This is a genomic window from Burkholderia sp. THE68 (assembly GCF_009938265.1).
In the GTDB taxonomy this organism is placed as follows: Bacteria; Pseudomonadota; Gammaproteobacteria; order Burkholderiales; family Burkholderiaceae; genus Caballeronia.
The window spans coordinates 344,973-400,335 of the sequence record NZ_AP022316.1 but is presented as its reverse complement, the minus strand read 5'-3'; the positions used below and the strand labels follow the sequence as shown (position 1 = coordinate 400,335).

The 55,363-nt window shown below is 64.1% G+C and carries 56 protein-coding genes (2 of these 56 only partly in view); 22 read left to right on the top strand and 34 right to left on the bottom strand.

The features are described 5' to 3' along the window. The 11 genes from BTHE68_RS15350 to BTHE68_RS15300 all read right to left on the bottom strand — a co-directional run. A protein-coding gene (locus BTHE68_RS15350) for a GNAT family N-acetyltransferase (protein ID WP_162067193.1) crosses the window boundary here: on the bottom strand, positions 1-122 show its beginning. It extends 352 nt beyond the left edge of the window; 122 of the gene's 474 nt are visible here — the first part of the coding sequence; its start codon is at positions 120-122; the stop codon falls past the left edge of the window. A gap of 167 nt (positions 123-289) precedes the next feature. Next, positions 290-667 carry a fluoride efflux transporter CrcB gene (crcB, locus tag BTHE68_RS15345; RefSeq protein ID WP_035501472.1) on the bottom strand — a complete coding sequence of 126 codons (378 nt, stop codon included), beginning with the start codon at positions 665-667 and terminating at the stop codon, positions 290-292. Positions 668-699: 32 nt separating this feature from the next. After that, positions 700-918: a hypothetical protein gene (locus BTHE68_RS15340; protein ID WP_162067192.1), complete on the bottom strand. Its 219-nt coding sequence runs from the start codon at positions 916-918 to the stop codon at positions 700-702. Between the two features lie 89 nt (positions 919-1,007). After that, complete coding sequence (locus BTHE68_RS15335; protein ID WP_162067191.1) at positions 1,008-1,829, bottom strand: M55 family metallopeptidase; 822 nt, start codon at positions 1,827-1,829, stop codon at positions 1,008-1,010. Next, complete coding sequence (locus tag BTHE68_RS15330; RefSeq protein ID WP_162067190.1) at positions 1,826-2,842, bottom strand: DmpA family aminopeptidase; 1,017 nt, start codon at positions 2,840-2,842, stop codon at positions 1,826-1,828. Before BTHE68_RS15330 ends, BTHE68_RS15335 begins: the two co-directional genes overlap by 4 nt. After that, positions 2,839-3,729 carry a glutathione ABC transporter permease GsiD gene (gene gsiD, locus BTHE68_RS15325; RefSeq protein WP_162067189.1) on the bottom strand — a complete coding sequence of 297 codons (891 nt, stop codon included), beginning with the start codon at positions 3,727-3,729 and terminating at the stop codon, positions 2,839-2,841. Before gsiD ends, BTHE68_RS15330 begins: the two co-directional genes overlap by 4 nt. A 7-nt stretch (positions 3,730-3,736) precedes the next feature. Continuing rightward, positions 3,737-4,657, bottom strand: coding sequence for a glutathione ABC transporter permease GsiC (gene gsiC, locus BTHE68_RS15320; RefSeq protein ID WP_162067188.1), 921 nt, complete (start codon positions 4,655-4,657; stop codon positions 3,737-3,739). A 47-nt stretch (positions 4,658-4,704) separates the two neighbouring features. Beyond that, positions 4,705-6,252, bottom strand: coding sequence for a glutathione ABC transporter substrate-binding protein GsiB (gene gsiB / locus BTHE68_RS15315; RefSeq protein ID WP_162067187.1), 1,548 nt, complete (start codon positions 6,250-6,252; stop codon positions 4,705-4,707). Positions 6,253-6,283: 31 nt separating this feature from the next. After that, positions 6,284-8,182 (bottom strand): dipeptide ABC transporter ATP-binding protein, encoded by a 1,899-nt coding sequence (locus BTHE68_RS15310; protein WP_162067186.1) that lies wholly within the window; start codon positions 8,180-8,182, stop codon positions 6,284-6,286. After that, on the bottom strand, positions 8,179-9,162 hold the full coding sequence (locus tag BTHE68_RS15305; protein WP_162067185.1) for an isoaspartyl peptidase/L-asparaginase family protein: 984 nt from the start codon (positions 9,160-9,162) through the stop codon (positions 8,179-8,181). Before BTHE68_RS15305 ends, BTHE68_RS15310 begins: the two co-directional genes overlap by 4 nt. Then, the gene (locus BTHE68_RS15300) at positions 9,159-10,133 is read right to left on the bottom strand and encodes a MurR/RpiR family transcriptional regulator (RefSeq protein ID WP_162067184.1); all 975 of its coding nucleotides are present in this window, start codon (positions 10,131-10,133) and stop codon (positions 9,159-9,161) included. Before BTHE68_RS15300 ends, BTHE68_RS15305 begins: the two co-directional genes overlap by 4 nt. Before the next feature lie 206 nt (positions 10,134-10,339). On the opposite strand from BTHE68_RS15300, the gene BTHE68_RS15295 reads away from it, so the two are divergent. Both BTHE68_RS15295 and BTHE68_RS15290 read left to right on the top strand, forming a co-directional pair. Beyond that, positions 10,340-11,605, top strand: coding sequence for a mechanosensitive ion channel family protein (locus BTHE68_RS15295; RefSeq protein ID WP_162067183.1), 1,266 nt, complete (start codon positions 10,340-10,342; stop codon positions 11,603-11,605). Positions 11,606-11,783: 178 nt separating this feature from the next. Next, positions 11,784-12,776: a LysR family transcriptional regulator gene (locus BTHE68_RS15290; RefSeq protein WP_162067182.1), complete on the top strand. Its 993-nt coding sequence runs from the start codon at positions 11,784-11,786 to the stop codon at positions 12,774-12,776. Positions 12,777-12,796: 20 nt separating this feature from the next. On the opposite strand, the gene BTHE68_RS15285 is transcribed toward BTHE68_RS15290, so the two are convergent. After that, positions 12,797-13,093, bottom strand: coding sequence for a YciI-like protein (locus BTHE68_RS15285; protein WP_162067181.1), 297 nt, complete (start codon positions 13,091-13,093; stop codon positions 12,797-12,799). 149 nt (positions 13,094-13,242) lie between these two features. Between BTHE68_RS15285 and BTHE68_RS15280 the strand changes: the two genes are divergently transcribed. Together BTHE68_RS15280 and BTHE68_RS15275 are read left to right on the top strand one after the other, a co-directional pair. After that, positions 13,243-13,479, top strand: a complete 237-nt coding sequence (locus tag BTHE68_RS15280) for a hypothetical protein (RefSeq protein WP_162067180.1) — start codon at positions 13,243-13,245, stop codon at positions 13,477-13,479. A 137-nt stretch (positions 13,480-13,616) separates the two neighbouring features. Beyond that, positions 13,617-15,437: an OmpA family protein gene (locus BTHE68_RS15275; RefSeq protein WP_162067179.1), complete on the top strand. Its 1,821-nt coding sequence runs from the start codon at positions 13,617-13,619 to the stop codon at positions 15,435-15,437. 87 nt (positions 15,438-15,524) lie between these two features. Here BTHE68_RS15275 and BTHE68_RS15270 read toward each other — a convergent pair whose 3' ends face one another. Then, entirely contained in the window at positions 15,525-16,022 is a 498-nt protein-coding gene (locus BTHE68_RS15270) for a hypothetical protein (RefSeq protein ID WP_162067178.1), read from the bottom strand. 204 nt (positions 16,023-16,226) lie between these two features. On the opposite strand from BTHE68_RS15270, the gene BTHE68_RS15265 reads away from it, so the two are divergent. Continuing rightward, positions 16,227-16,478, top strand: a complete 252-nt coding sequence (locus tag BTHE68_RS15265; RefSeq protein WP_061174527.1) for a GlsB/YeaQ/YmgE family stress response membrane protein — start codon at positions 16,227-16,229, stop codon at positions 16,476-16,478. Between the two features lie 72 nt (positions 16,479-16,550). Here the strand turns inward: BTHE68_RS15265 and hutI are convergent, their stop codons facing one another. The 3 genes from hutI to BTHE68_RS15250 all read right to left on the bottom strand — a co-directional run bounded on the left by hutI (position 16,551) and on the right by BTHE68_RS15250 (position 20,074). After that, positions 16,551-17,768: an imidazolonepropionase gene (hutI, locus tag BTHE68_RS15260; RefSeq protein WP_162067177.1), complete on the bottom strand. Its 1,218-nt coding sequence runs from the start codon at positions 17,766-17,768 to the stop codon at positions 16,551-16,553. Next, positions 17,765-19,453 carry a urocanate hydratase gene (gene hutU / locus BTHE68_RS15255; protein WP_162067176.1) on the bottom strand — a complete coding sequence of 563 codons (1,689 nt, stop codon included), beginning with the start codon at positions 19,451-19,453 and terminating at the stop codon, positions 17,765-17,767. The genes hutI and hutU overlap by 4 nt, the downstream gene beginning before the upstream one ends. Positions 19,454-19,609: 156 nt before the next feature. Further along, entirely contained in the window at positions 19,610-20,074 is a 465-nt protein-coding gene (locus tag BTHE68_RS15250) for an Lrp/AsnC family transcriptional regulator (RefSeq protein WP_162067175.1), read from the bottom strand. Between the two features lie 130 nt (positions 20,075-20,204). On the opposite strand from BTHE68_RS15250, the gene BTHE68_RS15245 reads away from it, so the two are divergent. Beyond that, on the top strand, positions 20,205-20,831 hold the full coding sequence (locus BTHE68_RS15245) for a LysE family translocator (RefSeq protein ID WP_162067174.1): 627 nt from the start codon (positions 20,205-20,207) through the stop codon (positions 20,829-20,831). Positions 20,832-20,847: 16 nt separating this feature from the next. Here the strand turns inward: BTHE68_RS15245 and BTHE68_RS15240 are convergent, their stop codons facing one another. Continuing rightward, positions 20,848-22,071, bottom strand: a complete 1,224-nt coding sequence (locus tag BTHE68_RS15240) for an ROK family transcriptional regulator (RefSeq protein ID WP_162067173.1) — start codon at positions 22,069-22,071, stop codon at positions 20,848-20,850. 208 nt (positions 22,072-22,279) lie between these two features. Between BTHE68_RS15240 and BTHE68_RS15235 the strand changes: the two genes are divergently transcribed. Beyond that, positions 22,280-22,489 carry a hypothetical protein gene (locus BTHE68_RS15235; RefSeq protein ID WP_162068212.1) on the top strand — a complete coding sequence of 70 codons (210 nt, stop codon included), beginning with the start codon at positions 22,280-22,282 and terminating at the stop codon, positions 22,487-22,489. A 12-nt stretch (positions 22,490-22,501) separates the two neighbouring features. Here the strand turns inward: BTHE68_RS15235 and BTHE68_RS15230 are convergent, their stop codons facing one another. The 3 genes from BTHE68_RS15230 to BTHE68_RS15220 form a co-directional block, all read right to left on the bottom strand. Beyond that, a complete protein-coding gene (locus BTHE68_RS15230; RefSeq protein ID WP_162067172.1) occupies positions 22,502-25,471 on the bottom strand; it encodes a putative bifunctional diguanylate cyclase/phosphodiesterase in 2,970 nt (989 codons plus the stop codon). A 154-nt stretch (positions 25,472-25,625) separates the two neighbouring features. Next, the gene (locus tag BTHE68_RS15225; protein ID WP_225936314.1) at positions 25,626-26,249 is read right to left on the bottom strand and encodes a hypothetical protein; all 624 of its coding nucleotides are present in this window, start codon (positions 26,247-26,249) and stop codon (positions 25,626-25,628) included. 707 nt (positions 26,250-26,956) lie between these two features. Beyond that, positions 26,957-27,379, bottom strand: coding sequence for a hypothetical protein (locus BTHE68_RS15220; RefSeq protein ID WP_035501438.1), 423 nt, complete (start codon positions 27,377-27,379; stop codon positions 26,957-26,959). 328 nt (positions 27,380-27,707) lie between these two features. Between BTHE68_RS15220 and BTHE68_RS15215 the strand changes: the two genes are divergently transcribed. Then, complete coding sequence (locus tag BTHE68_RS15215) at positions 27,708-28,928, top strand: EAL domain-containing protein (RefSeq protein ID WP_232078000.1); 1,221 nt, start codon at positions 27,708-27,710, stop codon at positions 28,926-28,928. A gap of 3 nt (positions 28,929-28,931) precedes the next feature. Here the strand turns inward: BTHE68_RS15215 and BTHE68_RS15210 are convergent, their stop codons facing one another. Further along, complete coding sequence (locus BTHE68_RS15210; protein ID WP_162067169.1) at positions 28,932-29,918, bottom strand: alpha/beta fold hydrolase; 987 nt, start codon at positions 29,916-29,918, stop codon at positions 28,932-28,934. A 165-nt stretch (positions 29,919-30,083) separates the two neighbouring features. On the opposite strand from BTHE68_RS15210, the gene BTHE68_RS15205 reads away from it, so the two are divergent. Beyond that, positions 30,084-30,797, top strand: coding sequence for a lysophospholipid acyltransferase family protein (locus BTHE68_RS15205; RefSeq protein ID WP_162067168.1), 714 nt, complete (start codon positions 30,084-30,086; stop codon positions 30,795-30,797). Positions 30,798-30,804: 7 nt separating this feature from the next. On the opposite strand, the gene BTHE68_RS15200 is transcribed toward BTHE68_RS15205, so the two are convergent. Both BTHE68_RS15200 and pcaQ read right to left on the bottom strand, forming a co-directional pair. Continuing rightward, entirely contained in the window at positions 30,805-31,173 is a 369-nt protein-coding gene (locus BTHE68_RS15200) for a response regulator (RefSeq protein ID WP_061174538.1), read from the bottom strand. Between the two features lie 203 nt (positions 31,174-31,376). Then, positions 31,377-32,315, bottom strand: a complete 939-nt coding sequence (pcaQ, locus tag BTHE68_RS15195; protein WP_162067167.1) for a pca operon transcription factor PcaQ — start codon at positions 32,313-32,315, stop codon at positions 31,377-31,379. 115 nt (positions 32,316-32,430) lie between these two features. On the opposite strand from pcaQ, the gene pcaH reads away from it, so the two are divergent. The 3 genes from pcaH to BTHE68_RS15180 all read left to right on the top strand — a co-directional run bounded on the left by pcaH (position 32,431) and on the right by BTHE68_RS15180 (position 34,141). After that, the gene (gene pcaH / locus BTHE68_RS15190; protein WP_061174540.1) at positions 32,431-33,132 is read left to right on the top strand and encodes a protocatechuate 3,4-dioxygenase subunit beta; all 702 of its coding nucleotides are present in this window, start codon (positions 32,431-32,433) and stop codon (positions 33,130-33,132) included. A gap of 6 nt (positions 33,133-33,138) precedes the next feature. Then, the gene (pcaG, locus tag BTHE68_RS15185) at positions 33,139-33,747 is read left to right on the top strand and encodes a protocatechuate 3,4-dioxygenase subunit alpha (protein WP_162067166.1); all 609 of its coding nucleotides are present in this window, start codon (positions 33,139-33,141) and stop codon (positions 33,745-33,747) included. An 88-nt stretch (positions 33,748-33,835) separates the two neighbouring features. Further along, positions 33,836-34,141: a DUF2288 domain-containing protein gene (locus tag BTHE68_RS15180; RefSeq protein WP_162067165.1), complete on the top strand. Its 306-nt coding sequence runs from the start codon at positions 33,836-33,838 to the stop codon at positions 34,139-34,141. A gap of 6 nt (positions 34,142-34,147) precedes the next feature. Here BTHE68_RS15180 and BTHE68_RS15175 read toward each other — a convergent pair whose 3' ends face one another. Further along, positions 34,148-35,236, bottom strand: a complete 1,089-nt coding sequence (locus BTHE68_RS15175; protein WP_162068211.1) for an AI-2E family transporter — start codon at positions 35,234-35,236, stop codon at positions 34,148-34,150. Positions 35,237-35,382: 146 nt separating this feature from the next. Here BTHE68_RS15175 and BTHE68_RS15170 point away from each other — a divergent pair, with 146 nt between their 5' ends. Beyond that, on the top strand, positions 35,383-35,910 hold the full coding sequence (locus BTHE68_RS15170; RefSeq protein WP_162067164.1) for an OmpA family protein: 528 nt from the start codon (positions 35,383-35,385) through the stop codon (positions 35,908-35,910). On the opposite strand, the gene BTHE68_RS15165 is transcribed toward BTHE68_RS15170, so the two are convergent. The 3 genes from BTHE68_RS15165 to BTHE68_RS15155 are packed head-to-tail and all read right to left on the bottom strand — an operon-like array spanning position 35,900 to position 40,721. Then, positions 35,900-37,903 (bottom strand): acetyl-CoA carboxylase biotin carboxylase subunit, encoded by a 2,004-nt coding sequence (locus BTHE68_RS15165; RefSeq protein ID WP_162067163.1) that lies wholly within the window; start codon positions 37,901-37,903, stop codon positions 35,900-35,902. The two genes, BTHE68_RS15170 and BTHE68_RS15165, sit on opposite strands and share 11 nt — an antisense overlap. 17 nt (positions 37,904-37,920) lie before the next feature. Continuing rightward, positions 37,921-39,528, bottom strand: a complete 1,608-nt coding sequence (locus tag BTHE68_RS15160) for a carboxyl transferase domain-containing protein (RefSeq protein WP_162067162.1) — start codon at positions 39,526-39,528, stop codon at positions 37,921-37,923. Positions 39,529-39,539: 11 nt separating this feature from the next. Next, on the bottom strand, positions 39,540-40,721 hold the full coding sequence (locus BTHE68_RS15155) for an isovaleryl-CoA dehydrogenase (protein WP_162067161.1): 1,182 nt from the start codon (positions 40,719-40,721) through the stop codon (positions 39,540-39,542). Positions 40,722-40,895: 174 nt separating this feature from the next. Here BTHE68_RS15155 and BTHE68_RS15150 point away from each other — a divergent pair, with 174 nt between their 5' ends. Continuing rightward, entirely contained in the window at positions 40,896-41,621 is a 726-nt protein-coding gene (locus tag BTHE68_RS15150) for a TetR/AcrR family transcriptional regulator (protein ID WP_162067160.1), read from the top strand. 7 nt (positions 41,622-41,628) lie between these two features. On the opposite strand, the gene BTHE68_RS15145 is transcribed toward BTHE68_RS15150, so the two are convergent. Continuing rightward, complete coding sequence (locus BTHE68_RS15145) at positions 41,629-42,525, bottom strand: ferritin-like domain-containing protein (protein ID WP_162067159.1); 897 nt, start codon at positions 42,523-42,525, stop codon at positions 41,629-41,631. Positions 42,526-42,676: 151 nt separating this feature from the next. On the opposite strand from BTHE68_RS15145, the gene BTHE68_RS15140 reads away from it, so the two are divergent. Continuing rightward, on the top strand, positions 42,677-42,991 hold the full coding sequence (locus tag BTHE68_RS15140; RefSeq protein ID WP_162067158.1) for a type II toxin-antitoxin system RelE/ParE family toxin: 315 nt from the start codon (positions 42,677-42,679) through the stop codon (positions 42,989-42,991). Between the two features lie 3 nt (positions 42,992-42,994). Continuing rightward, positions 42,995-43,282: a helix-turn-helix domain-containing protein gene (locus tag BTHE68_RS15135; protein ID WP_162067157.1), complete on the top strand. Its 288-nt coding sequence runs from the start codon at positions 42,995-42,997 to the stop codon at positions 43,280-43,282. A gap of 19 nt (positions 43,283-43,301) precedes the next feature. Here BTHE68_RS15135 and BTHE68_RS15130 read toward each other — a convergent pair whose 3' ends face one another. Continuing rightward, positions 43,302-43,991: a TetR/AcrR family transcriptional regulator gene (locus tag BTHE68_RS15130; RefSeq protein ID WP_162067156.1), complete on the bottom strand. Its 690-nt coding sequence runs from the start codon at positions 43,989-43,991 to the stop codon at positions 43,302-43,304. Between the two features lie 121 nt (positions 43,992-44,112). Between BTHE68_RS15130 and BTHE68_RS15125 the strand changes: the two genes are divergently transcribed. The 3 genes from BTHE68_RS15125 (at position 44,113) to BTHE68_RS15115 (ending at position 47,944) form a co-directional block, all read left to right on the top strand. After that, a complete protein-coding gene (locus BTHE68_RS15125; RefSeq protein WP_174258048.1) occupies positions 44,113-45,639 on the top strand; it encodes an MDR family MFS transporter in 1,527 nt (508 codons plus the stop codon). A 202-nt stretch (positions 45,640-45,841) separates the two neighbouring features. After that, a complete protein-coding gene (locus BTHE68_RS15120; protein ID WP_061174550.1) occupies positions 45,842-46,636 on the top strand; it encodes an ABC transporter substrate-binding protein in 795 nt (264 codons plus the stop codon). A gap of 192 nt (positions 46,637-46,828) precedes the next feature. Then, positions 46,829-47,944 carry a succinylglutamate desuccinylase/aspartoacylase family protein gene (locus tag BTHE68_RS15115; protein WP_162067155.1) on the top strand — a complete coding sequence of 372 codons (1,116 nt, stop codon included), beginning with the start codon at positions 46,829-46,831 and terminating at the stop codon, positions 47,942-47,944. Between the two features lie 10 nt (positions 47,945-47,954). On the opposite strand, the gene BTHE68_RS15110 is transcribed toward BTHE68_RS15115, so the two are convergent. Beyond that, positions 47,955-48,323 (bottom strand): nuclear transport factor 2 family protein, encoded by a 369-nt coding sequence (locus BTHE68_RS15110; RefSeq protein WP_162067154.1) that lies wholly within the window; start codon positions 48,321-48,323, stop codon positions 47,955-47,957. A gap of 212 nt (positions 48,324-48,535) precedes the next feature. On the opposite strand from BTHE68_RS15110, the gene BTHE68_RS15105 reads away from it, so the two are divergent. Then, positions 48,536-49,732: a porin gene (locus BTHE68_RS15105; RefSeq protein ID WP_162067153.1), complete on the top strand. Its 1,197-nt coding sequence runs from the start codon at positions 48,536-48,538 to the stop codon at positions 49,730-49,732. Positions 49,733-49,822: 90 nt separating this feature from the next. On the opposite strand, the gene BTHE68_RS15100 is transcribed toward BTHE68_RS15105, so the two are convergent. The 4 genes from BTHE68_RS15100 to BTHE68_RS15085 all read right to left on the bottom strand — a co-directional run bounded on the left by BTHE68_RS15100 (position 49,823) and on the right by BTHE68_RS15085 (position 53,732). Next, positions 49,823-50,884 carry an alkene reductase gene (locus BTHE68_RS15100; protein ID WP_162067152.1) on the bottom strand — a complete coding sequence of 354 codons (1,062 nt, stop codon included), beginning with the start codon at positions 50,882-50,884 and terminating at the stop codon, positions 49,823-49,825. 57 nt (positions 50,885-50,941) lie between these two features. After that, positions 50,942-51,247, bottom strand: a complete 306-nt coding sequence (locus BTHE68_RS15095; protein ID WP_174258047.1) for an ArsR/SmtB family transcription factor — start codon at positions 51,245-51,247, stop codon at positions 50,942-50,944. 103 nt (positions 51,248-51,350) lie between these two features. Continuing rightward, the gene (locus tag BTHE68_RS15090; protein ID WP_162067150.1) at positions 51,351-52,319 is read right to left on the bottom strand and encodes a 2-hydroxyacid dehydrogenase; all 969 of its coding nucleotides are present in this window, start codon (positions 52,317-52,319) and stop codon (positions 51,351-51,353) included. A gap of 57 nt (positions 52,320-52,376) precedes the next feature. Continuing rightward, positions 52,377-53,732 (bottom strand): MFS transporter, encoded by a 1,356-nt coding sequence (locus BTHE68_RS15085; RefSeq protein WP_162067149.1) that lies wholly within the window; start codon positions 53,730-53,732, stop codon positions 52,377-52,379. Between the two features lie 84 nt (positions 53,733-53,816). On the opposite strand from BTHE68_RS15085, the gene BTHE68_RS15080 reads away from it, so the two are divergent. Both BTHE68_RS15080 and BTHE68_RS15075 read left to right on the top strand, forming a co-directional pair. After that, positions 53,817-54,995 carry a citrate synthase family protein gene (locus BTHE68_RS15080; RefSeq protein WP_232077999.1) on the top strand — a complete coding sequence of 393 codons (1,179 nt, stop codon included), beginning with the start codon at positions 53,817-53,819 and terminating at the stop codon, positions 54,993-54,995. Position 54,996: 1 nt separating this feature from the next. After that, positions 54,997-55,363 carry the 5' portion of a VOC family protein gene (locus tag BTHE68_RS15075; RefSeq protein WP_162067148.1) on the top strand. It continues 509 nt past the right edge of the window, so the window shows 367 of its 876 coding nt (coding positions 1-367); it begins with the start codon at positions 54,997-54,999; its stop codon lies off the right edge, out of view.

The following is a 55,363-nucleotide window of genomic DNA, read 5'->3' as shown; positions in this document are numbered from 1 at the left end:
ATCTGCGCCTGGTTGTAATCGGCCGACGCCGTTTCGCGAACGGCGCGTTGGAACAGATCGATCACACCGTCGAGATCGCTTGCACGATACGGTCTGACATCGATGAGCGGCAGCCCTGACATTTCATCACCTTCGTTGCTGTCAAAAGAAAAACAAAAAAACCGCTGCAATGGCAGCGAGGGTCCAGCGTTGAAAACGCGGAAAAAAGAGTGTTTGGGGAACGGCCAGGCGCGCGCAAACGTTCAAATCGCGGGAAATGGATGATGGACGTGCGCTGCCGCCGGTTCGTTCAGGAAGCCACCACCACCGTCGCGATACCGAGCGCCGTCATCAGAAGCGATGCGCAAACGTGAATCGCGATCTCCGCGAGCGCCCAGCCGAGCCGCCCTTGCTGAAGATGCGCGACCACTTCGGCCGAAAAGGTCGAGAACGTGGAAAGCCCGCCCATCAAACCGGTGATGATGAAAAGCCGCCACTCCACCGAGATATCGGGAAAGCGAGCGAAGAAGGCGACCGCCACGCCGATGATGTAGCCCGCGATGACGTTGGCCGCGAACGTGCCGAGCGGCAAATTCGGAAAAATCGCATTCAGGCGTAGCCCGAGAACCCATCTGAGCAGCGATCCCAGTCCGCCACCGAGTCCCACGGCGATGATCGACAGATACATGAAAATGTTTGAGTGATTCGAAATTAACTGCGTTATGCCTCGCGGGCGAGCCGGTCGATCAGCGCGCCGCGGCTCGCCTCGACGATCCAGCCTTCCTTGTGCCGCACATGCGCCGCCCACGTCCCGTCGCGCCGTTGCTCCCAGCAGCCGGCGTCGTGCCCGTCGATGAAAAGCGAGCCGCGCACGACGAGTTGCGGATCGGCGGGGTCGAGCACTTCGTCATCGTTGTGTTCGAGCTTCACGGTGTGCATGAGCGTCGTCTGCAAAAACACGTCAAGACCGGAGCCGGTCCTGCAAGTGGCTCCATTCTAACGATACTCAAAGCGCCTGGTTCAAACACTCAACGTATCATGAAGGACATTGCCGAAAGGCAATTGAGTATTCGCACGACAGATTCGATCGAAGGGGCGTCGAAGGCGAGCGTCACGGCATCGATGCGTTCGAGCGTCGGCCATTGGCAGAACAGATCGGCTAACGCCGTGGTCTGGGTGCGGAGTTCGCAGCGATGACCGGACCGCGCGACGCGCCGGCGATGCCCCGCAGAAGCCGCCTCGATAGTTTCGCGCGCGGCGAGCCGGATCGCGTCGCAGGCCGCCGCAGGCGTTTCGGTCACGCCGCTCGAATAGCCGTGCGCGGTCTTCACGCACAGAAAGCGCGCGCCGGGAAAGGCGGGCAGTGTCTCGGCGCCGAACACGTCGTCGCCGGTCAGAAACGCGACGTGCGCGCCGTGCTCCTCGGCGAGCCGTCCATAGAGCCCGGCCTCGCCGACCTCCTCGCCATCCAGCGAGACGCGCGCAAAGGCCGCGCTGTTGATGGTGTGCGCGAGAATGCCGCGGCTTTGCGCGCGCGCGTGATAGCCGATCATGAACACCAGGTCCGGCGCCGCTTCCAGCCCCGCCATCATGCCGAGCGTGCGCGGCTTGCCGAGCACGAGGCGCGCGCGTTGATCGAGCAGATCGGGCATCAGATTGCGAAAACCGCCGTGCGAATCGTTGATCCACACTTGCGACGCGCCGCCGTCGAATGCGCCCTGCGCCGCTGCGTTCGCTTCGCGCGTCATCCAGCGGCGCGCCTGCTCGTATTCAGGATTGCCCGCGCGCGTCTGCTCCGGATGGAACACGCCCGCGATGCCTTCGATATCCACCGAGATCAGCACTTTCATGATCGTGTTTTCAATGCGTCGTTGAGCGAAATACGCCGATGACCATCGCGTCCGGCGACCGATTCGGCGCTGAAGAGCGCATCGAGGATCGCCTGTTCGACGCTGTCGGCGGCGGCCTGGAACAGCGGGTCGAGCCGCGCGTCGCTGATGAGCGGCGGTATCGGGATGAAGTCCTCGTCGTGCGATACGGTGTAAGCGGTCGTGAACGCCAGCGCGATGTCGCCGCTGCCGTGGCCGTAGACCGACCCTGTGCGCGCGAGTCCGGCGGCGGCGCGCATCGCGAGACGGCGCAACTGACGCGCATCGAGCGGCGCATCGGTTGCGATGAGGACGATGATCGAGCCTTGCTCGGGCTCGACCTTCGAGGTGCGCGCCGACGCCAGCGCGCGACCGACCGCCTCGCCCGCGATCGTGAGCTGCGGCAGACAGCCGAAGTTCGCCAGCACGAGCGCGCCTGTGGTGTATCCGCGCCCATTGATTTGCACGATGCGCGACGCCGAGCCGATGCCGCCCTTCAGCTCGAAGCACGACATGCCGCGTCCCGCGCCCACTGCGCCGCGCGCGAAGTCTTCGCTACAGGCATCGAGCGCGCTCCGGTAATGCGCTTCATCGATCGCGAGCGCCTGCATGTTGTTGAGGTAGCCATCGTTGCATTCGAACACGAGCGGATTCACGCTCGGATCTTCGCGTCCGATGCGCGGATTCGCAGCGATCGCCGCGCGAATCTGCGCATTCGCGATGGTCCCAACGCCGAACGTATTGGTCAACGCAATGGGCGTCTCGATCACGCCGAGTTCTTCGAGCTGCACGAGCCCGACGCTCTTGCCGAAGCCGTTGATGACGCACGCCGCGGCCGGCGCCTTGTCGCGATACACATCGCCGGCGTGCGGGCGGACCACGGTGACACCCGTTTGCACCGCGCCCTGCGCAAGCGTGCAGTGCCCGACGGTCACGCCCGCGACATCGGCGATCGTGCCGCGCGGCCCCGCTTCGAGCAGGCCGATATGCATCATGGCCGGTCGAGCTTGGGATCGAGCGCGTCACGCAGGCCGTCGCCGAGCAGGTTGAACGCGAGCACGGTGAAGAAGATCGCGAGGCTCGGGAAGATGGCGACGTGCGGCGCCATCGCCATGTCGGCGCGCGCTTCGTTGAGCATCGCGCCCCACTCCGGCGTGGGTGGCTGCGCGCCCAGACCGAGAAACGAGAGGCTCGCGGCCGTGATGATCGACGTGCCGATACGCATCGTGAAGTACACGACCACCGACGAGATCGTGCCCGGCAGGATATGCCGCGCGAGTATCGTCCAGTCCGATGCGCCGATGCTTCGCGCCGCCTCGATATACGTGAGATGCTTCAACGCGAGCGTATTGCCGCGCACCAGCCGCGCGAACGCGGGAATGCTGAAGATCGCGACCGCGCACACGACGTTCACCATGCCGTTGCCGAGAATCGCGACGACGCCGATCGCGAGCAGAATGCCGGGAAACGCGAACAGCACGTCCGCAATCCGCATCACGATGCGGTCCCACCAGCCTTCGTAATAGCCCGCGAGCAGGCCGAAGAACGTGCCGATCACCGCGCCGAGCACAACCGACACCAGCCCCGCCGTCAACGAGATGCGGCTGCCGACGAGTATGCGGCTCAGAATGTCGCGCCCCAGCGCATCGACGCCGAACCAGTGCGCAGCCGATGGACCCGCGTTGAGCGCGTCGTAATCGAAGTAATTCTCCGGGTCATAAGGCGCGATAAACGGCGCGATGATCGCGATCACGATCAGCAGGATCACGAACACCGCCGCGGCGAGCGCGACCGGCTGCTGCCTGAACTTGCGCCAGAACTCCGTCCACGGCGTGCGGATCTCTTGCGGCGCCTGCACCGCGCTTTCGGCTGCCACGCTCATGCGGTCCTCACTTGAAACGGATGGTCGGGTTGATGATCGCGTACAGCACGTCTACGATCAGGTTGATCACGATGAATTCCAGCGAAAACAGCAGCACTTCCGCCTGAATCACCGGATAGTCGCGCATCTCGACGGCGTCGACCAGAAGACGCCCGAGGCCCGGCCAGTTGAACACCTTCTCCACGACGATCGAGCCGCCGAGCAGAAAGCCGAACTGCAGGCCCATCATGGTGACGACGGGAATCATCGCGTTGCGCAGGCAGTGCTTCAAGATGACCATCGGTTCGTGCACGCCTTTCGCGCGCGCGGTTCGCACGAAGTCCTCGCCGAGCACTTCGACGAACGACGCACGCGTGAAGCGCGCCATCACCGCCGCGACCGCCGCGCCCAGCGTGATCGACGGCAGCACGTAGCCCTTCCATGTGCCGTCGTCGACGATCGGCAGCCAGCCGAGCTTCACCGAGAAGATTTCCATCAGCAGCATGCCGAGCGCGAACGCCGGAAACGAAATGCCCGACACCGCGAGCGTCATGCCCAGACGGTCCGGCCAGCGATTGCGCCATACCGCCGACACGATGCCGATGCCCATGCCGAAGATCACCGCCCACACCATGCTCGCGAGCGTGAGCCACAACGTGGGCATGAAGCGCTCGGCGATTTCCGTCGCCACGGGCCGCTTGCTGCGCGTCGACATGCCGAAGTCGAAATGCACGATCTTGCCGAAGAAGCCCACCAGTTGCTGCGGCAGCGGCTTGTCCAGACCGAGGTCGGCACGCACGAGCGCGACGGTCGCTTCGTCGGCCTCCGCGCCCGCGGCGAGCCGCGCCGGATCGCCCGGCAGCATGTGCACGAAGAAGAACACGAGCACCGCGACGATGAAGAGCGTCGGCAGCAGGCCTAACAGTCGTTTGGCGATGAAGTTGAGCATCGTTTCCGGTCAGATGCGGCCGGGCGATCGCGCCCGGCCGAAAGCGATTACTTGATGGCGATCTCTTCGAAGCTGAACGAGCCGTCGGGCATCACGTACGCGCCCGACAGACGCTTGCTGCGCGCGTACACGACCTTCTCCGTGACGAGGAAGATCCACGGCGCGTCGGCCCAGATGCGCTTCTGTGCGTCGGCATAGAGCTTCGCTTTCTCGCCGCGATCCGTGGTGGCGAGCGCCTTGGAGAGATCGTCATCGACCTGATCGTTCTTGTAGTACGCGGTGTTGAAGAGTTTCGGCGGGAACGACGTGCCGCCGAGCAGCGGCGAGAGCGCCCAGTCCGCTTCGCCCGTCGACGACGACCAGCCGATATAGAGCATCCGCACCGGCGCCGTCTTCGGATCGGGCGCGCTCTCGATGCGCTGCACGCGCTGCCCCGCTTCGAGCGCTTCGACCGATGCCTTTACGCCCACCTGCGCCAGTTGCTGCTGCACGAACTGAATGATCTTCTGCGCGGTCGTATGGTTATAGCCCGACCACAGCACGGTTTCGAAGCCGTTCGGATAGCCTGCTTCCTTCAACAGTTCGCGCGCCTTCGCGGGATCGTATTTCCACGGTCCGAGCTTGGTCGCGTATTCGACGCCCGGCGGCACCACGCCTTCGGCCGGCACGGCATAGCCCGCGAACGCCACCTTCACGAGCGCTTCCTTGTTGATCGCATAGTTCATCGCCTCGCGCACCTTCGGATTGTCGAAGGGTTTTTGCAGCACGTTCATGCTGACGTAGCGCTGAATGATCGATGGCGCCGCGATCAGATCGACCTTCGGGTTCGCCTTGAGCGTCGCGGCCTGCTCGAACGGCACCGAGAACGCGAAGTCCGCCTCGCCTGTCTGCATGAGCGCGGAACGGGTGTTGTTATCGACCACGGGTTTCCAGTCGATCATGTCGATCTTCGGCAAACCCTTCTTCCAGTAGCCGGCGAACTTCTTCACCTTCAGGTCGTCGGTCTGCTTCCATTCGACGAATTCGAACGGCCCCGTGCCGACCGGATGAAACGCGATGTCCTTGCCGTACTTCTGCAGCGCGGCCGGCGAAATCATCACCGCCGACGGATGCGCGAGCACGTTGATGAACGCCGAGAACGGAATCTTCAGCGTGATCTTCACCGTGTACGGATCGACCACCTCGGTCTTCTCGATCTTGTTGAAGAGGTTGTAGCGCTTGAGCTTGTTGTCCGGATTGGTCACGCGGTCGAACACGGCCTTCACGGCGTCGGCGTTGAAGTCGGTGCCGTCGTGGAACTTCACATCCTTGCGCAGATGGATCGTGTAGACCTTCGCGTCGGGGCTCGCCTCGTAGTTCGTCGCGAGCACGTTCTGGATCTTCATGTCCTTGTCGAAGCCGAACAGACCCTGATAGAACGACTTCGCCACCGCTTGCGAGAGCGTGTCGTTGGCGTCGTACGGGTCCATCGTCGTGAAGGTCGAGGCGACGGCCATCACGGCGGTACCTTGCGCATGCGCCGCCACCGGCGCGAGTGAGGTCAGCGCGGCGAATGCGCTTGCAGCGAGTATCGAGCGCAGTTTGAAGGACGGCATTCGTTGGACTCCTTATGACGTTATGGTGTTATCAGTACGCGCCACCAACGTGATGCTCGGCGACGTAATGGTCTGGTCCTACGGCTACGAGTTTCGCGACGATGGGCTCATCGCCGAGCTTGCGGATCGGGCTTGGAATCTCGTCGGCGGCGAGCATGCGCTGCGCGTGCCGGCGCGACGGGTCGGCGACCGGCACCGCGCTCATCAGCTTGCGCGTGTACGGATGACGCGGCGCTTCGAACACGGCCGCGCGTGGCCCGATCTCGACGATCTGCCCGAGATACATCACCGCCACGCGATGACTCACGCGCTCCACGACCGCCATGTCGTGCGAGATGAACAGATACGCGACGCCGAGTTCGCGCTGCAGATCGAGCATCAGATTGACGATCTGCGCGCGCACGGAGACATCGAGCGCGGAGACGGATTCATCGGCGATGACGACCTTCGGGTTCAACGCGAGCGCCCTTGCAATCGCGATGCGCTGTCGTTGTCCGCCCGAGAATTCATGCGGATAACGCTGCGCCGCTTCGGGCGGCAAGCCGACTTTTTCGAGCAGCCAGTCGACCCGCGCCTGCGCTTGCTTGCCGCTCGCGACGCCATGCACGAGCAGCGGCTCCATCACCGAGAAGCCGACCGTCAGACGCGGATTGAGCGACGCGAACGGGTCCTGAAAGATGAACTGGATATTGCGCCGCAGGGTCTGCAGCTCGTGACCTTCGAGTTTGCTGATGTCGCGTCCATCGAATTCGATGGAGCCGCTCTGGCTTTCGACGAGCCGCAGCAGCGAGCGCCCCGTCGTCGATTTGCCGCAGCCCGATTCGCCGACGAGCGCGAGCGTCTCGCCCGGACGCAGATCGAAGCTCACGCGCTCGACCGCATGCACCGCCGCCGTCGTGCGGCCGAACAAGCCGCTTTTCACCGGAAAGCGCGTGACGAGGTCGCGCACGCGCAGAATCGGCCTGATGGTTTCGTCGACGGCAGGCTGCTGTTCCTTTTCGACCGCCTCGGATGGACGCAACGCGCTCGCATCGTCGGGCGCAAGGTCGACCCGTTCCACTTCGAGGATCGGGAATTTCGCGGGACGATCGGTGCCGCGCATCGCGCCGAGCGTCGGCACGGCGGCGAGCAGCGCCTTCGTGTACGGATGCTTCGGCGCGTGAAACAGCGCGTCCGATTGCGCCTCTTCCACTTTCTCGCCGCGATACATCACGAGCACGCGATCGGCCACTTCCGCGACCACGCCCATGTCGTGCGTGATGAAGATCACGCCCATGTTCATTTCGTTCTGCAGGCCGCGCACGAGTTGCAGGATCTGCGCCTGGATCGTGACATCGAGCGCGGTGGTCGGCTCGTCGGCGATCAGGAGCGCGGGCTTGCACGACAGCGCCATCGCGATCATCACGCGCTGACGCATGCCGCCCGACAGCTGATGCGGATAACGCGCGAACACGCGGCGCGCTTCGGGAATGCGTACGAGATCGAGCAGACGCAGCGCTTCGGCGCGCGCCTCCGACGCGCTCTTGTTCTGATGCAGCGCAATCGCTTCCGCGATCTGATCGCCGACCGTGAAGACCGGATTGAGCGAGGTCATCGGCTCCTGGAAGATCATCGCGATGTCCGCGCCGCGCACGCCCCGCATCGTTGCCGACGACGCCTTCGCGAGATCGAGCACTTGCCCGTTGCGGCGGCGAAACGCGATGCTGCCCGACACGATCCGGCCACCGCCATGCTCGACGAGCCGCATCAGCGCAAGCGACGTGACCGACTTGCCCGAGCCCGATTCGCCGACGATCGCGAGCGTCTCGCCGCGATCCACGGTGAACGAAATGCTGCGCACGGCTTCGACCGTGCGCGCGAGCGAGCGAAACGCGACCGACAGATCGCGCACGTCGATCACACGGGCATCGGGCAGCGTCGCGCTCATCATCGATAGATCGCCGTGACGGGCGCTTCGCCCACGCGCGCGAAGCCGCGGTACATGCCTTCCGTGTTGAATGGCAGCACGACGTTGCCCTTCGCATCGACAGCGACGAGACCGCCGCGCCCTTCGATGCGTGGCAGCTTGGTCATCACGACATCGTTCGATGCGTCTTCCAGCGATACCCCGCGATATTCCATTTGCGCCGACACGTCGTACGCCGCGAGCATGCGGATGAACATCTCGCCCGTACCGGTGGTCGAAACCGCGCAGGTCGCGTCGTTCGCGTAGCAGCCCGCGCCGATCAGCGGCGCATCGCCGACGCGGCCCGCCTGCTTGTTGGTGATGCCGCCCGTCGACGTCGCTGCCGCGAGATGGCCGTTGGCATCGAGCGCGACCGCGCCGACCGTGCCAAACTTCTTGTCGGGATCGATGGGATCGATGGGATCGCGCGGATCATTCGAGAAGGCGAACTTCGTCATCGCGTCGTGATCGAGCATCGTGCCCGAGGTGCCGCGCGCGTTGAGCCATTGCTGATGGCGTGCCTCCGTGTAGAAGTACGACGGATCGACGAATTCGAGACCTTGCGCGGCCGCGAACGCTTCCGCGCCCGGCCCGGTGAACATGACGTGATCGCTCACGTCGAGCACGCGACGCGCCGCGAGCACGGGATTCTTCACGCGCGTCACGCAACTGATCGCGCCGGCGTCGAGCGTCGCGCCGTCCATCACCGAAGCGTCCAGTTCATGCGTGCCCGCCGCCGTGAACACCGCGCCGTGGCCCGCGTTGAAGAGCGGACAGTCTTCGAGCAGGCGCACGGCTTCGGTGACGGCATCGAGCGCGCTGCCGCCATCGGCGAGCACGCGTTGCGCCGCGCTCAGGATGTCCGTCAGCGCCGCGTGATAGCGCGCTTCGGCTTCGGCGTTCATCGCGTGGCGCACGATCGTGCCCGCGCCGCCGTGAATGGCGATGACTGGTGTGGCGTTCATGACTTGCGCGATTCCGTATGAGTGTGTCGTTTCGCAGTGGTGCGGCGGGTTGCCTGAACCGCGTGCGCTTCTTTCGGCAAAGAAGGCGCGACGAGCCAGGGCAAGACGAATTCGGTCAATCCCGATGCCGCCTCGACCGAGCGCTTGGCCCGGTGCGCGACCGCATCGCACAGCGCTTCGATGACGGCCAGCACAGCCGTGTCGCAATTCGCCGCGAGCCGGCGTTCGGCGCGGATCGCGAGCACGAGATCCGCGACCTGCGCGAGCGGCGACGCGGCGCTGTCCGTGAGCGCGACGACACGCAGGCCGTGATCGCGCGCGAGCTGCGCGAGCGTGATGGTGTCGTCGACATAACGCGGGAACGCGATCGCGATCAGCACATCGCCGCGCGCCGCCGTGAAGAGCCGCCGCGCGGCGTGCGACGGTCCGCCCATCAACGCGAGCGACTGCACGTTCGCGCAATACGGCGTGAGCCCGTGCTCCAGCAGGCCGGCCAGAAAGGCGCTCGCGCCGTAACCGATCGTGAAGACGCGCGGCGCGGCGAGAATCGTATCGACGATTGCCTCGGCCTTCGCGCCATCGACGGAGGTTTGAGCAAGACGCAGATTCGCCGCCGCCTGTGCGAGCGATGCATCGAACACCTCCGCGCCGCTCGCCGGCGATTCGAGCGCGGTGCGCAAGCGCTCGACCGGCGCGATGGTCGCCTCGAAACCGCGCACGAGCGCCTCGCGAAACGACGGATAGCCGGAGAAGCCGAGCGCGCGCGCAAAACGGTTCGCCGTCGCCACCGACGCGCCCACCGCGCCCGCCAGTTCGTCGATACGCATGGTCGCCGAGCGAAACAGGTTCGCCAGCACGAATGCACCCATGCGCCGATGGATGGGCGTGAGCGTCGGCATGGCCGCGGCGATGCGCGCGGCGATCAGATCGTCTGCGCTCGCCGGCGCACGAACCGATAGGGAACGGGACATGGAATGCGCTGCGCTCTCGTTGCGATGACACGCGATGAAAGTATATTTACTCGAAAAGCCGCTCAAAAAAAATTCATTTTCATCGAACTCGGGTTTTCGATAAGACGCGCAAGTGAGCCTCGTCCGATGCACCGGAGCGGCACGATCATGCACAATACGTGACGCATCGCGATACAAACGCGCGTCCTGAGTGCTCCCCAGTCCCTATGAATTTCGACTTCCTTCCCGATCCGCTGCCGCAACAACTCGCCGCTCATCCGTGGTTACAACTGATCGCGGGCCTCGTCGCGCTCGCGCTGATCGCGATCTTCGTGCAATGGGTGGTCGCGCGCATCGTGCTGTATGTCGCGCATCGGCTGCTCGTGCTGGCCGGGCATCAGAAGTGGGATCGCGCGTTCATCAAGCATCGGGCGTATCACCGGCTCTGGTATGCGGTGCCGTTCGCGACCGTTGCGCTCGGCATCGACGAAGTGCCGCGCATCGGCCACTGGGCCACGGTCATCGGCCGCATCGCGCACGGCGGCGCGTGGGTCTGCATATTTTTCGCCGCGGGCAGCGCGCTGTCCGCGTGGCAGGACGTCTACGCGGAAAGCAAGGAAGCGCAGACGCGCTCCATCAAAGGCTATATCCAGATCGGCAAGCTGGGGCTCGCGCTCGTGTGCGGCGTGCTCGTGCTGTCGATTCTCATCGACCGTTCGCCGCTCTGGATGCTGTCCGGTCTCGGCGCGCTGTCCGCCGTGCTGCTGCTCGTGTTCAAGGACACCTTGCTGTCGCTGGTAGCCAGCACGCAACTCACCTCGAACGACATGCTGCGCATCGGCGACTGGATCGAAATGCCGCAAGCCGCCGCCGATGGCTTCGTGAAGGACATCGCGCTGCACACGGTCAAGGTGCAGAACTGGGACAACACCGTGACCACGGTGCCCACCTACAAGCTCTTTTCCGAGAGCTACCGCAATTACCGGCACATGTTCGAATCGGGCGGGCGGCGCATCAAGCGCACCTTGCGCATCGACGCACAATGCGTGCGCTTTCTTTCCGACGAGGAAACCGCGCGCCTGAAGCGCTTTCGGCTGCTGCACGATTATCTGGAGCAGAAGCAGACGGAAGTCGAGCAGGCCAACCGCAATCTCGGCGAACTGGCCAACGAGCCCGCGAACCGGCGGCGACTCACGAATATCGGCACGTTTCGCGCGTATGGGCTCGCGTATCTCCAGCGTCATCCGGAGATTCGCCAAGACATGGCGATCATGGTGCGCATGATGGAACCTGAGTCGCAGGGCATTCCGGTGGAGGTGTACTGCTTCACCGCGACGACCGCGTGGACGCAATACGAGCGCATTCAGGGCGATGTCTTCGATCATCTGCTGTCGATCCTTCCCGAGATGGGCCTGAGGCTGTATCAGGCGCCTTCGGGCGCGGACATGAACGGTTTCGTGGGCCGCCTGCGCGGCGAAATGCCCACGCTGTGATTCTTTCCGTCAAAAAGAATCAGGCAAGAATCCTCCACTTTTGTGTATTCACGTTGACGCTTCCCGTCCGTACGATCTAACCATCGCCGATGCGCCTTTTTTCCGCAGCTTCATAGCCGCGGTGGAATCGCTTTTTTCCGCGCATCGCCACTCAATCGTCATAATGGGAAAACACAACGTGATCGATCGCGTCCATGCCATGCGTGTCTTCACGCGTGTCGTCGATACGAACAGCTTCACGCGTGCGGCCGAGTCGCTTGGCATGCCGCGCGCGAGTGTTTCGACGACCGTGCAACAACTCGAAGCGCTAGTCGGCGTGCAATTGCTCGCACGCACGACGCGGCGCCTGAATCTCACCGTCGATGGCGCCGCGTACTACGAGCGTTGCGCGCAGATCCTCGCCGACATCGACGAACTCGAATCCGGTTTCGGCGCGGGCGAGGAGCGCCTGCGCGGACGGCTGCGCGTCGAAATGCCCGACACCGTCGCGACATCGATCGTCGTGCCCGCGCTGCCGGAGTTTCATGCGCGCTATCCGCAGATCGAGCTGTCGATCGGCATCGGCAATCGCAATGTCGATCTGGTCGGCGAAGGCGTCGATTGCAGCGTGCAGCTCGGCGAACTGCCCGATTCGGGCCTGATCGCGCGCCGCCTCGGCATGCTCGAACAGGTGACGTGCGCGAGTCCCGCATATCTGGACAAGCACGGCATACCGCAAACGCTCGACGAACTCGCGCAGCATGTCGCGGTCAATTGCATTTCGGAGAAAAGCGGCCGCCCCGCCGATTTCGATTTCGATGTCGATGGCGAGCCCGTCACGATGAAGATGCGCGGCTTCGTGCAGGTCGCCGATGAACACGCGTATCTCGCATGCGGCGTCGAAGGGCTCGGGCTGATTCAGCCGCTGCGCATCGCGGCGCAGTCTTATCTGCGCTCGGGACAACTGCGCGAAGTGCTGCCGCAATGGAACTCGCCGCCGCTCAAAGTCTCGGTGGCGTTTCTGAAAAGCCGTCAGGCGACGCCGCGCGTGTCGGTGTTCGTCGACTGGCTCGCGGCGCTGTTCGAGCGTTCGCAGCAGCTCGACGACACGCTGACGAGTCTGTATCGCTCGGCGCAGCGTCGCGGTCCCTCGCGCCGGGACCGTCCCGAGGAAGAAACCGCCGACGCGTGATCGTTTCGCTTTCTGCTTCGCTATCGCACGGGCGTGGCCGCACTCGCGCCCACGACCGTGTTCCACTTGCGCACTTCCCAGCGTTCCACCAGCCCGTTCGTCACATACGGGTCATGCTTCGCGAAGTCTTCCGCGGCGGCGGGCGACTCGCTGTGAAACAACAGCATCGCGCGATCGGCGGGGGCGTCGAGCGCGCCCGCAAGCACGATGTCGCCGCGCTCCACTGCCGCCCACGCGAGGGCCAGATGCGCGTCGCGAAATTGCGCGCGGCGCTCCAGATAGTCCGCACAGAGGTCGTAAATCAACAGGTAATGCATTGCTGTCTCCTTTCAGTGAACGATGGATGGCCGCCAGCTAGTCTGTCCTATTTTCGAGATCGAGAATTCAAGAGTTCAATCGGAACCGTCTGATCGCCTTACGATAGCGCATCGTCGATGATGTGCGGATACTCGTAAAGGGGTCCGCCATGAACCGCAATCAACCTCCCTGCAATACGTGCACGATGCACGATTGCCGCACCTGTGCGTGGACGTCGCCGCTCGACGCATCGTACCGCACGCTCATCCCTCCTCGCTCCATGCTGTCGCTCGTCGCGCTCTCCGTGAACGGCAACGATCCCGCGCCCGCAGAACCCTCATGGCTCGCCATGGCGGGTAAGCGTATTCGCAAATTCTTCTCGGATGTGAGTCTTCGCGCGCGCTGAAAACGCAACGCCAGTCGCATCGACGCACCGTTTTCGTAAAGAATTTTGCAGATATATTTTTAGGATAACTGTGCAAGTAGAATCCGCTACACAATTGCGCTCGCGTTAAGCGTTCATGTAGAAAGGAAAGTCAGTCGATGAGCATCAATCTGGTTCAGGCGGTCAATGCCGCGATCTCGGAAAACATCGCGGAACAGTTGTCGCAACAGTTCGGCATCCCGGGGCAAATCGTCCGGCAACTGGCGGCCCGCATCGCGCCGGGACTCGTCGCGTCGCTGATGGACCGGGCGACGCTCGTGCCCGGATCGCAGTCGGTGTATTCCGTCATCATGCAGCCGGAGACCAACGCGTATATCGTCGACCAGTTCACGAAGCTGATCGCGACGACCGGCGGACTCAAGCAGCTCGAAGTCAACGGCCATTCGCTCGCCGCGCTCGCAACGGGTCACCGCGTCGATGCGCTGAGCGACGCCGTTTCGGCCGAAACCGGCGTCCCCACGCAAGCCACGTCTTCGCTCGCGGGCATCGTCGCCGCCGTGCTCTTCGGCATCATGAAGCGGCACTTCCTGCTCGCACAATGGGGCTTGCCGCAAGTGCCCAAGCTATTGCGCGACCAGGTCGGCGAGATCAACGGATCGATGTCGAACGCGGTCGCGGCGGCCATCGGCGTCGGCAATACCGAAGGCTTCACCAGTTGCATCACGCCGCGGCTCGATACCGTCGCGTCGAGCCTGGAAGCGCGCATGGATGCCGATGTCGCCGTGGCGGTCGCGCCGCCCGAGCCCATCGTGAAAGTGGCCGCGCAAAGCGCGCCCGTTTCCGCGCCCACGCCTCCCGCACCGACAACGCCGCCGATGCGCGCACCGGTACGCAAACCCGCGCCGACACGTTCGAACAAGTGGATCTGGCTGCTCTTCGCCGTGCTGGCGGTGATTCTCGCGTTGGTCTACTACCGCGGCTTCACGCACAGCGATAGCGTCGATCTGAGCGCCGCGCCGGCCACCCAACCAGTCACGAACGTGTCGACGCCGGCTTCATCACCCGCACCGCTGAGCACGCAGGCTGCGGACATTGCGCCGGTCGTCGCGTCCGCCACCGTCGATACGCCGACCGCAACGGCGGCGCCTGCGGAGACCACTCCGGCACCGACGATCGAGACCGCCTCTTGGAAAGATGCGCAGTTGCTGTTCAACGTCAACACAACGGGCGTTCCGGCCGTCGAGGCGACAGTCGGCACAGAAGCGGAGAAGAAGCATCTGCTCGACGCCATGACAGCACGCTTCGGCAAAGCCTTCAGCGCGGACATTTCCGTCGTTCCGCAAACGCGGCCGGCCCCCTGGCTCTCGCGCCTGACCGACTTCTTTCCACTCATGGCCGTGCCTGGCGCGGAAGCCAAGATCAGCGGCTCGAAAGTGGAACTGAGCGGCACAGCGGCCAATGCAAAGCTCGGCTGGACCGATCGCCTCAAAACCACGCTCGGCGGCATGTTCCAGGTTGCTGCGTTCGACGTGGACGGCGCTGTCGCCAGCGCAACGCAATCCTTTCGCAGCGCGATGAAGAGCCTGCTCGCCACGGACACGCCCTGCTCTGGCAAAAAACTCACCCGCGTGCTCGACCTTCAGGTCGTCAATTTCGCGCGCTCGAGCGCGCAGGTGCCGGAAAGTGCGTACGCCACGCTCGGCGAGACGGCGCAATTGCTCAAGAGCTGCGCGGCCAAGGGTTCCATGGTGAAGCTGGAAGTCGCCGGCTATTCGGATGCGCAAGGCACGGCCGCGGCGAAACTGGAAGTGTCGAAAGAACGTGCTCAGGCAGTCCGCGGATTCCTGGTGCGCAACGGCGTGCCGCCGCAGTCGCTCAGCGCATCAGGTTACGGCGACGCCAATCCGGTCGCCGACAACGAAACCGCGAGCGGTCGTTTCGCGAATCGACGAATTGCGTTCGTCGTCAAGAAAGGCTGACGCCAGTCCAGTTCTCGCTATTCGTTACCACGCCGTCGCGCCCAAACGCGACGGCGTTTTCATTTGCACACGCGCTTTCAGCGCAGCTCAGCCGCCCGCGCTCGGCTTGGCGAAATCGTTCCCGGCCCAGCGCTCCGCGCTCGCCTTGGTGAGCTTGAACGCAGGCGAAACGCGCACGTGCGCGAGCTGGGTGCCGTATGCGTCGAAAGCCTTGAGGTTGGCGTACGGATCGTCGTCATCCGGAACGATCTCCAGCGTAACGGTCATGTCCTCGCCTTGCACGTCGATGGTCACATTCTTGTGCAGCATCGCGTGACGCTGCTGCTCATGACGGCGCAACACTTCCGACGCCGTCTTGACCAGGGTGCGGAACGCGTTCGCATCGAGCGGTTTCGGGTTTTTTTTGTCGCGGCCCATCGTCCACGGGCCGACGAGCGCGGGCTCGGCCTCGCCCGCCTGAATCATCTCGACGGCCCAGCCGTCGTCGTCCTCGTTCTTGATCACGCGGGCGGTCCAGCCGTCGTCGCGCCAGAGGCGGTCTTCATGGATGGCGTCGTCGGTGGAGGGAATGTCGGAATCGGTCATATCGTAGCAATGCAGGCAATGAGGCAATGTGACGAATTTTACCTTGCGCGTGCTCGCGGCACCGTTCGTGCTCGTCGGATTGGCCGAACGGCCAGTGTCATACCCAAACGCTGTGCGCCGTGCTACTTTGGATATACCGGGACCGTCCGGAATCTATCTGCAACGCAGTCGAGAAGCCGTAAAACTCTGATAAGGAGCAACCGCATGCTTGCATTCATCGGTACTTTGATCGTCGGACTCGTCGTTGGTCTCATCGCCCGGGCCGTCAAGCCTGGCGACGACAACATGGGCTGGATCATGACCATCGTGCTCGGCATCGCCGGCTCGCTGATCGCCGGTTACGTCGGCCGCGCGCTCGGCTGGTATCAACCGGGGCAACCGGCCGGGTGGATCGCCTCGGTGATCGGCGCGATCATCCTGCTCGTCGTCTGGGGCATGATCCGCAAGCGCAGCTAGAACGCCGCGCCCGAGCATGTCCCGCTCGGGCTCAGCCAGACGCCTCGTCCGCCCTGGACGAGGCTTTTTTCATCAGGCGATGCGCGCGAAATCGATCTCCACGCCGCCGCGCACGACGCGATTCGGCAACGCGCCGCCAAGCCAGTACGAAAGCTCGGCAGGCCTGCCGATTCTCCACGCGACGAAATCCGCCGCCTTTCCTGCTTCGAGCGATCCGTGCGTGGATTGCAGACCCAGCGCCTTCGCCGCATGAATCGTGACGCCGGCGAGCGCTTCTTCCGGCGTCATCCGAAACAGCGTGCAGCCCATGTTGAGCATCATGCGAAGCGAAAGCGCCGGCGATGTGCCCGGGTTCAGATCGCTCGCGAGCGCGATCGGCACGTGATGCCGGCGCAGCGCGTCGATCGGCGGCAACTGCGTTTCCCGCAGCATGTAAAACGCGCCCGGCAACAGCACCGCGACGGTGCCGGCTTGCGCCATCGCAACGGCGTCGTCCTCGGTCATGTATTCGAGATGATCCGCCGACAACGCGCGATAGCGCGCCGCAAGCGTCGACCCATGCAAGGACGACAGTTGCTCGGCATGCAGTTTCACGGGCACGCCCAGATCGCGTGCGCATCGGAACACACGTTCGACCTGTTGCGTCGAGAACGCGATGTGCTCGCAGAACGCATCGACGGCATCGACGAGACCATCCGCGACGAGCGCCGGCAGCATCTCGTCGCAGACGTAGGCGATGTAGTCATCCGCGCGATTCGCGTACTCGGGCGGCAACGCGTGCGCGGCGAGGCAGGTCGCGCGCACGGTGAGCGGCAGCGCTTCGCCGAGACGGCGCGCCACCGCGAGCATCTTGCGTTCGTTGGCGAGATCGAGCCCGTAGCCGGACTTCACTTCGAGCGCGGTCACGCCCTCGCGCAGCAGACCGAGCGCGCGCGCCTTCGCGGTGTCGAACAAGGCGTCCTCGCTGGCTTCGCGCGTCGCGCGCACCGTGCTCGCGATGCCGCCGCCGCGCGCCGCGATCTCCGCATAGCTCACGCCCTGCAGCCGCTCTTCGAACTCGCCGCTGCGATCGCCGCCGAACACGAGATGCGTATGGCAATCGATCAGGCCCGGCGTCACCCACGCGCCGCCGAGGTCGACACGCTCGCAATCGCCGGTCTCCGGCGCCGCCGCGCGCGGCCCGATCCATTCGATGCGCGCGCCGTCGGTCAGGATCACGGCGTCTTCGATGACCGAATACTTGCCGCCGGACATCGTCGCGGCATGGCAGTGTTGCCAGCGCTTTTTCATCGCTTGCCTTGCGCGCCTTCGATCATCGGCAGGTCGAGGGCCTGCTCGCGCGCACACTGAACGGCGATGTCGTAGCCCGCGTCCGCGTGGCGCATGACGCCCGTCGCCGGATCGTTGTGCAGCACGCGCGCAATACGCGCATCGGCTTCCACGCTGCCATCGCACACGATGACGACGCCCGAATGCTGCGAGAAGCCCATGCCGACGCCGCCGCCGTGGTGAATCGACACCCACGTCGCGCCGCTCGCCGTGTTCAGCAGCGCATTGAGCAGCGGCCAGTCGGACACGGCATCGGAGCCGTCGCGCATCGCTTCGGTCTCGCGGTTCGGGCTCGCGACCGAGCCGGAATCGAGATGATCGCGGCCGATCACAACCGGCGCCGACAGCTCGCCGTTGCGCACCATCTCGTTGAACGCGAGGCCGAGCTTCGCGCGCTGGCCGAGCCCGACCCAGCAGATGCGCGCCGGCAGCCCCTGGAAGCTGATGCGCTCGCGCGCCATGTCGAGCCAGCGATGCAGATGCGCATCGTCGGCGATGAGTTCCTTCACTTTCGCGTCGGTCTTGTAGATGTCCTCCGGATTGCCCGACAGCGCGGCCCAGCGGAACGGCCCGACGCCGCGGCAAAAGAGCGGCCGGATGTAGGCCGGCACGAAGCCCGGAAAGTCGAACGCGTTTTCGACGCCCTCTTCCTTGGCCATCTGGCGGATATTGTTGCCGTAGTCGAAGGTCGGCACGCCCTGTTCGCGGAACGCGAGCATCGCGCGCACGTGCTCGGCCATCGATTGCTTCGCGGCTTTGACGGTCCCGGCAGCATCGCTCTGCGCGCGGTCGCGGTACTGCGCCCAGGTCCAGCCTTTCGGCAGATAGCCGTTGAGCGGATCGTGCGCGCTGGTCTGATCGGTGACCATGTCCGGGCGCACGCCGCGTCGCACGAGTTCGGGCAGCACGTCCGCGGCGTTGGCGCACAGCGCGACGGAAACCGCGCGTCCCTCCGACGTATGGCGCTGAATGCGCGCGAGGGCGTCGTCGAGATCGGTCGCCTGTTCGTCGACGTAACGCGTCTTCAGACGGAAATCGATGCGGCTCTGCTGGCATTCGATGTTCAGCGAGCACGCGCCCGCGAGCGTCGCCGCGAGTGGCTGCGCGCCGCCCATGCCGCCGAGCCCGGCGGTCAGCACCCAGCGCCCTTTCAGATCGCCGCCGTAATGCTGGCGTCCGGCTTCGACGAAAGTCTCGTACGTGCCCTGCACGATGCCCTGACTGCCGATATAAATCCAGCTACCGGCGGTCATTTGCCCGTACATCGCGAGACCTTTCGCGTCGAGTTCGTTGAAGTGCTCCCAGTTAGCCCAGTGCGGCACGAGATTCGAATTCGCGATCAGCACGCGCGGCGCGTTTTCGTGCGTCTTGAAGACGCCGACCGGCTTGCCCGACTGCACGAGCAGCGTCTCGTCGGCTTCGAGGCGCTTGAGCGTTTCGACGATCTTGTCGTAGCACGCCCAGTCGCGCGCTGCCCGCCCGATGCCGCCATACACGACGAGTTCGTTGGGATTCTCGGCCACGTCCGGGTCGAGATTGTTCATCAGCATGCGCAGCGGCGCCTCTGTCAGCCAGCTTTTGGCGTTGAGTTGCGTGCCGCGCGGTGCGCGGATCTCGGTGTCGCGAAAACGGGAAGATGAAGTCACGGATTGCTCCTGCGCATCAAGAAATGAGAGTCGACGAGCACGGATAGCAACCCGCGCCGAATTGGACTCATGTTCTTGTATATACAACTTCGATTGTATTAGGGGAATCCCGAGGCTCATCGCGCCGTACCAACGCAATCCTTGTATAGACAATCGTCACGGTACCGGCAAGCCGCCGTCGCGCTTCAGTTCGCGCAGCGACAGCATCGATTCGACGGCGGTCACGCCGGGCAAGGTGCGCAGGACGTCGCGCATGAAGACGCCGTATTCGTCGAGATCGCGCGCGACGATTTGCAGCAGATAGTCCGCCGTCCCCGAAATGTTGTGACACGAGACGATCCGGGCGATGCCCTGAATCTCGCGCTCGAAACGGTCCGACAACGCGCGGTCGTGGACGCTGAAGCGCACCTGCGCAAATGCGACGACGCCCAGTTCCAGCGCCTTGCGCGACAGCACCGCGCGATAGCCGTCGATATAACCGTCGCTTTCCAGACGCTTGAGCCTGCGCGCGCACGGCGTCTCGCTCAGCCCGACGCGCTCGGCGAGCTTCGCGACGGGCATGCGGCCATCCTGCTGAAGCGCGACGAGCATCGCGCGGTCGATACGGTCAAGTTCACTCATGGTGCCTTCCTCTTTTAGCACCAAAAATTGTAGTGGAAAGCCGCGCCATACTCCGAATTATCGATGTAAAAGGCCAGAAAACACCCCGCGCGTAATGGCACGATGAAGCCTTCAAAAGAGGAGTTTCATCATGGTTTCGGCACACTTGCTCTGGGTTTTCGTCGGTGCGCTGGCGGTCGTCTACGCGCTGCCCGGACCGGACATGGCGCTCATGCTTCAGACCAGCGGCACGCGGGGTTTCCGGCACGGTCTCGCCGTGGCGGCGGGTCTCGCCACGGCTCGCGCGACGCACGTGACGCTCTCGGCGCTCGGCGTCGCCGCGCTCCTGCGCAGCGCGCCGTGGCTCTACGATGGCGTGCGTATCGCGGGCGGACTGTATTTGTCGTATGTCGCGATTCAGATTTTCCGCTCGCCCGCGTTCGGGCTCAACGCCGCGCCCGCTCAAGATTCCGCCCCGACGCTGCGTTCGGCGTATGCGAAAGGCATTCTGAGCAGCATCCTCAATCCGAAGGCGTTGCTTTTCTGCTCCGTGCTGCTGCCGCAGTTCGTCCGGCCGGAATCCGGCCCGGTCTGGTCGCAGGTGCTGGAACTGGGCGTGGTGCTGATCGCGGTCGGCGTCGCGTTCGACCTGACGCTCGCGGCGGGCGCGGTGAGAATTTCCGGCTGGCTGCGTCGTCATCCGAAAGCGCAGACCGTGCAACGCTGGACCTTTTCCGCCGCGTTGCTCGCGTTCGCCGCGCGGCTGTCGCTGGACTGAGTGCGCGACGCCGCGTTCAGGTTTCCAGTGGCTTCAGAAAGAGTTCATGTTTCGGCGCGAAGTGCGCGTAGAGCGGCAGGATCGCGCCGCCCATCGCGCGTGCGTCGGGACCGATCTGCCCTTCGACGAGCCGTGGCCGCGTCATGCCCTGCCAGTCGAATGCGGCGAGCGCGTCATCGGTGCGACGGATCACGTCGTGCAGCAAGGCGCGGTCGATTTCTCCATCGATCACCACGGCTTCCAGATCGAGCAGCGCAGCCGACGATGCGATGCCCGTGGCGATCGCGGGACACGTCTCGCGCATCCACGCTTCCGCCAGCCCGCGCAACTCGGGCGACAACGCGCGCTCGTCATGCGCGGCGGCGGCCGGCGCGCCCGCAGCCGCGAACGCCTTCTCCAGCACGTAGACCGACGCCGTGTTGAGCAATTGCCCCGTGCGCTGCCGCTTGCCGCCGGAGATCAGCGGCAACGAACCGATCGCGCCCGCGTTGCCGCCCGGCCCGGCGTGCAGCCGGCCGTCGATCACGAGTCCGCCGCCGATGAACGTGCCGATGAAGACATACAGGAAATTGCGCAGCCCGCGCCCCTGGCCCATGACGAGTTCGGCGGCGCACGCGGCCGTCGTGTCCTTGGCGAACTCGACGCGCAGCGGCGTCATCGACTGAATGCGCGCGCGGATGTCGATGTCGTCCCACGCCGCGAGCACGTCGGGCGGCGTGTCGAAGAAATCGCGCCAGCCGCCGAGCCACAGCGGCGCCGCGACACCGATCCCCGCGATCTTGCGCGCGTCATCGCCGAGCGCGCCGATCACGCGCGCGAGGCGCTCTTCCAGCGCGGGAAAGAGCGTATGCGGATCGGGATACGGATATTCCAGCGTTTCGCGCGCACGCACGCTGCCGGCGAAATCCATCGACAGCACGTCGAGACTGCGCCGCCCCACTTTCACGCCGATGGAAAACGCGCCGTCCGCGCGCAGCGAGATCGGCACCGATGGCTGGCCGATGCGGCCGCGCACGCGTGAGCGCGGCTCCTTCGCGAGCAGGCCGTCTTCGATCAGATGGTCGATGATCAGCGAGACCGTCTGCATCGACAGACGCGTCAGGCGCGCGACGTCCGCCTTGGGCAACGCGCCGTGAAGCCGGATCGCCTGCAGGACGATGCGCTCGTTGAACTGGCGCATGCCCAACTGGTTCGAGCCGACGGAATGCATCGAGGCTTTGCGCGCGGGCCGCTCAGACATCGGCCGCAGCCTCGCGGCGCAGGCGCGCGCGGCGGATATCGTTCATGTATTGGTCCCCGTTCGATTAAATCCAGCGTTTTTATTTAGTAAAGACTTCCGCGCCGATTTTATCAAGCGGCTTTCATTCGCCGTCCGTGCGCCGCCGTCAATTTTTTTCGCGATTTTTAGTCGGTTATGTTCGACGGAGATCAACTCTTCTGTTCCAACAATGAGCACGCTCGAAGCCCTCCACGCGATCGTCAACGACGAAAGCGCGCCGCAGATCATCCGCGATCACATCGTCGATTCGCTGCAGTTCGCGCTGCGCAATCAACCCGGCTATTTCACACTCAAGGAGATTCAATGGCTCGCGCAATGGGAGGACACGCGCATTCCCATCGCGGCGACAAAGGTATTGAACGAGATGAAGATGGTCTGACGAGCGCCGTGCTCAGTGCGTCCCCGAGGCGCGCGCGTGCCAGTCATAGTCGAAGACGGTCGCCTGCGCCGGTTCGGACAGGCACTCGACGAAACTGATCACTTCCGGATCTTTCAGGAAACTCGCGGCCGAACTCGCCGCGAGAATCGCCGAACTTTCCTGCGGCCGCGCGACAAGAAAACCCTGCACGTAGTCGACGCCGATTTCCTGCAACGCGCGCAAGGTATCGACATCCTCGACCCATTCCGCCACGCTGCGCATGCCGAGATTGCGGGCGAGCGCGACGATCGCCTCGACGATCGCGATATCAGCCGGATGCGCGCACATCGAGCGCACGAATTCGCCGTCGATCTTGAGGGCGTCGGCGGACAGCGCCTTCAGATACTTGAACGACGTGTAGCCCGCGCCGAAGTCGTCGAGCGCGATCTTGCCGCCCATGTCGTGCACGCGCGCGATGAAACGCTGCGTGTTCTCGAGATCGTGCAGCGCGACGCTTTCGGTGATCTCCAGACACAGATACTGCACGATTGACTGATAGCGCGCGAACAGCGCGAAGATGTCCTCCATGAACTGCTCGTCGTTGAGCGATCCGCCGGAGAGATTCACGCAGATGAACTGCGTGTTGGCGAGCTGATGCTGATGCGTCTCGATCCATTCGAGCAGCGTCGAGATGACCCAGCGGTCGATCGCCGCGATGTTGCCCGACTCCTCCGCCGCGACGATCACCTTGCCCGCGGGCAGCGTCGCGCCATCCGGCGCGCGCATGCGCAGCAGCACTTCGAAGTTGAGCGATTCGGTCGGCGCGGACAGCGACATGATCGGCTGCATCACGAGAAAGAGTCCCGGCGGCAGGCGGTTGCGCCCGAGCGTCTCGACGAGCTTCAGTTCTTCCGCGCGCTCCTCGAAAGCGGCCGCGCCCTTGCGATAAGTGACGAGATGCGTATGCGCGACTTTCTTCGCCTCGCGACACGCGCGGTCCGCGTGCGACAGCGCGTCCTGCACGCGCACGCCCTGCGAGCATTCGACCAGACCGATCGACGCCTTCACCTGGAACGCGCGATTGCCGACCTGATACGGCGCGTCGGAGAGAATGGAGATGAGTTCGCGGCATTGCGCGATGGCGTCTTCGATCGACGTATCGTTCATCACGCAGACGAACTCGTCGCCGCCGATGCGCCCGACCGGATAATTGCGCGCGAAGTGCGCCCGCGTGCGCGCCGCGACCTGACGCAGCACTTCGTCGCCGCTGCGGTGGCCGAAGAGATCGTTGACGAGCTTGAAGCGGTCGAGATCGACGTACGCCAGCGCCCACGGCAGCGTTTCTTCGCTCTGCGCGGAAATTGCCTTTTCGATACCGCGCCGATTCAGCGAGCCGGTGAGCGGATCGTGCTCCGCGAGAAAGCGCAGGCGCTCGACGGCCTTCGACCGTTCGGTCGTATCCTGCAGCGAACCTTCGATCCAGCCGTTCGAGCGGATCGCCTTCAGCAGATAACGGCGCTCGCTCGTGCCGCGCTCCGGCGAGCCGCCCATTTCCAGCTCGCCGTCGCTGCCCTTCGACGCCAGCGCCTGCAACGCGCCCCACGCGCCCGCCTCGAAGTAGTCGTTCCAGTGCCGCAGCTTGTAGTCGGCCTTTTGCAGATCGAGCATCGCGCGCAGTGCGGGATTGGCGCGCACGAAGTGGCCGTCGGCGTCGAGCGTGAAGAGGCCGATCGGAGTGACTTCGTAAGTGTTGCGCAATTCCATCTGCGCCTGGCGGCGGAAATCGCGTTCGGCGCGCATCTGCTCGGCGATCGCGAAAGCCGCCATCATGCTCGACGACAGCGCGGCCATCACGGTATTGACGCCGCCGACCAGCACCTTCAGGCCGAAGGCCGCGCCGAGCACTTCGGAGAAGGTCGCGAACAGCACGACCGCGAGCGACGCCACGTACCACAGCACGGTACGCGAGCGCGCCATCCACACGAGCCGCGCGAGGAAGAACAGCAGCACGCAGATACCGAATCCCGCGATGATCCAGAGCGTCGGGATGAAGAGCGCGTACGGCAGCGCGAGCGCCGCCGCGAGCAGCACGATGCCCACATACTGAATGACGCGCAGCAGCCAGCGATAGCCAACCACGCGCAACTCGCGCCGGAACAATTGCTGAAACAGCGCGGCGGTCAACAAGTAATAGGCGGCGAACGTGACCTGCCGCAACGGCTGCATGAAATCCGACGGCAGTAAGCGGCCGAGCCATTGCATGTCCCAGCCCATCGCGTTCGCGCACAGCCGCAGATTGCCGACGAGCCACACCGCAAAAATCACGTAGGTCCACTCGTGATTGATGAGCGCCGTGACGAAAACGAACACTGCGAGCGTCAGCAGACCGCCGGCGATGAGGCCCGAGCTTTCCTGAAAGTCGAGCGCCGAGTTGCGCAGGCCCTGCCATTCCCACGCATAGGCGTTGATCTGCGCGGGACCTGAGAAAGTGCCACGGCAAAGTACGGTGGTGGACTGCTTGATACGCCCGACCTGAATCGAGAAACCCGCCTTCACCGTGCGCATTTCGCCGCTCACGCCTTCGCGATCCGCGCGGCCGAGCGGCGCGAGCGTGTCCGCATTCCAGCAGGCAAGCGTTTGCGCATGACGCGACGGCAATTCGACGACCGTCGACGAGTCGGGACTCATGCTCGGCGTCGTCAGAGTGAACCAGATGGGTTTTTCGGAGAGACGGGTGCTGTAGCGCGAAACAGGCGCGGCGCCTTTCAGCGCTTCGAGCGCATCGGCGGGCGTCATTATTTCGCCTTTATCGGCGACGACGCGCAATGAAAGAGGAATCGCGCCGCGCGTTTCATATTGGCGCGGCAAAAAATAAAGCGTCGCGATCGTACCGAGCAAAATCAGGAACGGCACGGCGTATACGGCGACCGCATACAGCGCGTCGTCGATCCACGAGCCCGTGCGTCTGAATCTCGATAAGGAAGCTGGAATAACCGACGCCATACCTGGAAAAACCCCCGTTTGCGCCCAGCGCGACATACGCCGGCGCAGACAGCGGCGGAGCCCGAAGATCGCCGCGCGCCGCCGCCTTTGGCCAACCGGACCGCTCGGCGATCCGGTTTATCGCTATTACCTTCCTGGATACGTTCGTGCTTTTTTACCTTCCGTAGGCCATCAAAGGAGCCTCCGGGCATCGTACCGGTTCCCAGTCAAAAGATAAATCTACAGAATGCAAATCGATATCGGGATGGTGCGTGTTGACCATGTAATTGAAGAGCGGGTGACGTGCTTCTTCCCAGCGCTGGCGCGCCGCCGCGACATCCTTCGCCAGCACGCGATGCGGCAGGCCGCCAACGTGCGACATCGGCAGGAACTCGTTCACGCCGAACACATCCTTGAAGAGCATCGCCTCATACTCCCGATCCAGCGGCGTACGCGCCGTGATCACCATATAGTCGATCCCGTGCAGTTCGCAGAACATCCAGAGCGCCTTGCACAGCGCCACTTTCACCACCCGTCCGACCATGCCGCCCGCAACCCCGAGGCGCGTCGCTTCCGCGAGGCGGCTCGTGCCCAGTTGATCGGGCAGACGCACTGACTGCTCCACCGCGAGCGGGCCATACGCATTGGTCTGAATACGCATGGTGCCGAGCGGCGCGCCGTCGAGCTTCGATTCCGCCAGCAACACGGCCGTGCCGCGATCGCGATCGGAAGTTTCGATTTTCATCGTTTCGGCGAATTCGGGCAGATGGCGCCCATAAGCCGAACGTCTGATGCTCACGGCTTTCTGCAGCCCCGCGTCGTCGCGGACGATACGGATAGTAAACGGCATCCGCTCCGATTTCTGAAGTGCGGGTACGACCGTGAGCGTTGGGCGAACCGCCGATTCGGTTTGGTTAGCGGCGGTGCTGTTGGCAAGGTTCAGACGTTCCATTTTGTAAACCCCATTTTTTCTTGGCGATTGGAAAAGTGCCGCGCGTTAAGAACGTTTATTTGGTTGGTTCCTTTACGCGGGCGAAATGAGCCTCTCACGAAGTCAAAACACGGGGTGCGCGCTTGCCACTGTTTCCGAGCAACTTTCAGGCTAAAAAAATGGAAGAAAGCTTCTAATCGACGAACCAACCGCCGGATAACCGCCGCAAACCATATATGCATATGCCGTACACGAATATGCGAGCCTGAGCAGGGAGAGAAGAAACGAGGGCGAGCAACCACCAGTTGACGGGAGAGGCAATTAGGAGAATAGCGTTCGCAGAACTGTCGCGGAGCATCGCGTAAACGCTGGAAAACACGAGAAAAAAGGGGCGCGGTAACGTTTGCTTACACTTTTGTTTCGCACAATCTGCGAAACGGGCAACACGCGGGGTTTGGGATTTTTGGCGAGCCGGAGAGACCAACAAAAAGCGGGCGTTCCTCCGAAAGGAACGCCCGCCCTATCACGACATAATCGTGTCGACTGTATGAATTCCGCTAAAGCGGATTAGAAAATCAGTCGTCTTCGTCGAGCCACGGGATGTCGACGTCGGTAATGAACGCGACCATCGCCAGGGGCCGACCTTCCTGCCGCCCGATATTGCCGTCGGCGCGCTGCCATTCGCAGCGGAAAATCGTCGCCGGTGTATCGGCGAGCAAGGTGATCGTGCGGATTTCGTCCGGATCGTTGTCTTCCACCGGGCCGTCCAGCGAGACGAGCAATTGCTGCGGCCAGACGCCGTCGGCGGGATCGTAGATCTTGTCGCCATCGTGAATGACGACGTGCGCCTCGACGCCGATGGTCGCCGATGCCTCGACGATCATCTTGCCGAGCGCGCGCAGCACCGCCGTGGCGCGGCCCGAGTTGGCCTGGCGGATCGCAAGGTCGCCGCGCGTCAGGGCCTGCTCGAGTTTGGGATTGGTTTTCTGTTGCGCCATTGATCTCTCTCAAGTTGTTCGTTGCGACTTTCGACGAGCGAGGCCCGGCTTAAGTTGCAGGCGGATCGTAGCATCGCACCAACAAAGATAGGTCGCGCGGGCGCTGGCGGCAAACCGCGGGCGGCTTCGGCGACGCTGCCGCACGCACGCATCCGGCGCTCAAGTTTGTGTACGACCGGCCGATATTGCGCTCATCCCCACCGAAACGCGTGATCGCCGTGCCGTTCATCGACCTGTGTACTCCTTCGTGCGTTCGTCCGCCGGCGCTCGCGTTCCGTACGCCGTCTCCGGGTGCCGCACGGCCGGCGCCGGCCACTGTCGCCTGAACGTGCTGACCGGACGCACGGAGATCGTCGACGGCATCACGCTGCGCACGCATCTGCAACCGATCTACAGCCTGCCGCATCAGCGCGAAGTGGGCTACGAGGCGCTGTTGCGCGGCGACGCGGGCAGCGGCGCGCTCGTCGACCCGTTCGATCTGTTCGGGCGGGCGATCGTCGCGGGCACGCTGACCGAGCTCGACCGCATGAGCCATCTCACGCATCTGCGCAATGCCGCAGCCGCGCTGCCCGAGGCGCACTGGCTCTTCCTCAACATCAATCCCGCCACCTTCACCGATCCCGGCTATGCCGCGCGGCTCGCCTCGGCGACGCGCGAAGCGGGCCTCGCGCCCGAGCGGCTCGTGATTGAAGTGCTCGAATCCGGCGGCACGGACGTCGACGAAATTTCGCGCGCGACGCATGCGTTTCGCGCGCAGGGCTTTCTCGTCGCGGTGGACGATTTCGGCGCGGGGCACTCCAACATCGACCGGCTGCTCACGCTGAAGCCCGACATCGTCAAGCTCGATCGCAGTCTCGTGCGCGCCAGCGGCGCGCACATGCGCGACGCGCTGATGCCGAAGCTCGTCGACCTGCTGCACGAGTCGGGCATGTTCGTGGTCGCGGAAGGCATCGAAACCAGCGAAGACCTGATGCTGGCCGCGCGCTCGAATGTCGACTTCGTGCAGGGCTATCTGTTCGGCATGCCGTCGGCGCGGCTCGCGGAGCGCGGCGTCGCCACCCCGCTGTTCGAAAGCGTGTTCGACGCGCTCGCGCGGATGCGCCGCACCGAGCGGCTCGCGGGCGACCTGCTGCTGCTGCCGTATCGCGCGGGGCTCACGCACGCGGCGCGGCGCTTCGCCTCGGGCGCGACGACCGGATCCGCCTGCGCCGAATTGCTCGCGTTGCAGTGCACGCTCAGTTGCTTTTTTCTCGACGAGGGCGGCCGCGAGTTCATGCCCGGCCTCGCGGGCGCCGCGGCGAAAGCGCCGAGCGCGCGTTTCGCGCCGATCGCCGATCCGTCGACCGGGCGCTGGGACAACCGCCCGTATTTCGTCGATGCACACGCCAAGCCGCAGCAGGTGATCACGAGCGCGCCGTATCTTTCGGTGACGGGCACGTCGCTGTGCGTGACGCTCACGATCGCGACGCAGCGCGCCGGCAAGCCCGTCGTGATCGGCGCGGATCTCGACTGGCGCAGGCTGATCGAAGCGGCGCCCGCGATCTTCTGAGCGTCAGGCGGCGGCGCTCGCCTGCGCGATCGCCTCGCCGAGCGCCGCCGCGCCCGAGCGCAACGCGGCGAGATTGCCCGGCTCGAAAGTCCAGTGCCCCGACGCATCCGCGACAGTCAGTTGCGCGCCGGGCCAGCGCGCCGCGAGTTCAAGCGCCTGATCGGCGGGACACACCATGTCGAAGCGTCCGTGCACGATCCGGCAAGGCAGGTGCGCGATGCGCGCGACGAGCGGCAAGAGCGGCGGCGGCGGCAACTCGTTGGCCATGTAGTGGCGTTCGAGCAGCGCCATCGAGATGGCGGCCGCGTTGGATTCCGCGCTCGGGCGCTTCTCCTCTTCGGCAGGTTCCTTCGGCAGCTTGTTGACGACGGATAGCGTCGTCTCGTATTGCGTCCAGGCCCGCGCGAGCCGCGTGCCCGCTTCATCGAAGCGCGCGAGCGGCGCCTCGGTCAGGTGCAGAATCTCCTGCGCGTTCGCCGGGCGCTTGCCGCAGGCCGCTTCGATCGCATCGAGAAACGCGCGATGCGCCTCGGGAAACACGCGGCGCACGTCCCACAGGAACCAGTCGATGTCCTCACGCCGCGCGAGAAAGACGCCGCGCAGCAAAAAGCCCGTGCAACGCTCCGGATGCGCGACGCCGTACGCGAGACCGAGCGTCGTGCCCCACGAACCGCCGAAAATCGCCCATTGCCCGATGTCCAGCGCCACGCGCAGCTTCTCCATGTCGCCGACGAGCGCGGCGATGCCGTTGTGCTCGAGCTTGCCGAACGGTGTCGACTTGCCGCAGCCGCGCTGATCGAAGAACACGACGCGCCACTTGCCTTGTTCCAGCACCTCGGCCCACTTCACGTTCATCGCGCCGCCGGGGCCGCCGTGCACGACGAGCATGACAGGCGCGTCGCGCGGCCCCTGCGCGCGCCAGTAGATCGAATGACCGTCGCCCACGTCGAGCATGCCTTCGTCGAATTGCACCGGCGGCTGGTTGTCCATGCGCTTGATCCTTGCTGAATGTGTTTCGTCGGGGTCCATTGTTGCATCGCTTCGACGCCGCCGCACGAGGCGCGCCGCGCCGCGCCATTCCAGCGCGTTTTGCCCGATACGCTATGCTTGCGGATTCCCGCCTGTCGTCACCCTTCTGTCATCCAGCGAATCACGATGCGTCGCACCCTCGTCAAGTGGCTCTTTGCAACCTATCTGCTCGGCAGCGGCACCGTCTGGTCGATCCTGATCCTGCCGCTCTTTCCGTTCGTCGGCCGCGACGGGCGCTACGCGCTCGCGAAGCTCTGGTGCCGCGCGATGGTCACGATGATGCGGGTGATCACCGGCGTGACGTGCTCGATCGAAGGGCTGGAGCATCTGCCCAACGGGCCGTGCATCATCCTGTCGCGGCACGAATCGACGTGGGAGACGCTCGCGTTCATGGCGCTCTTTCCGCGCCGCATCAGCTTCGTGTTCAAGCACGAGCTCATGAATATTCCGTTTTTCGGCTGGGTGCTGCGCGGCCTCGACATGGTGAGCCTCGATCGCGGCTCGATCCGTCAGGCGCACACCGCCGTGACCCGCGAGTCCGCGATCCGGCTCAAGAAAGGCGACTCGGTGGTGATCTTTCCGGAAGGCACGCGCGTCGCGCACGATGCGCCGCTCAAGCTCGCGTCGGGCGGCGTGCGCCTCGCGTGCGCGACCAAGGTACCAGTGGTGCCGGTCGTGCACGATGCAGGCAAGGTCTGGCCCGCGAAGGGCTGGCCGGATCGCGGCGGGCATATCCGCGTGATCGTCACGCCGTGTCTGCCGCTCGATTGCGTCATTCCGCAGGAACTGAACCGGCTCGCGCAGGCGCAGATGGATGAGGCGCTGGCGGAGTTGCGGTAAGCGCCGCTTAATACAGCGGCCGCTTCTTCGCGGCGCACAACCGGTTCACCGCCGAAATCAGCGTCTCCATATCGACGGGCTTGCGCAAATAGCCGTCGTAGCTGACGAAAGCCGGCGGATTCGGGTGCCCCGAAATCATCAGGAAAGGGATGTGCGCGAGCGCCGTGTCGTTCTTCATCGTCTGGCACAGCAGCGCGCCGCCCAGCCCGGGCATCATCCAGTCGGACACGACGATGTCCACCCGCTGTTCGCCGAGTATCGATAACGCGCCGTTGCCGTCGAAGGCGCACAGGACATTGCAATCCTCGCCCTGCATGCAGAGGGTCCAGGCTTCGATGGTGGCGGGGTCGTCGTCGACGAGCAATACGGTCTTCATCTTGCGAACATGGTCGGTGAGTGCGGTGCGTGCTGCGGGAAGTCTGCGCCGAGGGCGGCGAACAACGTCGTATGTGACTGCCGCAGCGCGCGTTTGTTGCAACACTTTCGGGCAACGCCGCATTTCGTCATAGTATTTCTTTCGCGCCAAATCTGCGCGGTAAATGCTGCTTCAGCAACTTGCGCGCCGCTCGCGCGCACCGGTCATTTGCTCCCGGCGCGGGAACGCCCGGCTTCGCGCAAGGCATCGACGAGCGTTTCCTCCACCGGCGTGCGCGCCGCGTCGTTGCGGCGGATCAGGCCGATGGGCTCATCGGTGCCGGCGAACGGCATCGGCAGCGCGGCGAGCAGCCCGAGCGCGATGTCCTGCTCGACCGCGCCGGCGGGCACGAACCACACGGCGTCGTTGTTCATCGCGAGCGAGCGCCCGAGCGACACCGACAAGGTTTCGACGAGCGCCGTCAGCGCATGCGCGCCGAACGCCGTCAGCACGCTTTCAGCCGATTGACGGATCAGCGTGCCGAACGGCGGCACTACGATCACGAAGCGGGCGAGCAGCGCCGGCGTGAGCGGCGTCTCCAGCGTGAGCGGGTGCTCACGGCGCACGACCACGGCGAGCGGCTCGCGATAGATCTGCTCGAACGACAGCCCGTGCATCGCATCCGGTTCCGACAGCCGCCCGACCACGAGATCGACATCGCCGGCCTTGAGCTTCTCCAGCAGCAGCGCGTTCGAATCCGTCCACACCGACAGCGACACCGCCGGCCATTGCTGCCGGAACGATGTCAGCGCGGGCGAAAGCAGCACCGGCGCGACCGTCGGCAAAATGCCGATCGCCACGGAACCCGGCATGTCGCCGCGCTCGCGCAGCAGCATGTCCACGCCTTCGCGCAAGGACGCGACGCACGCGCTCGCATGCGGCGCAAAAAGCCGCCCCTCGCGCGTGGGCACCGCGCCGCGCCGCCCTCGCTCGAACAAACGCACGCCTAGAATGGATTCGAGTTCGCCGATTGTTTTCGACACCGCAGGCTGCGTGATCGACAGGCTATCGGCTGCGCGCTGCACGCTGCCGAGCTGGGTGACGGCCAGAAAACACTGCAGATGCCGGAACTTGACGCGGGTGTTGGTGAAGTCGTTATCCATGACGTTCCGTTATGCAAGATGGCACAAAACATCATTTTCCATAACTTGCGGCGTTATATAAAGTAGCCGTCAGAAACATCCTATTCAACTTCCAGAATTACAGGAGACAGTCGACATGACCTCCCCCATCCTCACGCCGCGCGACTGGGAATCCCATCCCGCGTATCTGTCGCCGGGCTACAAGTCGTCGATTCTGCGCAGCCCGGGCTTGCCGCTCATTCCGCTGAAGGAAAATCTGCGCAACCGCCGCGTGCCGGTCTACGGTGCTGACGATCTGGGCGTGCTCGACGCCGACCTCACCCGCAATGCCGCGAAGAACGGCGAGCCGCTCGGCGAGCGCATCATCGTGACGGGCCGGGTGCTCGACGAAGGCGGCCGCCCGGTGCGCAACACGCTGGTGGAAGTGTGGCAGGCGAACGCCGCGGGCCGCTACGTCCACAAGGCGGATCAGCACGACGCGCCGCTCGACCCGAACTTCCTCGGCGCGGGCCGCTGCCTGACCGACGACGAAGGCCGCTATCGCTTCATGACGATCAAGCCGGGTGCGTACCCGTGGGGCAATCACCCGAACGCGTGGCGTCCGCAGCACATCCACTTCTCGCTCTTCGGCGAATATTTCGGCTCGCGCCTCGTCACGCAGATGTACTTCCCGGGCGATCCGCTGCTCGATCTCGATCCGATCTATCAGGGCATTCCCGAGCACGCGCGAAAGCGCCTGGTTTCGGCCTTCTCGATCGACACGACGCAGGAAAACTACGCGCTCGGCTACGAATTCGACATCGTGCTGCGCGGCCCGGATCAAACGCCGACGGAGTAACAGAACATGACCACGCTGAAACAGACCCCTTCGCAAACCGTCGGACCGTACTTCGCTTACGGCCTGGTTCCCGAGCAATACAACTTCGATCTGAAGAGCCTGTTCACCGCATCGGCGGCGGATCGTGAAGTGCCGGGCGAGCATATCGCCGTCGTCGGCAACGTGTTTGACGCCGAAGGCAAGCCCGTCAACGACGCGCTGATCGAAGTCGCCCAGGCCGATGCGAACGGCCGCTACGTGCAAAGCGTGCAGGAAGCGCGCGAATCGGGCTTTCGCGGCTTCGCCCGCGTGGGCACCGGCACGGACCCGAAACTTCGCTTCATCGTCGATACGGTGAAGCCGGGCGCAACCGCCGACGACTCCGCGCCGCACCTCGACGTCATCGTGCTGATGCGCGGCATGCTGCTGCACAGCTACACGCGCATCTACTTCGAGGACGAAACGGAAGCCAACGCGAAGGACGCCGTGCTGCAAAGCGTGCCGGCCGAGCGCCGTCATACGCTGATCGCGAAGCGCGAGGCGGGTGCATCGGCCAAGCCGGGTTCGTCGGGCACGATCTATCGCTTCGACATCCATCTGCGCGGACCGAACGAGACGGTGTTCTTCGACCTGTAAAGCTTCTCGCTGCAGTCGTTTGAAACGAAAGGCGTCCGGCACTGCGCTATAGTGTCGGACGCCTTTCGTCATTTATTCCGCTTTTCTCATGTCCGACGCTTTCACGCCAAGCCCCCTCTACGTCAAGCTCCTCGGTGAAACGGCCCAGATCGGCTGGTCCGAACTGGAGCGCTTTTTCGCGCAAGGCAAGCTCATCTGGGTGAAGCGCGACCTCGATCTCGTGAGCGTCGCGGAAGCCGTCGCCAACGATGACACGCAACAGGTCGCGCAGTGGCTCTCGGCGGGACTCGTCGAGCGCATGCAGGCCGAAACCGCCGCCGATCTCGCCGCGCGCGATCCGGAATTGTGGGCGGTCGTCACGTCGCCGTGGGTATGCGTGCAGGAACGCGGCTGAATCGCGCTAACGCCGTTCGACGACATAATCGGTCCACAGCACGACGAGAATCGTCATCAGCGCCGGGCCGATGAACAGCCCGATCAGCCCGAACGTCTCCGCGCCACCGAGAATCCCGAACAGCACGAGCAGAAACGGCAGCCGCGCCGAGCCGCCGATCAGCACCGGCCGCACGAAGTGCTCGGCGACGAACACCACGATCATCCCGAACACGGCGACGCACACGGCCGCGATCATCGAGCCCTGTGCGAGCAGCCACAGCGCCGAACCGAGAAACACGATCGGCGCGCAGAACGGCAGCATCGCCGCGACGGCAGTCAGCATGCCAAGCAGGGTGGCGTGCGGCACGCCTGTCACCGCATAGGCGATGCCGAGCAGCGCGCCCTCGCCCAGCCCGACCACGACGAGCCCTACCACCGTGCTGCGCACCGATTCCGCCATGCGCCGCACGATCGCCGCGCCGTCTGCGCCGAACGCGCGCCGCGAGCCCGCGAGCAGTTGTTCGCCGAGCCGGGAACCCGCCAGGAACACGAAGAAGAGCGTCATCAGCATGAAGCCGAAGATGACGACGCCATGTACCACGCGCCCGCCGAAGTGACGCGTCATCGCGACGACCGTCGAGCTGTGCAGGTTCTTCACCGCGGGCGACGCTTCGAGCGGCGTCGCGAGATTCTCCTGCCACCAGCGCGCGACCTGTTGCGAGCCCATCGGCAGATGCTCGATGAACGCGGGCATCGGAATCCCGGTGCGCAGGCTTTCGTGGAACCAGTGGAGCATGTCGTGCGCTTCGGTCACCGTCTGCGCCGCGACGATGAAGAACGGCACCACGAAGAGCAGGCCGATCGCCGCCGTCAGCACGACCGCGAGCACATTGTGATGCCGTCTGAATAGCGGCCGCCGTTCGAGCCAGCCAAACGCGGGCCATAGCGCGATCGCGATCACGCTCGCCCATACGACAGCCGGGATGAACGTGCGCGCCGTGTAGAGCGCGACCAGCACGAGCACCGCATAGAGCGCCGCGGATGCCGTGCGCTGCATCCTGCGCGTGCGCTCGGCGGGGTCCGGTGACGTATGGTCGGGCGGTTGAATCGGCATGAGTTCCTTGTGATCGAAGAGTTCGTCTGCATTGTAATCACGCACGAACCATTCCACTCGATCCGCCCAGTCAGGCAACGTTCTTTACAACGATACGTTTCGCGCTCCCTATAATCGAGCATCGGTATCAACGCAGGGATTTGGCAATGAAGGCCACAGGCTTACGGGCGACGAGCGTGGCGTGTCTGTCGCTCGCGCTGCTCGCGGGGTGTTCGACGGGACTCAACCGCGCGAAGGAAGATCAACTGAACGCGCACTACGGCATCACGATGCTGCCGGTCAAGGGTGGCGTGGAGATGCGGCTGCCCGAGTCGCCGCTTTTCGATACCGATGCGTCGACTATCCGCGCGGGTCATTCGCCGCTGCTCGATCGCGCGGCGCAGGTGTTGAAGCGCAGCATGCGGCCCATCCTGATCGAAGGCCACACCGACAACGAAGGCTCGCTCGCCTATAACCGCGCATTGTCGTCGGCGCGCGCCGAGGCGGTCGCGCAGGCGCTGATCGCGCGCGGCGTGCCCGCCGAGCGCATCACGACCAAAGGCATGGCTTACCTGCGGCCAATCGCCGGCAACGACACGCGCGCGGGGCGCGCATCGAACCGGCGCGTGGAGATTCTGGTGCGCGCCGAGAGCGAAGAAACGCTGCTCGGCGGGCCCGCGAAGATCAAGCGTTAGCCGCCTGTTCAACTTCCAGCACGAGCAACTGCGAGCCGTCGGCGACCTGATCGCCGACTTCGAACAGAATCTCGCCGATCTTGCCCGAAGAAGGCGCCACGATCGTGTGCTCCATCTTCATCGCTTCCATCACCATCAGCGGCGCGCCCTTCTCCACCGACGCGCCCGTCTCCACGAGCACCGCGATCACCTTGCCGGGCATCGGCGCGGTGAGACGGCCTTCGTGCTCGGCATCGCCCGCGTGGGCCATAAGGTTCTGCCACTCGAACTGGAACGCCGCGCCTTCGTGGAAGACGTGGAAGACGTCGCCATCGGTGAAGACATGGCCTTTGATCAGCGCATCGTCGAGCTGGACCGTGAATGACGTCGCACCGCTGTGCGACCAGTCGAAGCGCGCGCTCTTGTCGTTCAGCGTGAGACGCTTTTCGCCGTTCTTCGTGAACACGACCTTCAGCGTTTCGTCCGTATCGAGCGCACGCCAGTTCAAATCCTGGCTATAGCCGCCCGCCATGCGCCAGTGCGACAAAGCATCCCACGGCGAATGGCCATGCGCTTCCCCGCCCTCGCGCGTGAGCAACGCCGCGCACGCAAGCGCAAGCCCCTTGTTGCGCGACACGTGGGTCGGCGCAAACAGCGCGTCGTGATGACGCTCGATCAGGCCGGTGTCGAGATCGCCCGCGCTGAACGGCTCGCTCTTCACGATCCGTTGCAGGAACTCCACGTTGGTGGACAGCCCCACGATCTCGCATTCCGCCAGCGCCCGCGCCATGCGCGCCAGCGCATCGCGGCGATCGTTGCCGTGCACGATCAGCTTCGCGATCATCGGATCGTAGAACGGCGTGATCGCGTCGCCCTGACGCACGCCGCTGTCGACGCGCACATCGCCGTCGATCGAAAACTCCACCGCCTCCGGCATGCGTACGTGCTTGAGCGTGCCCGTCGATGGCAGGAAGCCGCGCGACGGATTCTCCGCATAGATGCGCGCTTCGATCGCGTGGCCGTTGACCTTCAGCTCGTCCTGCTTCAGCGGCAACGGTTCGCCCGCCGCCACGCGCAATTGCCATTCGACGAGATCGAGTCCCGTGACCATCTCCGTCACCGGATGCTCGACCTGCAGGCGCGTGTTCATCTCCATGAAGTAGAACTGGCCGTCCTGCGTCATGATGAATTCGACCGTGCCCGCGCCGACGTAATTCACCGCGCGCGCGGCGGCCACCGCCGCTTCACCCATCGCGCGGCGGGTTTCATCGTGAAGACCGGGCGCGGGCGCTTCTTCGAGCACCTTCTGATGGCGACGCTGCACCGAGCAGTCGCGATCGAACAGATAGACCGCGTTGCCGTGTTTGTCGGCGAATACCTGCACTTCGACGTGACGCGGGCGCAGCAGATACTTCTCGATGAGCACGCGATCGTTGCCGAAACTCGACGCCGCCTCGCGCTTGCACGACGCGAGCGCCGCCGCGAAATCCTCGCTTTTCTCGACGACGCGCATGCCCTTGCCGCCGCCGCCCGCGCTCGCTTTCAGCAGCACCGGATAGCCGATGCGGTCCGCCTCGCGATGCAGCAGCGCAGGGTCCTGATCGTCGCCGTGATAACCCGGCACGAGCGGCACGGACGCGGACTGCATCAACGCTTTTGCGGCCGCCTTGGAGCCCATCGCGCTGATCGCCTCGACCGGCGGGCCGATGAAAACCAGGCCTGCCTTCTCGCACGCATTCGCAAATGCTTCGTTCTCCGACAGAAATCCGTAACCCGGATGAATCGCCTGCGCGCCGGTCTTCTTCGCCGCGTCGACGATGCGCTCGATGCGCAGATAACTCTCCGATGCAGCCGAGCCGCCGACATGCACCGCCTCGTCGCAGACATCGACGTGCTTGGCTTTCGCATCGGCATCGGAATACACGGCGACGCTGCCGACATTCAGGCGCTTCGCCGTCGCCGCGACGCGGCACGCGATCTCGCCGCGATTCGCTATAAGTATTTTGTTGAACATGGCATTACGTCCGTGGGTCACATGCGGAACACGCCGAAGCGCGTGTCTTCGATGGGTGCGTTCAATGTCGCGGCAAGACCGAGACCGAGCACGTCGCGTGTCTGCGCCGGGTCGATCACGCCGTCATCCCACAGACGCGCGCTCGCGTAGTACGGATGCCCTTGCGCCTCGTACTGGTCGCGAATCGGCGCCTTGAACGCTTCCTCTTCTTCCTTCGACCACGTGCCGCCCTTCTTCTCGATGCCGTCGCGCCGCACCGTCGCGAGCACGGATGCCGCCTGCTCGCCGCCCATCACCGAGATGCGCGCGTTCGGCCACATCCACAGGAAGCGCGGCGAATACGCGCGGCCGCACATGCCGTAATTGCCCGCGCCGAACGAGCCGCCGATGATCACCGTGAACTTCGGCACCTTCGCGGTCGCAACGGCCGTCACCATCTTCGCGCCATTGCGCGCGATGCCTTCGTTTTCGTACTTGCGGCCGACCATGAAGCCCGTGATGTTCTGCAGGAACACCAGCGGAATCTTGCGTTGCGCGCACAGTTCGATGAAATGCGCGCCCTTCAGCGCCGACTCGCTGAACAGAATGCCGTTGTTCGCGACGATGCCGACCGGATGCCCCCAGATATGCGCGAAGCCGCAGACGAGCGTGGTGCCGTAGCGCGCCTTGAACTCGTCGAAAGCGGAATCGTCGACGATGCGCGCGATCACTTCGCGCACGTCGAAGGGCTTGCGCGTATCGACCGGAATCACGCCGTAGACGCTCTGCGGGTCGTAGCGCGGCGGCAGCGGCTCTTTCAATGCGAGCGTCGGCGTCTTCACGCGATTCAGATTGCCGACGATGCTGCGCGCAATGCCGAGCGCGTGCGCATCGTTTTGCGCGAGATGATCGACGACGCCGGACAGACGCGTATGCACGTCGCCGCCGCCGAGATCTTCGGCGCTGACTTCTTCGCCCGTCGCCGCCTTGACCAGCGGCGGGCCGCCCAGAAAGATCGTGCCTTGATTCTTCACGATGATCGATTCATCGCTCATCGCGGGCACGTATGCGCCGCCCGCGGTGCACGAGCCCATCACCACCGCGATCTGCGCGATGCCCTGCGCCGAAAGATTCGCCTGGTTGTAGAAGATGCGGCCGAAGTGATCGCGGTCGGGAAACACGTCGTCCTGATTCGGCAGGTTCGCGCCGCCCGAATCGACGAGATACACGCACGGCAGGCGGTTCTGCTCGGCGATTTCCTGCGCGCGCAAATGCTTCTTCACGGTGACGGGATAGTACGTGCCGCCCTTGACTGTCGCGTCGTTGCACACGACCACGCACTCCTGCCCCGCGATGCGCCCGATACCCGTGATGATGCCCGCGCCCGGCGCGTCGTCGTTGTACATGCCGTACGCGGCGAGTTGCGAGAGTTCGAGAAACGGCGTGCCCGGATCGAGCAGTTGCGCGATGCGATCACGCGGCAACAGCTTGTTGCGCGACACGTGCCGATCGCGCGCGGCCTGTCCGCCGCCCTCCGCGATCTTCGCGATTTTCTCTTTGAGGTCCGCGACGAGCGCGTCGAGCGCTTGCACGTTGGTGCGGAATTCCTCGCCGCGCGGATTCAGTTTCGATTCGATGATCGCCATGTCGCGCGCCCTCAAGCCGTCTCGGCAAACAGTTCGCGACCGATCAGCATGCGGCGGATCTCGCTCGTGCCCGCGCCGATCTCATAGAGCTTCGCGTCGCGCCACAGACGGCCGACCGGATACTCGTTGATGTAGCCATTGCCGCCGAGAATCTGAATCGCTTCGCCCGCCATCCACGTCGCCTTTTCGGCGGTGTAGAGAATGACGCCCGCGCAGTCCTTGCGCACCTGACGCACGTGGCCCGAGCCGAGCGTGTCGAGCTGGCGGCCGACCGCGTAGAGATACGCGCGGCAGGCTTGCAGCGTCGAGTACATGTCGGCGACCTTGCCCTGAATCAGCTGGAACTCGCCGATCGCCTGGCCGAACTGCTTGCGGTCGTGGATATACGGCACGACCGCGTCCATGCACGCGAGCATGATGCCGGTCGGGCCGCCCGCGAGCACCGCGCGCTCGTAGTCGAGGCCGCTCATCAGTACCTTCGTGCCGCCGTTCAGTTGACCGAGGATATTCTCCTTCGGCACTTCGACGTTCTCGAACACGAGTTCGCCGGTATGCGAGCCGCGCATGCCGAGCTTGTCGAGCTTCTGCGCGACGGAAAAGCCCTTCATGCCCTTCTCGACGATGAACGCCGTGATGCCGCGCGGGCCGGCTTCGATGTCCGTCTTCGCGTACACGACGAGCGTGTCGCAGTCCGGGCCGTTGGTGATCCACATCTTCGTGCCGTTGAGCACGTAGTGATCGCCCTTTTCCTCGGCGCGCAGCTTCATGCTGACGACGTCGGAACCCGCGTTCGGCTCGCTCATCGCGAGCGCGCCGATGTGCTCGCCCGACACCAGCTTCGGCAGATACTTCTGCTTTTGCGCTTCCGTGCCGTTGCGATGAATCTGGTTCACGCACAGATTCGAATGCGCGCCATACGACAGACCCACCGACGCCGACGCGCGCGAGATCTCTTCCATCGCGACCATGTGCGCGGTGTAGCCCATGTTCGCGCCGCCGTATTCCTCGGAGACCGTCATGCCGAGCACGCCGAGGTCGCCGAACTTCTTCCAGAGGTCCATCGGGAACTGGTCGGAGTGGTCGATTTCGCCCGCGCGCGGCGCGATTTCCTTCGCTGCGAAATTGGCGAGCGAGTCGCGCAGCATGTCGATGTCTTCGCCCAACGCGAAATTCAGGCCGGGTACGGTGCTCATGGGGTCGTCTCCTCCAAATGCGATGTTTTCGGTGCGCCCTGAAATTTGAGTTTCACTCACACAGGGCAACAAACCATGGGATGGGGCAATTTCACGCTCAAATCGCCTAGCCGTCAATATATTTTTGAGCTACGCTCACATTTAGTTCAAACGCTCATCGCAACGCCCTTGCCCATGTCGACGCAAACCACCGCCACCGGCCGCCGCGCGCCCGCCGGGGTCAAATCGCAGCAGCGCGTGAAAGACATCCTGCAGGCGGGCCGCGACGTCTTCGCCGAAAAGGGCTACGACGCCGCGACGAGCGCCGAGATCGCGCAGCGCGCGGGCATTTCGGAAGCGACCGTATTCAGCTATTTCAGCGGCAAGCGCGAGTTGTGCGCGCGCGTGATCGCGGACTGGTATGACGAAATCATCAATGCGTTCGAAACCGGCCTTCCGCGTGACGGCTCGGTGCGGCAGCAGTTCGCGTTCATCGTCCGGACGCACATGCGGCTGATGCTGATGAACGGCACCGGGCTTTGCGCGCTGGTGCTGTCGGAGGGGCGCACGAAGCAGCACGATCTGTCGGATACGTTGACGGAGTTGCAGCGCCGCTATACCGCTCCGCTGATGGAGGTGCTAGCGCGCGGCCAGGCGCTCGGACACGTGCGCAACGATGTGCCGCTGCGCCTTTTGCGCTCGCTCGTCTTCGGTCCGATGGAACACGTGCTGTGGGACGCGACACTCGCGAAACGCCGCCTGAGTCAGACTCAGATCGAGACGACGGCGAATGAACTTGTGGAAGTGCTGTGGACGGCGCTGCAACCGCCGAACGCGCAACTGGCGGCGCTTGCGCAGTTCCGGCAGGACGTCGAGGAAGCGTCACGCCGGTTCGACGCGGCGTCGAAACCGGCGGAGTGAGTGCGGCTTATTTCCTGATGAAGCGCAGCGCGAGGCGCGCGAGTTTCGGCACGGTCACCGGACGCAAGAGGCGCGCATCGTAGCCGCCCATGCGGCGGTCGTTTTCGGCGAGACACAGTTCGATCAACGAGCGAACCGATACCTCGCCCGCCACCGAGTCGCTGACGTTCGCGGGGAAATTGGCGTCCTGCGCGGCGCCGCTCTTGTCGAAGCCGCGCGCCAGCGAGATGCGATCGCGGATCAGCGAGAACCACACGCTCGCGGTCTTCGCCAGAAACCACGGCTTGCGATACCACGGCAGGTTGCGCCGATACCACGCGACCCAGTTCGCGAAGAAAAGAATATGGCGCGCTTCTTCCTGAATCACTGGCTCGAAGGTTTCGACGAGCGCTTCAGGAAAGTATCCGGACTGCCGCGCCGCCTCGAAAAGACCGAACGCAAAGAAACTGTCGATGCACTCGCTGTAGCCCGTGAGCATCCATGCGCGCAGCGGATCGGCGGGCGCGGGGTACGGCGGCTCGGGCGCAAGCGCGATCCCGTACGCTTCCACCAGCTTCGACAGCACCAGCTTGTGACGCGCTTCTTCGCCGCCGTTCATGCGCAGCGCTTCGCGCAATTGCGCATCGTCGACGGTGCCCGCGTAGGTCGCCACGCGAATCGACGCGCGCCCTTCCGTCTGCACGGCGATGTCCCAGATCGGCAGCGAGGTCACGCGCTTCAACGCGGCCGGATCGAGCTTCGGCCAGTCGATGACGGCGGGCTTGTACGGGTTGTGCGTCGTCAGCAGCATCTCGCAGAACATCCGCTTGTGCAGGTCGGAACCGACCGGAATCTTCCCCGTCGACCGGTACGTCCAGTTGCGCATCGCATGATCTGCTTCGACTGTGTTGAGCGTATCGGACATATTCGAATATTGGCGGCCGATTAGGTACGTTTTGCGGATTTTGGCATACGGAACGCTGACTCGCAGCATCTGCGCACCGTGTCGCCGAATGTGCGACAGATTGATCATTGTCAAAGCTGAAAATATACATATACTTGTATATTCGGTTGGCATGAAATTTCTCCGCTTCATCGGCTCCGCTCTGGATGACCTGCGCAACTTTCCCGCTGAGGCGCGTCGTGAAACTGGTTTTCAGCTAGACGCGATCCAACGCGGCTTCATGCCGGACGATTTCAAGCCCATGCCGACAGTCGGCATGGGAGCCTATGAGATCCGCATTCATGTCGAAGGCGAATGGCGCGTACTCTATGTCGCGAAATTCGAAGACGCAGTCTATGTGCTGCACGCGTTTCAGAAGAAAGCACAGAAAACGCCCCGGGAAGACATCGAGCTCGCGGCACGCCGCTATCGCCAGATCGGAGGTTGAAGCATGAGCGAATCCATCATCGAATCGAGCGGCAACGTCTTCTCCGATCTCGGTTTCTCGGAAGAAGAAGCGACACTGCTCAAATTGCGCGCCGACCTCATGGCCTCGTTGCGGGAAGTCATTGTCGCGCGAGGCTGGACGCAGGCACAGGCCGCGCAATCGCTCGGGCTCAGTCAGCCGCGCATTTCCGATCTGACTCGCGGAAAATGGGACAAATTCAGCCTCGATATGTTGCTGGCGCTCGCGGTACGCGTCGGGCTGCATCCGCATATTGAGCTGAAAGCTGCGTAAGTGTGCCGGAGGCGCGCCCTCAATACGGCTGAATCCCGTTCATCAGCAACGCAACGACGTGCCGCGCGAGCTGCTCCGAGCCGACCGTGTGCTCGCCCTCCCCGCGCCAGCGCGACGTCGCGAGCGGAAACACGGCCAGGCCGAACAGCGACGCGAATACGAGCGACGGCTCCAGTGCCGGATTCAGCTTGCCTTCCTTCTGCCAGCCGGCGATGCGCTCGATCGCGCGCTCCTTGTGCGCGTCGCCGAAGCGCTCGGCCATGCGCTGGCGCAGCAAGCCGCCTTCGCTGATCATTTCGCGGACCCATAACGCCGCGAACCACGGATACCGTTCGACCGTCGCGACGAGCGTTTCCACGAAAGCGCGCAGCGTTTCCACCGGTTCGGAATCGGGATCGTTGAACACGCGCGCGAGTTCCGCGCGCAACGGCACGAAGCGCTCGTCGATCAGCATGTCGAGCAACTGATCGCGCGTCTTGAAGTAATAGTGGACCATCGCCGGCGTGACGCCTGCCTCGCGCGCGATCGCGCCGAGCGTCGTTTCGCCGATGCCCTGCCGCGCAAACAGTTCGAGCGCGATATCCAGCAATTGCGTGCGCGCCTGTTCGCCGTGCGCCCCGCTCGGCCGCCCAGGCCGGCGGCCGGGCCGCTTTCCCGCCGCTGCGCTCCCCGACGCGCCCGCGCCCGTGTCCATCACGTCGTTTGCCATATAAGAATTTGACTAGCTTCGTCCACTCGACTATATTAACTTTCACGTTAATTAATTACAATCCACGTGATGAAACGGGCCGTTCGCCCGGTTGTGGATTCGTACCGCTCCAGCACTCAACATGACATCTTTGCATCAAACCGCCGTCGCGGGCGAGCAAGCGCCCGACGAAACCGGCATCGCAGCGAAACCGCCCATCCGGCTGCTGTTCACGGCGCTTCTGCTCGTGATGCTGCTCGGCGCGCTCGATCAGACCATCGTGTCCACCGCGCTGCCGACCATCGTCGGCGATCTCGGCGGGCTCGAAAATCTCTCGTGGGTCGTCACGTCCTACCTGCTCAGCTCGACGATCGTCGTGCCGCTCTACGGCAAGTTCGGCGACCAGTTCGGCCGCAAGGTCGTGCTTCAGGCGTCGATCCTGATCTTTCTCGCCGGCTCGATACTCTGCGGCATCGCGCAGAACATGACGCAGCTGATCGCGTTGCGCGCCCTCCAGGGTCTGGGCGGCGGCGGACTCATGGTCATCACGATGGCCGCCATCGCCGATGTCATCCCGCCCGCCGATCGTGGCCGCTTCCAGGGTCTCTTCGGCGGCGTGTACGGGCTGGCCACGGTCGTCGGTCCGCTGCTCGGCGGCTTTATCGTCGAGCATCTGTCGTGGCGCTGGATCTTCTACATCAACCTGCCGCTCGGCGTGATCGCGCTCGCGGTGATCCAGCTCGTCTTCAAGCCGCATACCGCGCATGTGAATCATCGCGTGGACTATATGGGCGCGGGCTTTCTCGCGGCGGCGCTCACCTGCATCATCCTGTTCACGAGCGAGGGCGGCACGCTGCTGCCGTGGAGCTCGCCGCAACTCTGGGGCACGCTGCTGCTCGGACTCGTGTGCCTCGGCGGCTTCGTCTACGAGGAACGCATCGCCGCCGAGCCGATCATGCCGCTCTCGCTCTTTAAGGAGCGCACTTTCGTGCTCGCGGGTCTGATCGGCTTCATCGTCGGCTGCGCGCTGTTTGGCGCGGTCACGTTCCTGCCGCTCTACCTGCAGGTCGTGAAAGGTTCGACGCCCTCGCAGGCCGGACTGCAGATCACGCCGATGATGGGCGGCGTGCTGCTTTCGTCGATCGTGAGCGGGCGCGTCATCAGCAAGATCGGCAAGTATCGCTTCTTCCCGATCGCGGGCACCGCGTGCGTCAGCATCGCGATGCTGCTGCTCTCGACGCTCAGCCTCGACACGCCGCTCTCCATCATGAACATCTACATGGCGCTGCTAGGCCTCGGGCTCGGCATGGTGATGCAGGTGCTCGTGCTCGCGGTGCAGAACGTCGTCGAATTCCGGCTGATGGGCGTGGCCACGTCGAGCGCGACGCTGTTCCGTTCGATCGGCGGCTCGGTCGGCGTGGCGGCGTTCGGCGCGATCTTTTCAAATAGCCTGCACTCGCGACTCGAAAAGCTCGTGCCGGCGGGCACAGAGTTGCCGCAATCGCTCGGGCCGCAGGCGGTCGCGCATCTGCCGCCCGCCTTGCACGACGACTATCTGCATGCGTTCGCGGGCTCGATGCACACGGTCTATCTCGTTGCCGCGTGCGTGGCGCTCATCGCGTTCGGGCTGTCGTGGTTCCTGAAGGATCATCCGTTGAGAAAGCGCTGAACGGTCACGCGAAGAGAGGAAAAGCTCTAAAGCCCTTGCTATCGGGGCTTTTACTAGCTCCCGAACTATTTTGGCTTGGTAACCTTCTGCCGATTCTGCGCGGACACGATCCGCCGAATGACATGCGCCGGCTCAACGACGCGCCGGACGCCCGGACACGAGACCTTCCGGGCTGAACTGACCACCTTCTGGAGTTAAAACAGTGAAGAAACTGCTCGCGGCACTGACGATGTCCCTTCTGGCCGCCACGTCGCTCACCGCCGTCACGGCTGCTCAGGCGAAGGACTATTCGACGATCCGCTTCGGTGTCGACGCAAGCTATCCGCCGTTCGAATCGAAAGGTTCCGACGGCAAGCTGGTCGGTTTCGACATCGATCTCGGCAATGAGATCTGCTCGCGCCTGAAGGCGAAATGCGTGTGGGTGGAGAACGATTTCGACGGCATGATCCCCGCGCTCAAGGCGAAGAAGTTCGACGGCGTGCTCTCGTCGATGTCGATGACCCCGCAACGCGCCGAGCAGATCGCCTTCTCGAGCAAGCTGTTCAACACGCCGACGCGTCTCGTCGCCAAGAAAGGCAGCAACATCCTGCCGACGGCTGACAGCCTGAAGGGCAAGAACGTCGGCGTCGAACAGGGCACGATCCAGGAAACCTACGCGAAGACCTACTGGGCGCCGAAGGGCGTGACGGTCACGCCGTACCAGAACCAGGATCAGGTCTATGCCGATCTGACCTCGGGCCGCCTCGACGCCGCCCTGCAGGATGCCGTGCAGGCTGAAATCGGCTTCCTGAAGACGCCGCGCGGCGCTGGCTACGACTTCGCGGGCAAGAACATCGACGATCCGAAGACGCTCGGCAACGGCGCTGGCATCGGTCTGCGCAAGGAAGACACCGACCTGAAGGCGAAGATCGACAAGGCGATCGCCGACATCATCAAGGACGGCACCTACAAGAAGATCGAGAAGAAGTACTTCGACTTCGACGTGTACGGCGGCTGAGCCGAACACCCGGCCCTGACCGGCTGACGGACGGGCTCCGCGCTCAAGGGCGCGGAGCCCGTTTTGCTTTTGGGCGCCCGGCGCGCGGATTTCGGCTAAGATCGAACGTCCGGTAGGACGCTGACGGACGGAGACACCGCGGCGCCCGGCAATTCCCAGAGGCAAGACACGCGCATCGCGCGCGCGACCAACATGCAAACCAGAATCCATCCCCTGATCTCGCCGACGCTCGGCACTTCCCGCAACATCACGAGCTTTCACTACGGCCCCGGCGGCGGCCAGAAAATCTATATCCAATCCTCGCTGCACGCGGACGAGCTGCCCGGCATGCTCGTCGCGTGGCGTCTGCGCCGTCAGCTCGCGGAACTCGAAGCCGCCGGCAAACTGCGCGGCGAAGTGGTGATCGTGCCGGTGCCGAATCCGATCGGCCTCTCGCAGCATCTGCACGGCACGCTGATGGGCCGTTTCGAAACCAACAGCGGCCACAATTTCAACCGCAATTTCTACGATCTCGCCGCGCTGATCGCGCCGCGCATCGAGGCGCGCCTCGGCAAAGACGCCGACGCGAACAAGCTCGCCGTGCGCGCCGCGATGAAAGAAGCGCTCGACGAACAGACCCCGCACACCGAACTCGAATCGCAACGCCTCGCGTTGCAGAAGCTGTCCTTCGACGCCGATGTCGTGCTCGACCTGCACTGCGATCTCGACGCCGCGCTGCATCTCTACACGAACCCGGAAATCTGGGCGGAAGTGGAGCCGCTCGCGCGCTATCTCGACGCAAAGGCGTCGCTGCTCGCGCTGAATTCGGTCGGCAATCCGTTCGACGAAATTCACAGCTTCTGCTGGTCGGACTTGCGTCAGCGATACGGCGAGCGCTTCCCGCTGCCGAACGGCGGCATCTCGGTGACGGTCGAACTGCGCAGCCAGCACGACGTGTCGTATGAACTCGCGGAGCAAGACGCGCAGGCGATCGTCAACTACATGATCCATCGCGGCGTGATCGATGCGCCTATGCCGGAGCAGCCGCCGCTCGCGTACCCCGCGACGCCGCTCGCGGGCGCCGAACCGATCGTCGCGCCCGCGTCCGGCGTGCTCGTGTTCCGTGCGCAGGTCGGCGCGTTCATCGAAGCGGGCGAAGCCATCGCCGATATCGTCGATCCGCTCACCGACACCGTCACGACGCTCAAATGCACGACCTCCGGCGTGATGTACGCGCGGCACATCACACGCTTCGCGACGGCCGGGCTGGAGGTGGCGCGTATCGCGGGTGCGAAGGCTTATCGGACCGGCTCGCTGCTGTCGGCCTGATAGCGATTTTCTAGAACGGCGCGAGGCCGCATTGCGCGGCCACGACGCGCCATGTCCCGCCGACCTCGCCCCACGTTCGCGTGTAGCGCAAGCTGCCCGCGAACGGCGCGCCCGCGAACGTTCCGGACAGCGCCACACGCGTCACCGTGACGGCGAAGCTGCCGTACACGCGCACGCTCTGCTCCTCCACGTCCAGCTTCTCGATGCGCTGCATGCCGTAACGATGCCCGTTCAGATCGTCGGCCTTCGACCACACTTTGCCGGTCGCGTCGACGAAGCTGAGGTCGTCGGCCAATAGCGCATCGAGCGCGTCGACATCCGACGCCACCATCGCCTGCTTCAGGCGCGCTTCCAGTTCGCGGATTCCTTGCTCGTCCATGATTTCGCTCGCGTGTCATCGAACCGCAAGCATACCGTGCCCGTGCGGCGGTGTTGTACGCGCGACACACGGCAAGGCGTTTGAAAGCACTGTCACATTTCTTTCTTCAGCCATCGCTACATTTGCGCCCGTCGACGCCACGCGCCGTCAGAGCGCGACGCACTGCAGACACCGTCAACAACCACACCGCGAACCAACTCACGGAGCATGTTTTGAAGAAGAATCTCTTGGCGACCGCCGCGCTCGCCGCCTTTGCCGCCCTCGCAGCCACCTCCGCTCATGCGCAAAGCAGCGTCACGCTGTACGGCATCATCGACGCCGGCATAAGCTACGTGAACAACAGCTCCACCAGCCCGACGCGCGCCGGCGACTCCCTCGTGAAATACGACGACGGCGTTGCGCAAGGCAGCCGCTGGGGCCTGAAAGGCGCCGAGGATCTCGGCGGCGGCCTGAAGGCAATCTTCACGTTGGAAAACGGCTTCAACAGCGGCACCGGCGCGCTCGGTCAGGGCGGCGCGGAATTCGGCCGTCAGGCATTCGTCGGTCTCTCGAAGAACGACGTCGGCTCGCTGACCTTCGGTCGTCAGTACAGCTTCAGCACCGACTACCTCGGCTCGAATTATTCGATCGGCGGCCAGACCGTCGCGGGTAACTACGCGTACCACATGAACGACTTCGACCAGTTGACGTCGAGCCGTATCAACAACGCGGTGAAGTTCTCGAGCGCGAATTTCTACGGCTTCACGTTCGGTGCGATGTACGGCTTCTCGAACACGGCCGGCGCGTTCGCGGGCTCGCCCAACACGACGGTCGGCACCACGACGACCCCGGGTTCGTCGCGCGCCTACAGCTTCGGCCTGAACTACAAGGCGGGCCCGTTCGGCATCGGCGCCGCTTACACGGACATCCGCTATCCGACGGCTGCGACGCCGGCCTTCAGCTCGACGATCGCCAACATCAACACGACCGGCACGACCAACAACGCGAAGGACCTGCGCACCTTCGGCATCGGTGCGAACTACGCGTTCGGCGCGGCGACGGTTTTCGGCCTGTGGACCAACACGCGCTTCGAGCCGATCGTCGGTTCGAGCTCGCGTCTGAACGCGTTCGACATCGGCGGCAAGTACGCATTCACGTCCGCGATCACGGCTGGCCTCGGCTATACGTACATGGACATGTACGACAACTTCAAGGGCCACTGGCACCAGATCGACGCGAGCTTCGACTACGCGTTGAGCAAGCGCACCGACGTGTACGCGCTCGCGGTCTATCAGAAGGCGTCGGGCTCGAACAACGGCATCGAGAATCAGGCATCGATCGGTTCTTCCTCGTCGAGCTACTTCGGCACGTCGGGACTGGGCGACAACAACCAGCTCGCGTTCCGCGTGGGCATCCGCCACAAGTTCTGAGCTTCGGTTTCCGAACTTCACGTATCGCCATAAACAGAAACAGCGGCCTCGGCCGCTGTTTTTGTTTCGAAGCGCAAACCTCGAAGTACGTCACTCCGCCGTTTCGAGCAGCGGATAATCCGTGTAGCCCTGCGCGCCGGGCGCGTAGAACGTCGACGTATCCCAGTCATTGAGACCGGCATCGAGTTCGAAGCGGCGCACGAGATCCGCATTCGCGATGAACGGCTTGCCCCACGCGACCGCATCCGCATCGCCGCGCGCGATGATGGCTTCGGCGCTCGCCTTCGAAAAGCCTTCGTTCACGATATACACGCCACCGAATGCCTTCTTCAGTTGCGGCCCGAGGCTGTCCGCGGCTTCATGCTCGCGCGCCGCGATGAACGCGATCTTGCGACGGCCGAGCTCGCGCGCCACATAGCCGAAGGTCGAGGCGCGATCGCTGTCGCCCATCGTGTGCGAATCGGCGCGCGGCGCGAGATGCACGCCGACGCGATCCGCGCCCCACACGTCGATACACTGGTCGACGATTTCGAGCAGCAGACGCGCACGGTTCTCGATCGGGCCGCCGTAGGCATCGGTACGCTTATTGGTGCTGTCCTGCAGGAACTGGTCGAGCAGATAGCCGTTCGCGCCGTGTACTTCCACACCGTCGAAGCCCGCGCGCTTCGCATTCTCCGCACCCTTGCGGAACGCCGCGACCACGCCGGCGATTTCGTCGAGTTCGAGCGCGCGCGGCGTCACGAACGGACGCTGCGGGCGCACGAGGCTCACATGCCCGCCCGCCGCGATCGCGCTTGGCGCCACCGGCAGTTCGCCGTTCAGAAACAGCGGATCCGAAATACGGCCCACGTGCCACAACTGCAGGAAGATCTTGCCGCCGGCTTCGTGCACGGCCTTCGTCACGCGCTTCCAGCCTTCCACTTGCTCGTCGGACCAGATGCCCGGCGTGTCCGCATAGCCGACGCCTTGCGGCGTGACCGAGGTCGCCTCGCTCAGAATGAGACCGGCCGATGCGCGGTCCGCGTAGTACTGCGCCATCAGCGCATTGGGCACGCGTTCGACGCCTGCGCGCTGACGCGTGAGCGGCGCCATGATGATGCGGTTCTTGAGCGTGAGTGCGCCAACCTTGAGCGGATCGAAGAGTGTCGACATGAATTGGTGTCCTAATGAAATTGAAAGCAGCCCATCACCGAAAGGAAAGTCAGACGCTCAAAGCATGTTCATCGAATCGCGGAACGCCTGAATGACCGCTTCGTCGCGCTTGAAGAACACCCATTGTCCGACGCGCTTCGTGGTGACGAGTCCGGCTTTGTGCAAGGTCGCGAGATGCGCGGAAACGGTCGACTGCGACATGCCGCAGCGTCCATCGATCTGGCCCGCGCAGACGCCATGCAGCAACGGCAGTTCCTGATTCGGAAAATGTCGTTCCGGCTCCTTCAGCCATTCGAGAATCTCACGGCGAAGGGGGTTGGCGAGGGCCTTGTGAATTGCGTCGATGTCCATTTCGTTGCTCATGCGTCTGACGAACGGAAAGCGTGGCCTTCCGAATCGTCTTGAGGCGAAGTATATATCGGAAACTTCCGATATGCAAATCGCAGCGCATGTGACCTGAAAAACCTCAGCCGGCGCGTTCCAGTTCAGCGTCGACGACCGCCCCGTCGCGCGGCCCATTGATATCGAAGTGCTTCGCCAACGCATCGACGACATTTTCCGCCATGGCGCGACGCGTCTCTTCCGTTCCGGAACCGATATGCGGTGTAAGCACCAGCCTGCGATCACGGATGAGCGCTTCGGGAACGTCGGGTTCGTGCTCGAACACGTCGAGCGCGGCGCCCGCCAGCTTGTCCGCTGCAAGCGCCGCGATGAGCGCACGTTCATCGACGACCGGACCGCGCGCGATGTTCACGAGGAATCCGTCGGGCCCGAGCGCATCGATGACCTTCGCGTCGATCAGATGATGGGTCGCGGGCGAAAGCGGGCACGTAAGGATCAGCATGTCGCTGTCTCGCGCGAGCCGCACGACGTCGTCGTAGTACGGCATATCGACGGCCTTGCGGCTGGGACCGAAGTACGCGAGCTTCGAACCGAACGCCCGCAACCGCTGCGCGATGGCCGAGCCGATGGTACCCAGCCCCACGATGCCGACCTTCATGCGCGAGATGGACCGGCCCAGCCGGTAATGCCCTTGCACGGGCCATTGTCCCGAGCGAACGTAGGCGTCCGCATTGACGAAGTCGCGCGTGACCGCGAGCGCCAGCCCGACCGCCGCATTCGCCACGTCTTCGGCCAGAATGTGCGAGGTATTCTCGATGCGGATGCCGCGCGCGCGCGTCGCCTGAATGTCCACGTTATCCAGTCCCGCGCTGTAGCTCGAGATGATCTCCAGCGCGGGCAGCGCATCGAGGAATGCCGTATCGATCTTCGTTTTACGCAGCGCGATGCCGCGAACCTTGCTGCCGTGTTCGTTCAGAAATGCGCCGATGGATGAAGGATCGCGCGGAAGATCGAGCACGGTAAATAGCGCTCTGAGTTCTGCGTGCGTCCATTCGGGCAATTCTGCCGCATTGAGGATGATCGGCTTGGTCATGGTTCGGATTCGGTGATGACGTTATGCAAAGACACAGAGCGAAGCGTGGAACTGCGATCAACTCATCGTGACGCGCTCGATCTTGCCCATGAAGAACAGATAGACGATGGCCGCCACCAGGCAATGCGCGGCGACGAAGTAGAGTCCGACAGTGTAGCCGCCCGTCGCCTGCACGATATAGCCGAAGGCGATCGGCGTCACGATGCCGCCAATGTTCCCGATGCAATTGAAGATCGCGCCGGCCAGCCCGACTGCCTCGCGCGGAGCCGTGTCGCTGACGACGGCCCACGTCCCCGCGCCGGCGGCCGCGCCCTTGCCGAAGAAGGCCAGCGTCATCAGCAGAACGATCGCGATATTGCTTTCGGTGACGGCGGAAAGAACGAGGCTGCAACCCATCGTCATGCCGACGATATACGGCGTCTTGCGGGCCCACGACACGCTCCATCCGCGACGAATGAGCCAGTCGGAGATCGTGCCGCCCACAATGCCGCCGAGGAAGCCCGCCACGGCCGGCACCATCGTCGCGAAACCGGCCTGCATCACGTTCATGCCGCGTGCCTGAACGAGGTAGATCGGAAACCAGGTGATGAAGAAATAGCTCAGCGCGATAGTGCAATACTGCCCGATATACGCGCACCAGAGCATGCGATTGGCGAGCAGCACGCGCATCACGCCGGACGAGACCGGGGGGCGCGACTTGAGCTCGTGCTTCGAGTCGATATCGACCATCGCGCCACCTGCGATGATGTGATCGAGTTCGCTGCTCGACACGCGCGGATGATTACGCGGCTCGTACATGACGACGGCCCACACGCCCGCCGCCGCGATGCCGATCACGCCCAGCGCGATGAACGGAGCGGGCCAGCCGAAGCGCGACGTGAGCCATCCCGCGAACGGCGAAAAGATCGCCACGGCGAAATACGATGCCGATGCGAACAACGACGTGGCAAGGCCGCGTTCTTCCTTGGGAAACCACATGACCGCGACGCGGCCGTTGGCGGGAAAGCTCGGCGCTTCGATCAGCCCGAGCGCGAAGCGCAGCGCGAACAAGAGCCCGAGCGCAACCGAGAGATCCGAAGTGACGTTGCCGATGAAGCCAACGAGCATCGTCGCGATGGACCACAGGACCAGCGTCGCGCCGTACATGGTCTTGGTGCCGAGGCGGTCAAGCAGCAAACCGCCCGGTATCTGCCCGACGACATACGCCCAGCTGAAGGCCGACAGCACATAGCCCAATTGCACGTGATTCAGGCCGAACTGCTTCGATATGCCGGGACCCGCGATCGACAGGATGGCGCGATCCGCGTAGGCCACCGTGGCCAGCAGCAGGATCATCGCGAGGATCGAATAACGCGTGCGCGTCGTGCGGGCTGTCGTGCTCGCTATATACTGGGTCGTTCGCTCTGTAGCCACTGATATCTCCTGTTTCATGCCCCTGAACGAGTCGGGGCTGATTTATGTCTCGCATTACACCGACGCCGTGGACGACCGTCAATCTTGATTGATTCGATCAACGTGAAGCACTGGATGACTCAGGAAGAGGCCTGCGAAGCCCTGAACGTGCGCAAGCAGACGCTCTACGCCTATGTCAGCCGCGGTCAGATCGAAGTCCAGGGCGACCCGCAGCACGCGAACCGCAATCTGTATCGCGCGGCGGATATCGCGGCGCTCGTGAAGAAACGCAGCCTCGGACGAGCGCGCAAGAACATCGCGGCCAGCACGATGGCCTGGGGCGAGCCGATCATCGATACGAGCATCTCCACGATCGTGCGCGGGCGGCTTTACTATCGCGGCCAGGACGCGGTGCGACTGGCTGCATCGGCGACGCTGGAACAGATCGCGCAGTTGCTATGGAACATGGACGAACCGCCGCGCTTTCCTTCCTTCGAGCCGATACCATTCGATGGACCGGTCAGCGCGCGTGTCTATGCCGCGTTGGCTCATTCAGCGGCGAGCGATCGGATGGAATCCGCATGCGATGGCGCGGAACGCGTGGCGCGGGCCGCCGCACTCGTCGGCCGCCTCGCCAGCAATTTCGTCGAACTGCGTTTGGATGAGGATTCGTTGCATCTGCGGATCGCGGATGCATGGGGCGTCCCGCATCATGCGGATCTGCTGCGCCGCGTGCTGGTTCTGCTGGCCGATCAGGAACTCACGAGTTCGTCATTCGCGGCGCGCGTGGCCGCATCGACGGGGGCGTCGCTCGGGGCGAGCATGATCGCGGGACTCGCCGCCTTCTCCGGCCCGATGCATGGCAACGCGATCGTGCGCGTGCGCGAATTCATGGATGATGCGAAGCGCTCGGGTACCGCAGCCGCGGTGCAGAGACGGATCTCGGCTGGCGATGCGTTGCCCGGCTTCGGGCACGAGCTCTATCCGCAGGGCGATCCGCGCGCGGCCGATCTCCTGTCCGCCTTCGATGCGCCCGACGCGGCCCGCGAACTGATCGACTGCGTCGAACGATCGACGGGCAAGCTGCCCGCCATCGACATGGCGCTCGCCGCGCTGGTCGAGCATTGCGAGCTTCCGGAGGGCGCGGCGTTTGCGCTGTTCTCCATCGCGCGGAGTGTCGGCTGGATGGCTCATTCGATCGAACAGAGCACGGAAGGAACCTTGCTGCGGCCGCGAGCGCACTATGTCGGGCCCGCTGTCATCGAAAACTCTGGAGGGCCATGAGATGCATCGCTTCGATTGCGCACACGAGGATATCGGCAATCTCGTGCTGCTCGAACACGTCAACCTCACGATACCGGATCAGCGTCTGGCCACCGCGTTCTATGTCAGCGCGCTCGGACTGACGCGCGATCCTTATCTGATGACCGGCGTGAGCAACATGTGGATCAACATAGGCCGGTCGCAGATCCATCTGCCGCACGGCAATGCGCAGCGCCTGCGCGGACAGGTCGGGCTGATCGTGGGCCAGCGCGAATCGCTCCTGAAACGGCTGCGGGAAGTTCAGCCCGTGCTCGCGCAGACCGGCTTCGGATGGGCCGAGCGCGAGGATCGCGTCGAGGTCACCTGCCCGTGGGGCAACCGTTACGATT

What these genes read in the sequence shown, in the direction of transcription:
- BTHE68_RS15145 (WP_162067159.1), bottom strand. Translation starts at nt 42,525, where the DNA reads ATGTCCGATACGCTCAACACAGTCGAAGCAGATCATGCGATGCGCAAC.
- BTHE68_RS15230 (WP_162067172.1), bottom strand. Translation starts at nt 25,471, where the DNA reads ATGGCGTCGGTTATTCCAGCTTCCTTATCGAGATTCAGACGCACGGGC.
- gsiD (WP_162067189.1), bottom strand. Translation starts at nt 3,729, where the DNA reads ATGAGCGTGGCAGCCGAAAGCGCGGTGCAGGCGCCGCAAGAGATCCGC.
- BTHE68_RS15110 (WP_162067154.1), bottom strand. Translation starts at nt 48,323, where the DNA reads ATGGACGAGCAAGGAATCCGCGAACTGGAAGCGCGCCTGAAGCAGGCG.
- BTHE68_RS15205 (WP_162067168.1), top strand. Translation starts at nt 30,084, where the DNA reads ATGCGTCGCACCCTCGTCAAGTGGCTCTTTGCAACCTATCTGCTCGGC.
- BTHE68_RS15100 (WP_162067152.1), bottom strand. Translation starts at nt 50,884, where the DNA reads ATGTCGACACTCTTCGATCCGCTCAAGGTTGGCGCACTCACGCTCAAG.
- BTHE68_RS15295 (WP_162067183.1), top strand. Translation starts at nt 10,340, where the DNA reads ATGAATTTCGACTTCCTTCCCGATCCGCTGCCGCAACAACTCGCCGCT.
- pcaH (WP_061174540.1), top strand. Translation starts at nt 32,431, where the DNA reads ATGACCTCCCCCATCCTCACGCCGCGCGACTGGGAATCCCATCCCGCG.
- BTHE68_RS15140 (WP_162067158.1), top strand. Translation starts at nt 42,677, where the DNA reads ATGAAATTTCTCCGCTTCATCGGCTCCGCTCTGGATGACCTGCGCAAC.
- BTHE68_RS15300 (WP_162067184.1), bottom strand. Translation starts at nt 10,133, where the DNA reads ATGTCCCGTTCCCTATCGGTTCGTGCGCCGGCGAGCGCAGACGATCTG.
- BTHE68_RS15285 (WP_162067181.1), bottom strand. Translation starts at nt 13,093, where the DNA reads ATGCATTACCTGTTGATTTACGACCTCTGTGCGGACTATCTGGAGCGC.
- BTHE68_RS15130 (WP_162067156.1), bottom strand. Translation starts at nt 43,991, where the DNA reads ATGGCAAACGACGTGATGGACACGGGCGCGGGCGCGTCGGGGAGCGCA.
- BTHE68_RS15275 (WP_162067179.1), top strand. Translation starts at nt 13,617, where the DNA reads ATGAGCATCAATCTGGTTCAGGCGGTCAATGCCGCGATCTCGGAAAAC.
- BTHE68_RS15340 (WP_162067192.1), bottom strand. Translation starts at nt 918, where the DNA reads ATGCACACCGTGAAGCTCGAACACAACGATGACGAAGTGCTCGACCCC.
- BTHE68_RS15220 (WP_035501438.1), bottom strand. Translation starts at nt 27,379, where the DNA reads ATGGCGCAACAGAAAACCAATCCCAAACTCGAGCAGGCCCTGACGCGC.
- BTHE68_RS15330 (WP_162067190.1), bottom strand. Translation starts at nt 2,842, where the DNA reads ATGATGCATATCGGCCTGCTCGAAGCGGGGCCGCGCGGCACGATCGCC.
- BTHE68_RS15160 (WP_162067162.1), bottom strand. Translation starts at nt 39,528, where the DNA reads ATGGCGATCATCGAATCGAAACTGAATCCGCGCGGCGAGGAATTCCGC.
- pcaQ (WP_162067167.1), bottom strand. Translation starts at nt 32,315, where the DNA reads ATGGATAACGACTTCACCAACACCCGCGTCAAGTTCCGGCATCTGCAG.
- BTHE68_RS15280 (WP_162067180.1), top strand. Translation starts at nt 13,243, where the DNA reads ATGAACCGCAATCAACCTCCCTGCAATACGTGCACGATGCACGATTGC.
- BTHE68_RS15310 (WP_162067186.1), bottom strand. Translation starts at nt 8,182, where the DNA reads ATGATGAGCGCGACGCTGCCCGATGCCCGTGTGATCGACGTGCGCGAT.
- crcB (WP_035501472.1), bottom strand. Translation starts at nt 667, where the DNA reads ATGTATCTGTCGATCATCGCCGTGGGACTCGGTGGCGGACTGGGATCG.
- BTHE68_RS15335 (WP_162067191.1), bottom strand. Translation starts at nt 1,829, where the DNA reads ATGAAAGTGCTGATCTCGGTGGATATCGAAGGCATCGCGGGCGTGTTC.
- BTHE68_RS15250 (WP_162067175.1), bottom strand. Translation starts at nt 20,074, where the DNA reads ATGAGTGAACTTGACCGTATCGACCGCGCGATGCTCGTCGCGCTTCAG.
- hutI (WP_162067177.1), bottom strand. Translation starts at nt 17,768, where the DNA reads ATGAAAAAGCGCTGGCAACACTGCCATGCCGCGACGATGTCCGGCGGC.
- BTHE68_RS15095 (WP_174258047.1), bottom strand. Translation starts at nt 51,247, where the DNA reads ATGAGCAACGAAATGGACATCGACGCAATTCACAAGGCCCTCGCCAAC.
- BTHE68_RS15200 (WP_061174538.1), bottom strand. Translation starts at nt 31,173, where the DNA reads ATGAAGACCGTATTGCTCGTCGACGACGACCCCGCCACCATCGAAGCC.
- gsiC (WP_162067188.1), bottom strand. Translation starts at nt 4,657, where the DNA reads ATGCTCAACTTCATCGCCAAACGACTGTTAGGCCTGCTGCCGACGCTC.
- pcaG (WP_162067166.1), top strand. Translation starts at nt 33,139, where the DNA reads ATGACCACGCTGAAACAGACCCCTTCGCAAACCGTCGGACCGTACTTC.
- BTHE68_RS15125 (WP_174258048.1), top strand. Translation starts at nt 44,113, where the DNA reads ATGACATCTTTGCATCAAACCGCCGTCGCGGGCGAGCAAGCGCCCGAC.
- BTHE68_RS15090 (WP_162067150.1), bottom strand. Translation starts at nt 52,319, where the DNA reads ATGACCAAGCCGATCATCCTCAATGCGGCAGAATTGCCCGAATGGACG.
- BTHE68_RS15180 (WP_162067165.1), top strand. Translation starts at nt 33,836, where the DNA reads ATGTCCGACGCTTTCACGCCAAGCCCCCTCTACGTCAAGCTCCTCGGT.
- BTHE68_RS15155 (WP_162067161.1), bottom strand. Translation starts at nt 40,721, where the DNA reads ATGAGCACCGTACCCGGCCTGAATTTCGCGTTGGGCGAAGACATCGAC.
- BTHE68_RS15115 (WP_162067155.1), top strand. Translation starts at nt 46,829, where the DNA reads ATGCAAACCAGAATCCATCCCCTGATCTCGCCGACGCTCGGCACTTCC.
- BTHE68_RS15240 (WP_162067173.1), bottom strand. Translation starts at nt 22,071, where the DNA reads ATGTCTGAGCGGCCCGCGCGCAAAGCCTCGATGCATTCCGTCGGCTCG.
- gsiB (WP_162067187.1), bottom strand. Translation starts at nt 6,252, where the DNA reads ATGCCGTCCTTCAAACTGCGCTCGATACTCGCTGCAAGCGCATTCGCC.
- BTHE68_RS15265 (WP_061174527.1), top strand. Translation starts at nt 16,227, where the DNA reads ATGCTTGCATTCATCGGTACTTTGATCGTCGGACTCGTCGTTGGTCTC.
- BTHE68_RS15135 (WP_162067157.1), top strand. Translation starts at nt 42,995, where the DNA reads ATGAGCGAATCCATCATCGAATCGAGCGGCAACGTCTTCTCCGATCTC.
- BTHE68_RS15165 (WP_162067163.1), bottom strand. Translation starts at nt 37,903, where the DNA reads ATGTTCAACAAAATACTTATAGCGAATCGCGGCGAGATCGCGTGCCGC.
- BTHE68_RS15270 (WP_162067178.1), bottom strand. Translation starts at nt 16,022, where the DNA reads ATGACCGATTCCGACATTCCCTCCACCGACGACGCCATCCATGAAGAC.
- BTHE68_RS15245 (WP_162067174.1), top strand. Translation starts at nt 20,205, where the DNA reads ATGGTTTCGGCACACTTGCTCTGGGTTTTCGTCGGTGCGCTGGCGGTC.
- BTHE68_RS15305 (WP_162067185.1), bottom strand. Translation starts at nt 9,162, where the DNA reads ATGAACGCCACACCAGTCATCGCCATTCACGGCGGCGCGGGCACGATC.
- BTHE68_RS15210 (WP_162067169.1), bottom strand. Translation starts at nt 29,918, where the DNA reads ATGGACAACCAGCCGCCGGTGCAATTCGACGAAGGCATGCTCGACGTG.
- BTHE68_RS15170 (WP_162067164.1), top strand. Translation starts at nt 35,383, where the DNA reads ATGAAGGCCACAGGCTTACGGGCGACGAGCGTGGCGTGTCTGTCGCTC.
- BTHE68_RS15235 (WP_162068212.1), top strand. Translation starts at nt 22,280, where the DNA reads ATGAGCACGCTCGAAGCCCTCCACGCGATCGTCAACGACGAAAGCGCG.
- BTHE68_RS15175 (WP_162068211.1), bottom strand. Translation starts at nt 35,236, where the DNA reads ATGCCGATTCAACCGCCCGACCATACGTCACCGGACCCCGCCGAGCGC.
- BTHE68_RS15150 (WP_162067160.1), top strand. Translation starts at nt 40,896, where the DNA reads ATGTCGACGCAAACCACCGCCACCGGCCGCCGCGCGCCCGCCGGGGTC.